This is a genomic window from Wukongibacter baidiensis, assembly GCF_050888315.1.
Taxonomy (GTDB): domain Bacteria; phylum Bacillota; class Clostridia; order Peptostreptococcales; family Caminicellaceae; genus Wukongibacter; species Wukongibacter baidiensis.
The window spans coordinates 346,029-403,699 of sequence record NZ_CP138202.1; the positions used below are offsets into that span (position 1 = coordinate 346,029).

Below are 57,671 nucleotides of genomic sequence, written 5' to 3' on the forward strand. Positions count from 1 at the left end.
TTGTGTCAATAGACATATTTAACAAGAAGTAGTCATAATGAATACTTCATAGATTTGCCTTTCTACAACTATATCCTAAATATACATTTAAAATATAGTTTAAGAATTAAGAAAACATCCACTTTTACAGTTGTTATTCAATTAATCATCATATCTATTAACTCTTACATCTATAAATTATTAAATAATTATTGAATATTTTTTTAGATTTATTTTATACTAAATTGTTGATATGAATTTCATTTATAAATTATATATTTTACAAGCTTTATGATTATAATCCTATTAATTAATACATTCATTTAATTTCTAATCAATTTTATATGTTAATTCAATCAATATCTTAATTCATAACTAATTCTGCAATTACTTTTCATTTTTTCTTTATTGAGAATTGTTATCTTTTAGGACTAAGTATATCATTCCTTCCTATTTTAATTGTTCTAAACAGATTTATAGTCAATAAGATTCTTTATATTCATTGTGTCATCTTAATGCTCATCATTTAAAATATCTATTTTAAATGGCTGGACTTTAATATAATGTAAAGTATAATTTTTCTTATTATTTATGTATTGTCTTTGAAATTCTACTGTCATCAGTTTATTTTATTACCATATTAATATTATGTTAACTTGCTTGTTAATAATTCCATTCTACATATCTACATATAAAAATGTTTATAACTTGATATGCGTTATACAAAATGAGGATAGCATGCCTATCCCCTTACCCAAATTAGTTTTCTCATCTCCTGCATATTGTTTATATCGTCTTTTAACTCTCTACCCTAATCCTCATTCAAATATCCTGAGCTCTTCACTAATTAATTACGTTAAAATGCTAAGAACATAAATATTATGATACTTGTCACAGTTTTTTTACTTAATCATATATATATATTGCAAAAGAGCAAAGTGAAATCTTTTTTCTCTATGGATCTCTTGCAAAAAATCTATAAGGAGGCGATAGGGATGTCTCAACCTCTAGATCCGAAAACCATCCCTAAATATGTTAATCAATTGTTAGTTCCACCCATATTTAAACCTACTATTGTGAAGGACCCTATTACAGGTGAAGAGATAAGCTATAACTATACAATTAGTATGACTCAGTTTAAGCAACAGATACTTCCATTTGGGTTTCCGAAGACAACAGTATGGGGATATGAAGGCATTATTGAAAATCCGTATACAGGAAAACCTGCTTGTTTCCATAGTACGCCAGGTCCAACCTTTGAAGCTGTTCGAGGGATTCCTGCAAATGTTCAGTGGGTAAACAATATTACAGAACCAAATTTATTTGCAGTAGATCCTACTATACATTGGGCCAATCCCAATAACTTTCCACCACCACTACCACCTTTTAGAACGTTTCCTCCAGGTTATCCTCTAGCACAGAGCCCGGTTCCACTCGTTTCTCATTTACATGGTGGTGAGGTTAGATCAGATTCCGATGGTGGTCCAGATTCCTGGTTTACGGCCGGTGAGGAAAAAAAAGGACCAGCATTTTTAACTTCTCGTTATAATTATCCTAACGAGCAAGAACCTACTACCCTATGGTATCATGATCATGCCCTAGGAACCACGCGTCTTGGAGTATATGCTGGACTTGCTGGATTCTACCTACTACGTGATCCTGATAACAAGATAGCTCCATTACTCCCTAGTGGACCTTATGAAATTCCTATAGTTATTCAGGATCGCTCTTTCAATCGAGATGGCTCATTATTATATCCTAGCGTAGGTGTAAACCCTAATATACATCCTTATTGGGTTCCAGAGACCTTCAGCAATACCATTATGGTAAATGGACGAGTATGGCCTAACTTAGATGTTAAGCGTCGTCAGTATCGATTCAGATTTCTAAATGGATCGAATGCCCGATTCTACAACTTGAAACTTTCAAACGATCAATCTTTTATTCAGATTGGTTCAGATGGCGGCTTTTTACCATTTCCTGTGACTTTAAATGAACTTTTAATTTCACCTGGAGAACGTGCCGACATCCTTATTGATTTTTCAGAGTTAGAGCCTGGAACAACAATTATTCTTACTAACGATGCAAATGCTCCTTTCCCTGGTGGAGATCCACCAGATCCAGATACTGTTGGTCAGATAATGCAGTTTACAGTGATAGATTCGCTGGTAGTACCTCCAAATAAACTTCCAGCTAAACTGAATAAAATACCAACATTAACTCCTAATGTACCTAAAGAAATATTGACCTTAAACGAGACTGAGGGACCTAATGGTCCGATTATACAGACACTGAATGGACAAAAATGGGGAGCTCCTATATCAGAATTACCGATAGTTGGATCAACTGTTGAATGGGAACTAGTTAATCTCACTAATGATACTCATCCTATCCATGTTCATTTGATACAGTTCCAGATCGTAAACCGTCAAAATTTCGATGCTGCAGGTTATCAAGAAGAATGGCTTAAGCTTAATGGAGAACCACCTCTCCAACATCCAACAATAACACTACCAGTTGAACCATTCCTTGAGGATAATCCGATTGATCCCGCTCCGAATGAACGAGGATGGAAAGATACTATTCAAGCAAATCCTGGTCAAATCACTAGAATTAGGCTTCGTTTTGCTCCACAGGATGCTAACCCAAGAAAAGCTAAGCCTGGTGTAAACCTATTTCCATTTGATCCTACCTTTGGTCCTGGATATGTATGGCATTGTCATATTCTAGAACATGAGGATAATGAAATGATGAGACCGTATAAGGTTACATCTTGTCCTCTTCCAGTAGCCAATCCTCAATCTTGCTGTCAGGTTATGGTTGAAGGAGGAACTCAGTTAGTTCCGCCGGCATTAACTGATGACCCTGTTACGCATCAAGATGCAGTGATTGCTAAAATTGAGAAGGTATGTCCTGAAAAAGTTGTTATTAGTGGTTTCGTTCGTAGGACTATCACCTATACAGCCGTTGATGACAGTGGACTTGAATTTGAAAACGAGTTAATTGACGATATTCCATTCCAATGTGCAATTGATCGAGAAGACGCCAACGAAGATGATGTTTTTACAATAACAGGTTCAACTATATTATGTGAGGTTTTTAGTCGTACTCAAAACTTTGGAACACATCCTGTTACAAATCAACAAGTAGCTTTCAATTTTACAGAAAAGGTTATCGTTAAAGTCTGTATTAGGAAAGGTTGTTAATAAAGAAAAGGGACAGATCATCATAAGCTGTCCCTTTATTTCCTAGTTAGAATTTATATATTATTTCGTAGCAATATTATTTAGTACGTCATAATTATTTTATGTAAACATGCATTCTTGGTTGCACTTTTAGCAACTTATTTTCCTTGACAAGAGGTTTACTTAAAATGCTATTTTACTACAATCAATATACTTGTCTATTATTATTGCATTTTAGTAAGTATCTTTTTAATTGTATTTAGATTCCTACTTGTTAGATGCTCTTTATATTTTTTCTTTCCAAGCACTTTACTAAAGGGTGTATGTAAGGTGAACCCTTTTGGGACTAACCAATAGAGCTCTTCACCATTAATAGTAACTTGCTCACCTTCCATGGCCGTCGTTTCATCAAATTCATTATAAATTGTATTTCGAATAGATGTCTTATCTACTAACATCCAGTATAAGTGAAATGTATTTGAATCATAACTCATCGAATGGTCTATGACATCCATAATATCCTCTTTCGTTTTCAAAAAGATATATACTTCCCTGTTATAATAAGATGATAAATCATCTACAATTCGTTTGACAATTGCAGATTCATCCATATCATTACCTGCTGAAAATATAACATTTCCTGTGGCTAAGACTGTTACTATATTACGAAATCCAATTTTCTCAAAACGTTCTTTGATTGTTGTCATAGTCATTTTCACGCCGTTCAAATTAATTCCACGAAAGAATGCACAATACATCATGGTAATACCTCCTATAATGAAACAATATCTTTTATTCATTTATATATTACTAAATAAATTCACCTATTAGGACAAAAAGACCTACAACTGTAATAATAAGACTAATAGTAAAATAAAAGATCGATGTTGCTTTATCACCTATTGTTTTTCTTAGAAGCTTTGCTTTTCTGTGCTCCCAAAAAAAGTTTGGTTTCTTTAATGTACATGTAAATGTAAAAATACCCACGATAATTAATATTGCTGAAATCATCATTGTGAACTAGCCTCCTTTAAATTATAAGATTTCAAGATAAATTATAACAAAAGAGTATATAGACACACAAGAATTGTTAAAAAAATAGTTATAATAAGTTTATCTGACGCTAAATTTATATTCTGTGAGAAATAGAAGAGAAAACAGTACATGGATTAGAACTTCAAGAAAATAGTGTTTATCTCTGGTATGAAGAGATAAAAGGAGGACTTCATAAATTAAGGTAGTTCATCCCCCTACTAGATTTTAGATCTATTGTTTTTTTACAGTCTCATCATTATTCTTTAAATCCATCCAACCATTTTTTCATTGTATCTAATGCAAGACCGATGTTCCCAACTTGACAGTGATTTTGAGCATGTTCTTTCCTTGTAAATATGTAGTCTGTAACGGACTTGGCATTCTTTAACGCATTAACTTGTATATGATGCATCTTAACAGGTATAAAATGATCTTCTTCTCCAGTGAGAATTAGTACATCTTGTTTTACATCTTCAGATTTAAGGTGTTCTTCGTTGAATTCAAGAATTGCCTTTGCACTATCAAGTGGTGTTTTTGAGTGCGTAATGTACATTAGGTTGTCAACACCCCACTTTTCTTGCGGCACCATCTTGAGCTTGATATCAGTCATCCAGTTTAGAAGATTCTCATGCTTGAAAAGCCATCTTGAGAAATTGGCTACAAACTCAGGCGGAATTTTCATATAGTCATAAGCAATACTTAGTGCAATGACTCGTTTAATACGAGGCTCTAGTGCAGCAGCTCTGAAACACAGCCAACCACCCATGGATATCCCTAAAAGTGTTACACCACTTAGTCCGAAATAATCTAAAATAGCACCTACTGGTTTTTCCCACATATATGTGATTGGTATATTTTCCTTCTTGAGCACAGCACCCTGTCCAGGACCTTCAAACATAACGGTCTCATAGCCGATTTCTGAAAAGTATGATCCTATCGAATAAAACTCTTCTATAAACGAATCAAATCCACCATGGATGACTATAGTTCCCTTCTTAAACTCGCCCGCTGCTTCAAGCCTGATTGCATAAAGACTCTTGCCTTCATATGGAACTTTAATCTTCTGAATGTTGTCGTCCTTAAAAACCTTATTGTAGAATAAGTCAATGAACCTATCATATAGCTTTATCTTGTCAGGATCGGATGAATGAGTGAAGAACTCAGCCGCTCTATAATTGAAAGTACCGTTTAACAATCGCCCTTCAGCAAGTGCTTTCTCGGCCTGTTTGATCATAGATTCTTTCCAATCATCAAGAGTCTTGATCTCATTTGCTGCTTCCTTCATGTCTTCAATACGTGTATATCCAAGGGAATGCCAACGATTCATCTGATAATCAATAATTTTGACCTTATGAATATTGTGATATCCTACTGGGAAATTGAATTTACTCATAATTTCACTCCTATTCTCTACAAATTGTACTATCCACAATTAAATAGGCCATTAATATTTTTTGCTAAAATATATATTTTCTATTCATGCATTATAATATATACTTATTTAACTCTTTGCATTTTAAAATCTTTTCTAGCATAAGCACTATTAAAATTCCTACAACATAACAGACTATATCACTCCATAAGAATCCAAATCCCAAAACCAATCCTCCTATTTTATTAGTTCGTATGGCATCTATCCATGGTGCGTGATACAATTGGCTTATTTCAACAGAAACTGTAATAATAATTGCATACAAAGCCACTCTTAAACTCGATAGTCTTATAAAAATAAGGCCGATAATGAGGTAAATCATTATGGCCCAAAGAACATCAGCTATATAAGAAACTATCCACCATGGTAAAATACTTGCAAATTGCCTTGTACTTAAGCCTGCTAGCATAACGACTATAATAATAGAAATATAGGCGAATCTGCTTCTTTCACTAGTCATTTATTTATATATCCTTCCATAATAGTATTTATAGTATAACATAGTAACTTTATGTAAAATGATGCTAACTGTTATTGTTCTCTATTAGTTCATTATTTTATCACAATATCAATTCCGGCTACTCCTAATAACTCATCACCCTTATACAGTGCTTTAGCATAAGTAAGAATGTTTTCATCTGATCCCACATTCTTGTATATCTCAGAAACATAGTAGTTCTTTTCTTTTGACTGCACATACCAAGGCCTTTTTCTGCCATCATAGCCTTTAGGTAAGGGAGTTTCAGGAAATAAGAAGGTTTTTCCTTCATTTTCTGTAGTAAAATACAGATATTCAAATTCAATTTCTAATTCCGAAATAAAGCCTTCAAAAATATCAACTATTGGCTCTTCATTAATCTCTGAGGCTAATAAACTTTTTTCAAGTGAATCAAATCTCGATTGTATATACTCTAACTCGTCTTTGTAATCAATTACTTGCTCCGTTGGCTCTACTGCTTTCTTATCATGCTTTACAACACCTGCTTTTAAAGTAAGTTTGCATCCAGCAATATTAATTGTTAGTACTATTGATAAAACAAGAAAGAAAAGCTTTGTAACTTTGCTCTTCATATAATCACTCCAGACTCTAAACTATGTTTCTATTGTATTCATAGGTATATCAACTGACAAATATATCTTTGTTACTATTAATCACCATCGCTATCTGTGAGTCTAAAAAATAACTCTGTTTTTACCCCAACTTTACTGAATCCACATTTCTTGTACATTTCCTTAGCAGTGTCAGAACTATCAGTTATTAGATATGCTATTTCGATATCTTTCTCATGCAATTCCTTTAGTAAATGTTTCAGAACAGTTGTACCAAATCCTCTCTTCTGATATTGTTCTAAAATATCAAAGTCTTCAATTTTACCTACTTTATCATTAATAAATAGCTCGCAATTTCCTATTGGTCGATCGTTATTGTAGCATACATATAAATCTAGATTTGAATCCATGATCTTATACATTTCTGATTTTCTGTTAATCCTCTTTCTAGCAAAATCACTTCCCTTTCCCCCTTCATTTGCTAAAATATCTACATTCATCCCATCCCGTAATTTTTCTGCTGTATCTGCCTTGGTGACAGAGCAATTAGGGTTTCCCTTGAGCAAAGTATATTTTTCTGTTTCAATATACATATAGTCATAGCTTGATACTACAGGAGCTATAGGTAGTGAAGATATCAATTCTTTAGATATATTAAAATCACAAGCAATTTGCAAGAAACTCTTGGCCGATAATTGCCTTAATTGTAACTCATTTAAAATTAAATTTCTCAATCTATTTGAATCAGTATTATTATTTATGTAGGTAAAATTATGTGAATACATACCCTCTAAACTATTATCCCAAAATCTTATAATATCTTTATTCTCAAACCTTTCTGAGAAAAGCTTAACATATTCTATTTCCGTATCGATATATTTATTTAACATATTACTCAACACCTCTTTTATATAAATTAATTAACTAACATGCTATCTTGCTTATATATTTCTATTATCATTTTTTCTACCTCTTTAGGGTCATGACGAAAATAGGAAACGCCATCATAAATTGTTGTACCTGGAAGCGTGTATGTTTCTAAGTTCTCTTTCTTAAATCCTTTAGCTTTATTAGCAAGGTATGTGACTTTTTTTAAGTCTAAATCACTTTTGACAAATTTAAAGGCAGTATTAACGACAAGAGGCAACCTAAGGCTTAGAGTTTTATCTGCAGCACTTCTTAGAAATTGTTGCTGGGCTTTAATTCTTCCTAAATCACCATCAGGGTAACCAGTACCATCATTATTTTTTCTAAATCTTAGATATTGTATCGCTTGTTTACCATTTAGTTCTCTGTTACCCTTTTTTAAATGAATATGTAACTCAGGCTTTGCAAGTGGATCATCGTAATTCATATTGATAGGTATATTTACTTTCACTCCACCAAGTGAATCAACTATGTTTTCAACACCTCTATATGTAACACCTACATGGGCATCTATAGGGAGGCCACATAGTATATCTGACACTGAGGCTTTTGTTTCCTCGACGCCTCCACGTATATATGCTGCATTTATTTTCCTGTGTCCCAATGTATCATATTTGGTACCATTATATTTATTGTCAAAAAAGTAAGTATCTCTAGGTATCGATATCAAATCAACAAGCTTATTTTCTGGGTTAAAGCTTGCTAGTATGATTGTATCAGTTCTTGGACCTTCAAATCCTAGGAGCAATATGTTTATCCTGCTGCTACTTTCAATCAATTTTTCTATTTCACTTTTATTATCTTCTACTATTTCTATTTCGGTTTCAGTTTCTGCCTCTATTGGAATTTCTTCTTCAACCTCATACTGGGTCTCCTTTTCAAAGGCATTCTCAAGATTATCATCACTCATGAACTTCATAAAAGCCAGGACAGCGCCACCGGCTAGTAATGTGGAACATATAAATGTTATTATGAATACTTTGAAATATGACTTCATTGCTTATTCCTCCAATTTCTTTATTACCTTGTTATTCTTTAGTGATAATGATTCTTCTACCTTAGTATTTTAGAAAGAAACATCTCTGGACTGTTCAAAAAATCTCTAGTCAAGTTATAATGCTCTGTATCCTTATAATCTATCTGTTTTACTATTCCATCATTCATAGAATAAATTATACTATTAGGATAGGAAAGTAATATAGGTGAATGGGTTGCAATAATAAACTGTGCAACACCTCTAGATTCAAGCTCCCATATCATCCTTATAAAACCTAGTTGACTCTGAGGAGACAATGCGGCCTCAGGTTCGTCTAATATGTATATCCCCTTTCGTTTAAAGCGATTATTGAAAAGTGACATAAAGGATTCACCATGGGATTGATGGTGTAGCGATTTACCTCCATAGGACATATAAACCTCTTCTGGTGAATTCAATTCATCTTCAGCTAGGTCGTCTAGATAGTTAGCAAAATCAAAAAAGCTCTCAGCTCTCAAAAAGAATCCGTTATTTATTTTAGGAAACCATGATAGTTTCATTATTCTACCTAATTCGAAATTTCCTCTGTTATCGGATAAAATCTGATTCTTACTTCCACCTACCGTAGCAAAACCACATTTACTTGCTAGAGCTTCTAAAAGTGTTGACTTTCCACTTCCGTTTTCCCCTAAGAAAAATACTACATTGTATTCAGTATCTAAGCTATCGACACTTCTAAGTGAAGGTATATTAAAGGGATAGCCTTTAACGTCTCTTGATTCCTTCCAATTAAATTTGATTTCTTTTAAAAAAGACATTGAAATAAGCAAACTCCTTTCAAACTTTAGAATCTAAGGTTGATTACTTAATGTTTCAGATCCTGGATATCTTTAATATTTCCATTTTCATAGATATATTTATAAGATTTTTCTTCTTTATCTTCTGTAAGTAACCGCACATAAACTTGCGCTTCCTTTGCTTCGATTGCTTTGATGATAGAACCTATTCTTCTTAATTCGATTATTTCATTCCTTTCGTATCCCTCTTCTAATAAATAGGACCTAACAAGATATTCTTGCTTAGAAGTTCCAGCTAATGGTTCAGATAAATAATTCATTGTTATAGCTACTATGGCTATACCTATGAGATTAGCTGAAAAACTTAATAATCCCCTTTTATTATCTATATTTCCATCCTTTATAACAAATATAATATTTGCCATCACCAAGTTTATCATCCATATATGAGTTATAGGTATCACTAAGTGCTTATTAATCTCTTTTATGACAAAAAAAGCTATTATGTAGCTTATAGTATAATGTATTAACGCAATCTTATAACTACCTTTTATTCTTTTTTCAACAACAAAGTTAATCCAAGTTATTATTGCAACTATTAGATTTACATAAATGAAATCAAACATAGTATCCGATAGAATATGTATGAATACTATAATGGCCAAGGCCATAGGGGTATACATAAATAAAATTTCTAGCTTTTTCTTATTAGAAGCAATAAATTTTGACTTGCTCAGTTTTAAAGTATATCCTACTGCTATTGCTAAAATTAATAGCCCAAAAGGAATAAAAATCTCTCTTACTTCTTCCATTCACTGACCTCCATAGAGCTCATTATAAGATTTCCTCCAATAAACCTTTTGTACATATCATAACCTACTCCCAGGAAAATGAATTTTTGAAGTGTTACTTTATGTTGAACTACAATAGCCATATATAGCTCTCCTTAAGTTAGGTTTAGCCTTGTTAAAAGTCAGGACGCACTTATCATTTTAGCAGTTACTTTACTGTAATACAAATTTTCTATACTAGCATTCTACATAAAAATGCAAATTCCCCCTTACAATTTCCTTAACTTTTTCGATTTATAATCTAAGAGGATATTTAGGAATGGTTGTAGAATGAATACACTAAATTATTTAGTTTTGGAGGTTATAATATGAACTTTGATCAACTATTTAGTAAATATTCTTCTTATATATATAACTACGCATTAAAACTTTCATGTGATCCCAGTGTAGCAGAAGATATATCCCAAGAAACCTTTTTAAAGGCTTGGAAAAACAAAGGTCAGCTGAAAAACGAAGAAGCAATAAAATATTGGCTTCGTAAGATCTGCTTAAACACGTTTTTAATGAAACTCAGAAAAGAAAAGGGAAAAATTGATCTTTCATATGATGAATTAACAAGCCTTGAGCGTGAAGGTAGTGTGTTACAGATTAGCTCTCCTAGCCCATCACCGGAGGATGAAGTAATTGTAGATGAAGCAATAAAGGAAATTCAAAATGGATGTTTTTTAGCTATGGTTCGAAGATTAACGCCTAATCAAAGGATTGCTTTTTCTTTAATAGATATGTTTGGATTGTCAATGGATGAAGTTGCAAATTTACTTGGGCTTTCTAAATCTGCTATAAAGGCACTTCTCCATAGGGCTAGAATGAATTTAGATGATTTTTTTAGTAGACGATGTAACTTAGTTAAAGTAAGTAACCCTTGTAATTGTATAGCGTGGCGTGACTTTGCTAAACATAGAAATGATATTAAAAATAAGGCGCTGAAGAAAAAACTTATATCAAGTTTAGATTACACTAAAGCAAATTATGCTTTTGACCCTGAGATTAGAAAAAAAGTTCAGTATCTTTATAGCAATATGCCGGATAGAAAGCCTAGTCAGGAATGGTATGACAATGTAATTCGTTTAATTGGAGAAATCTACGAAGGCTAATTTAAATTTCTTGTTTTTAATTTTTAAAACTTTCTTTTAAAACGCAACTCTGTCATTTCTTCTGCATCTTAATAATATGTAGGACAATCCTACTTAGATTAATTAATTTTATAAGGAGGAATGAAAATGAGTTATGAAAAAGCAGTAAAAGAATTTGGCCCTTGTGGTATTGACTGCTCAAGATGCGTTGCCTATGAAGATGGTGACATTGTTAGGTTTAGTAAAGATCTTAAAGAGAGGCTAACAAACTTTGAAGGAAAGGCTAAAAGAATGGAAAAGTTTGTCCCTGTATTTAAGGATTATGAAGGATTTTTAAGTATCCTTAATCACTTTTCAGAGGGAACATGTCAAGGCTGTAGGCATGGTGAAGCTTTAAATATGGCTTGTGCTGCTAAGGATTGTCATAAAAAAGAAAAAGTTGATTTCTGTTTTCAGTGTGGAAGTTATCCATGCCCAAATAATAGGTATAACAAAGAGCTCTATAACAAGTGGAAAAGTAATAATGATCAAATGAGAAGTAATGGTGTAGAAACATTTTACACTGAACAAAAGACAAAAACAAGATACTAAGTTTATACTGACATAGAAAAGGAGCTGATATTGATGGCAAAAATATTTCCAGAGGCTATTTTAAATTTACCTGAGGCAGATATTCCTCTAAAGGGATTAAGTACTTATTTATCACAGGGTCCAAATCACCAGATTCTTTTTATGGAGTTTGACGAAGACGTTGATCTACCTGAGCATTCCCATGAAGCCCAGTATGGAATAGTTCTTGAGGGGAAAATTGATCTTATTATTAATGGTGTAAAGAATTTATATTTTAAGGGAGATAGATACTATATACCTGAAGGGGTTAAGCACTCAGGTAAAATCTATGCAGGATATGCAGATATTACTTTTTTTAATGAAAGGGATAGATACAAGGCAAAGGATTAGATTAAAGATTATAATTGACCTGATGCATATGAAACTGCTTTATGTGCAAAGTAAATAGTTATTAAATGACCGATTTCTTAATCAGTGAAGTCGGCCATTTATCTTTATATTGTAAATCAAATAGCTAAGATGATGATATTAACATCAGTAAAGAACATACTTTTTGCTAATCTGTATCTATTTCAAAATCCTTGTGAATTAAATTATCATAATATTTTTCAACAGGGCTATAGTCTGTTATATTGTTATCTGATAGGTACAATTCTTCCAAATTTATTAGATTCCCTAAAGGTTCGATATTAGTAATTTGATTATCGCTTATTGCTAATTTCTTAAGTCCACTTAAGTAACGCAATGAGTTTATATTTTCTATGTTGTTGTCCCAGAGAAATAATTCTTCTAAGTTGCGTAAATTACCTAGGAAATTAATCTTATTAATCTGATTACTGCCTAAGTCTAATACTCTTATATGTCGTAAATTTTTTAATGGATCAGTGTCCTCTATTTTATTACCCCATAGATGTAGTTGTTCAAGATTAGACATCTTTTCTAAAGGCGTAATGTCAACAATCCTATTTCCGTCTAGATATAGTTCTTTTAAATTTTTTAGATCTCTTATGGCGCTTATATCAGTAATATCATTTGAGCTTAAGCTTAGATTATTTAAGTTCTGTAATTTTTCTAGTGGCGTTATATTTTCAATCTGATTATCCCAAATAGTTAACTCTTCTAATTCTGTAAGATCCTTTAGATTACTAATATCTTCAATTTGATTTAAGGGTAAGTAGAGAGTTTTTAGGCTCGTCAAATACTGGATTCCACCTAAAGTACTTATATTCCTTTCTTTGGCCTTTAAATCAGTAATACCAGCAACATCTTTTTTATAAATATTACCAAGAGGTTTACTAATTTTTTCTCTTACTACAGATTCTAAATTCGGATCTGAAAAAGTAATTTTTTCACCTAGGTTGTCACTAACTACTGTATAGAAATCCATAGTTACTTTCTCCTCTAACAGATTGCTAGAAAGTGATTTAATATTTGCTTCAATATGAAGTGTATATTTCTCATCATGTAAGAAATCACTTATAGGAATAACGAGAATGGTTTTAGAATCTTTACTATCTGATAATATCAGTTCACAATCATGCTTACTACCAGTTGAATCAAGTACATAGATATTATTCTCATTTATAGTGTTTTCATCAAGAACCATATTGAACTTTATTGTCCATTCTTTGCTTAACGGAACATTATACTTTGTTGGAAATTCAGTTCCTGCATATGATGAATACTCGGTAAAGAGAAATAGTACAATAGCTAGTAAAACTATAAATCGTTTTTTCATAAAAAAGTTCCCCCTTCTTTCAATATCTCTAATACCTCATGCCCAATTGATTAGTAAATCTAACTGTTGCTATTTATATCTAATTGAATCTAAATTTTTAGATATAATCTCATCGAACTTGTTTTGATATTTCCGACTGCTAGCTCTTTGATTAAAATAATCATAGTAAATTACACCAGTATAGTCATCTAGCTGATCAGCGGAATTTAATAGATTTATGATATGTTCCTTTTCGTAGTTCTCAATGTCATCCAATATATATATCATTGTTTCATTAATTTTTTTTAGGTCGGAGATTGCTGTTTTTCTTAAATCTTCTCCCTCTATAATCTCTTCATAGATGTCATACTCATTTATCACATCAGAGAGTATATTAGAAATACCCCTTATATCATGATTTATATGAGCATACCATATAATTAAGTCCATCTCTGAATTATATATTTCAAAGTCCTCTTTATTTATCTCCTCCTGTTCAAGAACATAAGCTAAATCCTCTGTACTTTCTTCTATCAATTGTATAGTATTCAAAGAGTTCCATCCTATATTATGTTTAAGCTTCAAATTTTTATTATAGTTAAAAGCTAGTATAGCTATAACTGCCAAGACGATTGCTATCTTTACTTTTCTATTTTTCATTAACTGTACTCCTTTCCATGGTCCATACTTCTATTCAACTAGTGTATAGCTTTCAAAAACAGCTATTTTTCGAATTACTTCAAGTGGCATTTTATAGTAGTTTCCATTTGTGTCAGGAAACTGGCTTTTATAGATTTCTAAGAGCTTTAGTTTTATGTACAGCTCCTCCTCTCCTAACTTTACAAGTGACGTTACTTTGTCATCAGCAATTGAAAAACATTTTAAGATTTTTCTTTTAAACTCCTCAGGGAAAGTGAATTTTTCTAACTCCTCGTCAATAATAGATCTTGGATGAAGAGTAAGATGATAAAGCTTCTTATCTTGATCAGTATATAATCTTTTGAAAGTTTTTGCTGTTATGTTTGAGATTGCTTTATGATCCGGGTGACCATTTCCACCATTCCTATCAAACGTAATCACCATATCTGGATTTTTCTCATTAAAAATTGAACTGAGCCTATTAATTGCATTATCAACTTGCCAGCTATTTCCTTTACTGTCTTCTAACTCTAAGAATTCTAATGATGTTATCCCTAATAGCTCACAGGATTGCTTAAGTTCTTTTGTTCTTATTTGCTTTTTTTCTGAAGCAGATGGATTTTTAAAATCATTTATTCTACCTGCTTCTCCCCTTGTTGCACATACCAAGTGGGTTTTTAATCCTCTATTATGAGCCCTTATTAAAAGTCCTGCAGTTGCAAACTCATCATCAGGATGGGCAAGCACTACTAGAATGGAAGTTTCATTTTTAATCATTATGGTAATCTCCTTTTGCCTATTAATTTTCTAGTATACAGTGAGTCGCTGGTTTATTTGACCAATGATCGAGTTAGGGTAATTTCTGCTTTTACAAAATTTTATATACTTAATAATTCTATAATTACTATAAATTTCCTCTGCACACCTGAAAACTTTTTTATATTTAAGTATAAGCTTGTAACAATTTATTTATAGTTTGAATATCATATAGCGAACAAGAGAGGAGTGATAGAATAAAGTTATGGCTGTTATATCTAAAAAATGCTTAAAAGGTCTTGCTGTTCTTGGTGCAGGAATTTCGATGTTAATAGGAATTGGTGTTAGTGAAGGAATAGGTGTTGCTACTGGTCTTGCTATTGATGCTATTGCTAGAAATCCAGAACTAACTGAAAATATAATCGAAGGCTTGTTACTTGGCATCTTCATCACTCTAATACCGTTTTGGGCCGCTCTTCTAGTCGCATTGTGTCTCTTACTTATTACCAAAAGATTGATTTGTACTGACTTGACTATGATTCGTGAGTTGGCAGCTTTAGGTGCAGGAATCGCAGTACTAGGTGGCATTGGTGCCGGTTTAGGAATAGGTACATCAGTAGGTGCTGCTCTAGAAGCTTTTGCAAGAAATCCAGATGCCCTTGATGAAATAATCCAAGCATTTCTTATAGGAAGTTTTTTTATATTCATACCTGCAGTAGTAGCATTCATCATTGCTATATATCTTCTTGGAATTGCAAAGAAAAAGTGTTGTATAGTTAATAAATGCTATAGCAAAACGAAGAGATATGATAATTTTTAAAGATAGAAACCATTGGATCCTAGATTCAATGGTTTCTTTAATTACTATCCCAAATGATTGCCACTGACTTGTTTTTATGTTCCCTTATTAGAATATGTGGGTCTATTTCTATTTCCGAAATGTAGGCTTGTAACACATAGTTCCTATTTGAATATGATGTATCGAAAAAATAGAAAGGAGGTGAAGATAATATATGTTAAAAAAATACTTGAAAGGCTTTTCTGCTCTTAGTGCTGGGATTACAATGCTAATAGGAATTGGTGTTTCCAAAGGAATTGGTACGGCTACTGGATTTGCTGTTGAAGGTGTAGCGAGACAACCAGAGGCAAAAGGAAAGATAGTTGATGCATTGATAGAAGGTAACCTCACTGCATTGTTGCCTTTTATTGCAGCTTTTATAGTTGCAGTCGCTCTTGTATTTATAGCAAGAAAGGTTATTTCCTCCGATTCAGTATTGAGTTGTGAGTTAACAACCCTTGGTGCAGGAATTGCATCATTAGGAGGTATTGGCGCCGGCTTAGGCATAGGCACTGCTACCGGTTACGCTGTTGAAGGTATCGCCAGACAGCCAGAAGCTTCGGAAATAATTATGGAAGTCCTCTTTATAGGAAATCTTTTTGCATTGATTCCTGTAATAGGAGCATTTATAGTATCTATATATCTAATACACACTGTAAGAAGGAAAAGTGTGTAGGTTATAATAGTATCATAGTTTGCCAAATGTATTATATAGATTCATGCAAAAAGCCATTGAAACTACTTTCAAAGGCTTTTTGTAAATTAGTTGAAATAACTCTTTGGCTGACTTCCACTCTTTAGTTTTCCTTTAAATACATATTTAAGATATATCTTATTTCCTATCCTTTCAAAGAAGCCTAGGTACTCCTCTCCGGTTTTGTTATCTCTTACGTATTCCTCCCATGCAGTTCCATGACTCATCCTTAATGTAAGATTAACTATAGTCTCCTCTGTTTTCTTAGTATGTGAAGACCAGTAATGATCGAACTTATCTTCTGACTCATAGGCTAGCCACTCTTTATCCCTTATTTCTATCCCCTTTTCCATCAATATAAAGGTTCGAAACATTAGATGGGTCGTATCGTTATCGTATTCTCTTATTTTCTCTTGTATAGAAGAGTCTTTATCAAAAACCTTCATATACTCAATGTCTTGAAATCTTAACCTTTGTAGATTGATTTCTCTAGAAAAGAAAATATTATCTAGTGATATTGGTGGGACAATAAAGTTTATTAGAACAAAGGTTATTAAAGAAAACATTAGAGTTAATTTTTTAATTGATTTATTTTTCTTGGACTTTTTACTTACTATGATAAAGCTAATAATAATACCTAAGGGTAGTGTATAAACATGCACCTTAAAGACTAATAGCGTACTTAGGTAAAATAATATTATTTTCATCAAAAAATAGTTTTCTTCTCCTCTTTCTCGTGTATAGATTGATATGATCAATAATAGAAAAATCACTAAAATAAATATATAAATCAAGGGCTGCACTCCTTTCGTATCACAGAATATCTAATTGCTAGCGAGATTCTTAATCATAGTTTATTGCAGCTGCAATTTCTTTCTTGAACTTTTCATCTTCCTTTAGATATCTTTGCGTAGTGTTAGGAGAGCTGTGATCAAGGTTCTTTTGCACCTTATATATATTTCCGGTAATTTCAATGGCCTTCGTTGCAAAGGTTGCTCTTAGTTTATGTGGCGAAAGCTTTGGATTTCCTGATACCTTAACGGCATATTTTTTTACAATTCTTCGTATTTGTCTAATACTTAATCTTCGTTTTTCTCTAGTGCTAATGAATAGAGCATCTGAGTCTTCTAAAACTATAGTTTCAGCTGATCTCTCTGTTTCTATGTAGTCCTGTAATGCTCTTTTTGTATGCTTAGTAAAATACATGTTTCTTTTCTTATTTCTTTTTCTATAGATCTCAAAATAGTCTTTGTCAAAATATAGAGAAGATGTATTTAAGTGATAAAGCTCGTGTATTCTTAAACCATGATAAACAAACATACTTATAATTGCTAAATCTCTATTTTTAGTTTTACTATGATTTTCCTTCTCTTTTCTACTGAGTTCTACTACATTATCGTAGATAGTTGTTTTACCATGCTCCACTAGCTCGAGCATAGCTTTTACTTCCTCATCGGTTAATGCTATGACTGGAGGGAGATCAGGAGTAATTACCTTCCTAAGCTTTTCTGTTTCATTTCTTTCTATATAGTTATTCTTATATAACCATGTAAAAAATCCTCTTATACAGGAACCCTTAAAGAATATAGTTCTAAGACTATTGCTAAACAGAACCTTTTCTCCTTTACTATTCATTTCCGTATAGCTACCACATGAGTCAAGATATTGTTGTATGTCATTGGCCTCGATATTATTGAGATCATTTTTATTGATACTTTGTATATCCGACCTAATTATGATTCTCTCTTTAATGAGCCATTCTAAAATTTTAATGATTTCTCTAGTATATTTTAAGGCAGTATTTATGTTTACACTTCTAGCGGTTTCATTTATATAAAGGAAGTTCATATACCTCACCAGAATTGGAGGTGAGGATAATTTTAAAGCCTCAAGCTTTTCTCTGAGAATTTCTCTTTCTATTAAGATGTTAGTAGGTATATCACTACGGACTTTATCCGACACTACTATTTTCGACATTAAAAATCCCCCTTTCAAAAAAAAGACCGAATATTTTGCGTTTTAAGCGACTTTTTTCGACTCCTGTATACCATTGGTACTCTAAAAATAAAAAGCTATAAAATACGACATTTTGCCTTGTTTTCGACAAAACCTCTCTAAATGTAGATTTCTTAATTTAAATAGCCCAGATTTTTCTACAAATGATATCAAAAAATAAAAATTGTCATATTTTATATTTTTTTTAGTTATTAGAGTAGAGTAAAGAGCTGAAATAATGTTAAAAAATTATCAGAGTTTACAGTTCAATTTCATTAAATATATGAAAATGTGTTGGTTATCATCTACGTAGTTTTCTTAAAGCTTTGATATACCAGAATTACACAGCTTTTGCTCCCACTCTCTCCTATATACTATAATAACATATAACTAGTCCTACAATCTACATTTACGGACTAGTTAATTTTTATATATCTTTTAGGTTAATATTTTTTTCTACCTCAGAGAGATTTACGGAGATATGTATAAAAAAAGAAAACGAGGACTACTTTAAAAGAAGTCCTCATTTTTTTACTATATTAAATTTACATTGATTACTTTAAACCCTTTATTTCAACTAACCATCGCCTTACATGATAGTTACTTATTCTACCTAATGATTTAGAAGCTCTTTTCTTTACTTCTTTTAAATCTGTATTGTATATACCTAATTGATGGACTTCCTTTTTAATAAAGTAAAAAAGCTCTTCTGCTTCCTTGCTTGTTATATTACTTGTACCTAACTTATCTAGTAGTCCTATACCTTCTTCTAAGTCTGACGAAGCTACTCTATTACAAAGTCTAGATTTCTTCTTATCATTTCTCATTGTATTCTTTGCTGGAATTGAATTGGCAAAACTATTTCTTTCACCATAATTGCTACTTTTTAGTATTTTCTTCAAACTTATATTATTTTCTTCTTGAGCGCTTAGTGGTAATCTTAGTCGGATTTTTTGCTCGACAATATCAGAGACCCTTATGTCTTTAATATCTTCTAGTTTATGTATATAATCACCGTTTTTAAGACGTATCATTAATTGATACTTATCATCTTTATTTATAACAGTATTAATAAATTTCTTTTGGTCTGCCGATAATTTTTCTTCGATTTCTTTTAGTCCATCCATAAGTTCATTATTATGATGTTCTTCTATAAGTTGCTTAGTCTTTGATTCCTGACGTTGTGAAAGGGGTAAGTCTAAGTCAATTTGAGCTTTGTATGTAGCTAGGAGAGATGGTTCATTTAAGTATTTTTTATGTTCAGATGCTAATCCCTTACTGTGCCTATCTAATATATCGTCCAGCTCACTATTTACTTTATAAAAGCCTCGAATTATATCATTAACAAGATCTCCGTTTAATTTAGTATAGTTTTTTAAACACTCTTGTCCTAATTTTAAAGTTATATCCTTATTATTATTTTTTAATATGTATTGTCTTCTGAGGGATTTTCCACAAACACATTTATATGGTCGTTGCTTGTAACCTCCATCTAATACATCTACTAAAATCCAATCATCTAACTTATTTTGCAATGTTTCTTCGTTCATATCATCCGTAATTGTTATACCCTTCAATTTGGCTAATTTCTCTACCCATATATTACATTTTAGTTGTTTTATATTTTCTTCTAGGAATTTTCTTTGCTCTAAGCTTAGGCGCTGAAGAATATTAGTTCTTTCTCTCTCATTCAATGTTATCTCCCCTTAAAAACGATTAATATATACTACAATTATTATAACATTTAGGGCTATAACATAAAAAGGCCGATAAAGCATTCTCATACCTTATCGGCTATGTAATTATAATTCTTTACCTAAGTCATAAACTTCTTTGAGGGCTTTTTCATTTTTAGAAGTTGGATAATCTGCTGTACTTACTCCATACTTTTGAATAAATTCAATTCCTGCATAGTCTGTTATATTCTTCATTATATTTACTAGATTTATTGCTCCTGAGGATACTTCGTCTTCGCCTCCATAGGTAGTTAGTAGTACGATTTTTTTGCCTCTCCATGCTTGAGAATCAAGGGCATACATCCTATCAATGAAAGATTTTAATTGAGCCGTCATGCTAAAAAAATATATTGGTGTAGCAAAGACAATTACTTCTGAGGCCTCAATATCTCCATACATTTCATTCATATCATCTTGTATTATGCAACCATCAATTTTGCCGCTTTTACAGGCATCGCAGCCTCTACACCCGCTTGTTTTCTTGTCTTGAAGAAATATGTTTTTGATTTCAATATCACTATGATTTTCTTTTATTCCCTTTAGGTATTCTTCTAGCAGAACTCCTGTATTTCCATTTTTATTCGGACTCCCTAATACTGATAATATTTTCAACTTCTACTCCTCCTTTTATTTTTTTATGATTAAATGTAGAATGAAAACCAATTTAAATGCAATTTTCTCATTTGAATCTTGTGCATATATGCGCTTGTATGCATATGTTTCTAAAAAAAATAATTTTTGATCTAATACTTGCAACTATTCATTATATTTCTTAATTTTTTTGCTGTTGCTTCAAATTTTTCAACGATATTCCAGCCAGAAACTTCATAGATAGTATATCTAGACTCTTTCTTCTTACTTAAAATGCCCTGCTTATGCATTATATCCAAATGTCTAGAAATTACAGATCTATCTTGTGGGAAATTTTCTGCAATTTCTCCTATACTCTTTGGACCATAAACAGCTAGATACTTTAATAGTTCACTTCTAATTGGTTCGAACAGAGCTTTGAAAAATTCAAAGTCAAATAGTTCTTCAACTTCTTTTTCACATTCTTCATAATTAATGTTCATTTCATCATTTTTCTTATCCATTTAATCACCTTATGCTTATTATATATGCATTATCATACACATGTCAATGATTTTTTTCTTTAAAGTTGACTACTCATATACACAAATCCAATGTGTCTATTAATGTTTGAGCGAAATTCTACTTACTTTTTTATATACACTTAAGCATCGCTATCCAATTATACTTTATTCCTTTACATTTTTTATTTGCCTGTTTTTTATTTCAACAGCAATAAGCATAATAATAGGCAAGATTACTTGAAAAGGAAAAGCATAGTAATTATATGTGTTAAAAGTCCATTCAGTCATCTCCATTGTACTTTCGAATATAATAGTTGACAATATAATAGATAAAAAACCAATTGGTGTTACAATAAACTTATAGTCACTAAAATTGAATATACTACTTAATCCCTTACAGCAGGCCAGTAGGCATACGCTTATCTTTACAAAACCACCAATTAAAAGAGCCATTGCTACAACAGCCTCTATCCTCTCAATATTACCAACCTCTATTCTCGCAACTGTAGCATATGTCGGAAAGTAAGAAGTAGAATAACTATATTGTCCTAAAACCATCATCTCTGAAACAGCAGCTGCAAAAACTGCTATTCCTCCTAAAAGCAGACCTAAAATATACACCTTGTAACAAGAGCTTCTACTCTTCAATGAATCAAATAGACTCATAAACACAATAGTTTCTGCAAAAGGAAAAGTAAAGGTTGAAAATGACGATTTTATTATAGGTTTCAATCCATTAGATAAGAATGGTTTCAAATTACTTATATTCATAACAGGAATTTTTAAATATATCGAAATGACTTCTATTCCAATTAGAACTAATACAAATATACTCACCCATCGACCTAGTACTTCTATACCTTCTTTAACAATCCAAACTATTAGAGTCATAAATAGTATCTTAATTAAAATATCTGGTGTACGATTTAATCCAAGTTTAGTAGTAAATTCTGCGAAGTGTCTTAATACTAATGATGCTAGGTGAAAGAAATACCATATATAGAGTAAACAAATTCCTTTGCCAATGGTATCACCAAAAATATTCTGGATAGTCTCAAATATATTTTTTTTAGGGTAGTAGGAAAGTAGCCTCCCGAAGATCAAAATTGCAAGAAATGAAAATATTAAAGCTATAATTATAGATAACCATATATCTTGCTTTGCACCTGCCCCGGTACCTAAAGCAAAAGTACTTCCCCCCATAAATAAAATTATAATACTTATCCCTTGCCTATCTGAAATATTTTCTTTGTGCACTTTTGCCCCTCCGAAACGTCCTATTATCTGAGCTACCTATTATAATATTATTATCTAAATTATATGTAATTATTAAACCATACTCTCATTTGGCTTTTTAAACTCAGTAGCTTGGTATGTAGTCTCATTAAATTTTCTTTTAATAGTTCTCGTTAGGTAATCGCGGCAAAATCTCATAAATTAAATATCATCTATTAAAATATACATTCTGTATATTATGTATCTCTTTTTATCGTTCGATTTATCTAAGAGATTGCTTTTATAGTTAACTAGATTTTTCTTTAAACCCTCTGGCCCTTCTTTTCTTTGTAATTCCCATAAGAGGTAATTAATTACTCTATCAATTAGATCGCTATCATTCTTAGATAATTGTGTAATAAATTCATTAAACCCATCTTCCTTCAGCCTCTTATTTAGAATTTCACCATAATATTGCCTAAATTCATGATTATGATATGGTTTTGACATTAGAAATATCTGTTGTAATGAGCCCTGAGGGTTAAATGTTTTCATATCTGTTTTAATCACTTCGTCAACCAAATCCTCTTTAGATAATTGACTCACTCTATAATTTTCTCTATAAGTTTCAAATTTCAGTTTGATGTTGTCCCGCTCTTCTTTTACAATTTGTAGTTCCTGCTTTAGTGAGATTACTTGTGATGAAAGTCTTCTGGTTTTATCATCATTTGAATTTCCACATGCGGTGCTAAATAGTGTTGCAGATATAAAGACAATGATAAAAACTTTTTTCATTATATCACTCCCTCACAGATCACTGGAAAATATAACGCATTTCAGTTACCCTACATTTCAATCCCTTTACCAATAATCTTCTCTAGTTGATTAATAATTCTGCCTAGTCCAATGAAGAAAGCACCTATAAAAGTAAAAAATAATATAGTATCAAATATGAAATGTTTCTTAATATTATACCATATTTTGGTATAGCTGTAATTGATAGCATCTCTCATATTAAGATAGGGAAAATTAAAAGGCCGCTTACGTGACCTTATTTACTATTGAGATAACTTAAATTTGATTAATTAGTTCTTTCTCATTTCATCCTTTTCTTTAGCTGATGTCATAGCGGTATAACTTTTCTACATTAAAATATTCTCAATTGTATACTTTCAATACAATTTTACTGCAAAAAAAGACTGATTTAGAAACTCTCTAAAATCAGTTTTTAACGAAACTATGGAAAACAGAAAACTAATCTAAATGTCACGAGTAAAATCATTCATTCGCTCTCTACATATATAATATATTTACTTTTTTTCTGATTCACAGCAATTTTGATAATATTTCCTTGTAAATTCTATTTACATAATCTGAACTATAAAAATTGATTGCTTTTTTATTATTATCTATTAGATCACTGGATACAAAAAATAACTTCTTATTGTATTTATCACAGTAAAGCCTAAACTTTTCATATTCCTTATATTTGTCTATCACGATTAAAATATCACTATCTAGATTTACTACTTTTTCAATAATACTTTTTTCTTCATTATCATTACTATTTAAGGTAACTCCATATATGGCTAAATCACAATTATAAAAATTAATCGTATTACTTATCTCATAATATAATTTACTTTTACTTGCTGATTTTAGCTCATTTAGTAAAATATATCCATAAAATACACCATAAATAGAATTTGTAAGTCCAATTGCATTATATCCATCATTCATGAAAGATTGAATTAATCTGTACATTGTATAATACATCTTTTCGCCAGAGGGATCATAGATTGAAATTAATGTTCTTTCAATATTTGAATTTGAGAGAATAGCGTCTTTCTTAACTATATCAATGTAATTTGAGCTTCTGTATCTATTTAATGCATCTCCTAATTGAATTGGATGCACTCTCTTTCCAATAACTAGAATATTCTTTTTGAATGTAGAAATATACTGTAGTTCTTCTTCTAATATTCCGTAATAGTCAGTTAAATCTATCTCGTTAACATCGACAATAATTGTATCAATAACACTCAGTTTTTTTAAATTCGAATCCAAGTAGCAAATTATCTCTTGAAAAAAAGTCTCTATCTTGTTACTACAATTTATATCAATTACTTCTTTTACATTAAATGTGTAGCTTTCTGACAAATAGTGTTTCTTTTTCATATCAAAAATCACAGCATTTTTAATCCATTCAAGATTGTAATAGAGCTCATAAAAATATGTACCTGGTAAATGATTCCTTGACTCTTTCCATAATTTTTCTTTTGCTTTTCTTAAAGTTATATATGGTAATACACTCAGTAAATTGACTATTTTAGCTGTAATTAATGGTGCAGCATAGCTATTGCATTTTTTAGTCTTCTTTTTTTCTCCAAGATAATTTACTAAAGTATGGGTTGAATCTGCTGTTATTTCAATGGTATCCTTTGGCTCAAGATTATAAAAAAACTCGCCTTCCATCAGATTATTCAATGTATCACATCTTACCCCGATTACATTATGAAATGATGCTGGATAGGTTATAATATCTTCATTTTTATTTGCTGCAATAATAATTATTCCTTTGCTATGGGCTAAGTCAACTATTGATTTTAACTCTCTCTTATCATTATAAGATACTGTTCCAATACTTAGGTTGATTATGGGGATATTTTTTTCTATGCACCATTCCAGTGCCTTTATTAACTTATATTTATTGCTTCGCCCATTATTATTAATTATTTTAATACTGCTAAGTATTACTTTCTTACAGTATTTTTCTACTATAGCAGCACAAACTGTCCCATGACTTTTTTTGTAGGGGTTATAGTTTTCTCTTTTCATGATTTTAAGGTCATCAGTAATTTCTATATTGTATTTTAACGGCTTTAAATTATAATATTTTTCATTTATTCCATCATCGATTAAAGCAACATGTATAAAATCCATATTTCATATCCTTTAGTCAATCACTGATTTAATTATCGATAGAATACTGTTATAACTAGAAAAACTACCATCTGCTAAACAGTTCTGCGGAATAGTTATATTAAATTCATTTTCTATGTCATCTAAAATGTATAGCATGTCCCTGGGTGCTAGTCTAAATTTTCTACCTAGCAAATGTTCATTTAGAACGCTTTTGTCTAGTTTATCTAAGTCGATTTTCACATGATTTTCTAATATAGCTTTTAATTTATTATCTATATCTTTTTTAGCAATTTCATTATTCTTAATCATATCGATATAACTCCTCCTTACTTAATAGTCTATAAAATATCCTCCAAAGCATCTTCACCGGACAATAGATCTATAATATGATTTGTCATACGCCTTCTATCATTTACGTTTAATATATTATAAATTGGTTTCATACCACCTCTATACTTATTCTTTTTATTATCAATAAAATCTGAATCTATTATTGTATATAATTTCTTCATTGTTAAGTTTGATTCTTGATAATCTAACTTGAAGTTAGAAAAATTGATACAATCGACATTATATCCAAATCTGTATTTGAATAAATTATCAATATCATTAAAGAATTTATCAGTATATTGACCATATGAAACGCTAAACACGTTTACATCAGGCTTAACTGCCTGTGATACTAAATATGCAGAAATTCCAAATCCATCTGTAAAGTTTCTATTTATGGCCATAATACCTTCAGGTATACCAATGATGATCGCATCTGTTTTTTCTCTCTCTTCAATCTCTTTTATATATCTATTAAACATTATTACTTTAGCTGATTCACTAATGGAATTACTCATCATAAAGCTTGGATAGGAGTGGAATCCAAAAAATTCACAATGGTTCTTAGTACCTACTTGGCTTACACTATATCCTAGGCCTAACAATTCTGCACGAAGTGAAAGTTGAATCTCAAATTTATGTGTTCTACTGGATAAGCCTGTAACAAAAATTATCGGTGTATTAATATCCATAATGCTAAAGCTCTCCAGACTATCGTGTTGTCTCAACCAATGATTTCTCTGGCTGACACAAGTAATATACCTACTGCTTAACTCTTTTATCTTGTTTAATTGATCATCTGTTAAATGCCTAAGACAGACTACTTCTTTTTTACTTCTAATTAGCTCTTTTATTTTGGGATAAATATATTGATCAAAATCAAGCTCTAAGTGGGAATCTATGATAATAACAGTATCGAAATCATGGTAAAAATCATCGAAGCTATTTTTTATACTTATTCCAAATTCTTCTTCGCTTCCATCAATACTTCCAACATCTTTTCCGGTTATCCCCCACCCCTTAGGAGCAACTGCACCTACTACGTTAAATTCCTTATTTTGTCCATTATGCCTAAAAAAATATGTTGACTCACAATCATATGGGTAGATAATTGCCTTTTTCTTATCCAATTTCACTGCTCCCTTCCAGTAATTCTAAATAGTTGAAATCAGGTTCGTTGAAATTATGGCCAAATTCTATTAAAGTACAGTAGTCTTTGAATTTTTCTTCTGTGCTATATCTGACATTCCTACAGTTTCCTAGCTTCTTTTCCTTAGAAAATTTGCTCAAGTCATCGGCGTGTGAAGCGCATAGATAACAGAATCTGTAGGCCCAACAGTTTTTACACTGGTCTTCACTCAACTGACCAATGTTAAGAATATTTCTGATCTTGTTCACATCAAGACCATCACTGATATTACCAATTTTCATAGGCTCCGACAGTTCACTTACTCTTTCACAGGGATAAAATACTCCATTTATATCCATAAACAACTTTCTAACACCTGGTAAACATGGACCACCAGGATGTTCCTTTTGATTTAATTCTTTTTGAAGCTTTCTTTCATGAATATGGATTTTCAAATTATCGAACTCTTTTTCAAATAACGAAGAAATATCCTTTTCTTCTAATCTACCAATTCTATTTAAAAATATTTTAAACCTCTCATATCTTTGCTGGATTAAATAGTTCTCATCTATTTCTATATTTGCATTAGAGTATGAATTAGAAATCATACTGGCATTAACTCTAAAATCTTTAATTTCTTCATAATTTGCGAAAAAATCCTTTGTACATTTAAAGTCAGTAGTACCATCCAATACAGCACTGAAGCTAATGTTTTTTTCAGCATAGGAGGGGTATTTGCTCTTTATATTTTTCACGTTATTCATTATTATTCTAAAGGTTCCTTTATTGTTAGAGGCAAATCTGCGGTTCTTGTCATGTATCTCTTCTGGACCATCGATACTAATCAATAGCTTGAAATTATTTTCAACTAAAAAATCTACTACTTCGTCTCTTAGTAAAGTTCCATTAGTGGTCATATGAAAAGTTACTTCTTTACCTTGACCTTGCTGTTTTGCATAGGAAACACATTCTTTAATGAGGTCAAATCTTAGTAAAGGCTCACCCCCATAGAAACCAACGTCGAGTCGAGGTGATTCAAGTGAGTTACTTATCATGAAATCAATTCCCTTTTTTGCTACTTCTAGACTCATTTGCTTATCGGAATGTACTCTATCATTATATATACCAGAAAAACTACAATAGCTACATCTCAAGTTACATTGTTGTGTCACCTGTAGAGTAATGACATTTAATCTATTTTTTAAATAGAATGGAAGCAGTTCGTCATATGGATGCTCAATAGCATCAACCCTTTTTTTAGACAGATAGCCACTATTTATTATCTTTTCAATTTGTCCTTCTAACCTATAATCACAATTATTAGCTTCCCTTTGATTATCTAAATATCCGTATATTTCTTCTGATACTTTCAAGATGGCGTTAGTGTTTACATCATATATATAAAAGTTTTCTTTTGTTTTGAATAAATGAATAAAATAGCTTGCATCCAATCTTTTCATCTCCTTACTTTTTGTAAGTTTATTTTGTAAAACCTAACTGATGTATTTTTTCAATATATCAGTTAGGTTTTATTTATTTCAGCCCCTATCAAGCTATAATGAGATTTACAAAGTCTTTATGTAAAGCTTCAAGAATCCTATTAGTTGCACAATTTTTTCAATTATGCTAATCAATCTGGTCGCCTAATTCATTTCCATTATCTCTTTATATATCATCACTTGAGTTATTACTATAATCTGTATACTTTGGATTACAGTAATAAAGAGCAAATTAGTATCCTAATTCGTACATTTTGTCTCCATATCTTTCGTCTGAGCTCTCATCACTTGAGTCATTACTATAATCTGCATACTTTGGATTACAGTAACACGAACAACTACAACCACAGGTACACGATGCAAACATTTCTACAGTATCCTCTGTAAATACATTTCTTTTTCTTAGTTTTTTCATTAATAATGCCTCCCTTTTTTTTATTAGCTAATTAATACATTTTGATCTCATTATGCCTGAATTGGGGTGAAAAACATAATGTATATAAAAGTTTTTTTCTTTTAATTAGATTTCATGATATGAAATGACTAAAAGCAAAGATTATGCATACTTATTTTCGAATGTCTTGATAATTTCTATGTATTCATGATTTCTACTTAATAATTCATCATGAACTCCAATATCTACGACTTCCCCTTTATGTAGTACAATGATTTTATCTAACTCCTTCAGTATATTTGGCCTATGGGTAATAAATATCGCAGTATTTTCCTTAAAATTTTCTAATACTGAGTCATTGAATTGTTTTTCAGATTTTATATCAAAACTTGATGTTGCTTCATCAAACAGCATTATATTACACGATTTGGAAAAAGCTCTAGCTATAGCTATCTTCTGTTTTTCCCCTCCCGAAAGCTTAGTTCCCTTAACACCTATCCTATTTTTTGCATTTTTAGGTATTTTACTGATAAAGTCGTAAGCACCACTGAGCTTTATTGACTGGTTTATTTTTTCATCAGATAGTTTAGAAAACAAAGAAATGTTTTCCTCGATAGTGGTGTTAAATAGATGTATATCTTGGGTTACTATAGAAATGCCCTTTCTTAAGTCCCTAATTTTTATATTTTCTATATTAATTCCGTCTAAATATATTTCTCCTTTACTTGGCTTGCAAATTTTTAAGAGTAGATTGAATATCGTCGACTTTCCAGATCCATTTAATCCTACAAGTCCTACCTTTTCACCTGATTTAATATTGAAGTTTACATTTTTCAAAGCTTCGTTGTTAGAATCATATGAAAAGCTAATGTTTCTAAGATCAATCTCTCCTTTAAGATCTTTCTTTTGGAGTCTTATAAATTCTTCATCGCTAATTTCACAATCCATATCTAAAAAGTTAAACAATCTTTCGGCCGACAAAATAATTTTTGCAAAATCATACTTTATGTTTAAAAGGGATGAAATTGGACTTATTACTCTAACACTATATGTAGAGAAGGCAAATAATCCTCCGATAGTAAATGAGCCACTTATTATCATTAAAGCTCCTATTATGTAAATAATGGTTGATATTAGTTTCATAGTAATAGATTCAGTGACTCTATTCAGTTTGTCAGTCATCTCACGCTTTATATTGTTCCTAATTAACCATCTTTGCAATTTAGTAAATTGCTTCATTATTATGCTTTCTATACCTGATAATTTGATTTCTTTAAGCCCGTCCATTTTGTCTCCATACCAACGAAAATACTGCTTTGAATATTCCATATACTCTTTATAATCTTTTTTCTTGATTTTTGAAAAATAGTTTACGAAAAAGTACCTGATAGGTAGTATCAGAACAACAAGAACGGACAATCTGTAGTCTATGGTGAGCATTCCTAAGAATCCCCCTAATATTTTAAATACATTAAAAATTCTAGTGATAAATGACTGATCTACAAGTCTTGAGACGTTGTTAACATCTATTTGAATATTATTAACTATTTCAGTAAAGTTATTGTCATCTAAGTATGACATCTTTGCCTTCATTAGTTTTCTTATTGAAATACTTGTAAGTCTATATCTAAATAAGTTATTGGAATAAGAAATGGTTCGCGTCTCAAATAAACTAAGTCCTTGATCGATTATGACTAGTAGAAAACTTAATATGGAGTATTTTAAAACAATTTGGAAGTTGCCTTTTAAGATGCCATTGTCTATTAGGCTTTTACTTATGATTGGCAATGTAAAGTTGATGACTGTAGATATTATCATAATCATAATGATGTAGATAAATTTATTTCTATTGAAATATAATAACTTTAGCAATCTTTTTATTAATAAAATATTTTTTTTGAAAATTATAATCATCCTTTCCAAGAATAATATAACTAAAATTCAAAATATTAGGACAAGTCTTGTTACAACTATTATCACAAAAAATAGTAATATTTCATATCGGTTAAGCTACTGAAAATTAGTAGTACTTTTTACCGATTTTTTACATATTTAAAATAGAAAAAAATCATATTGTCATCACCATGTAGATAGAGAAATACGTATAAGTAAAAAAATGAAATCATTAACCTTTTAATACATTTTTAACATTTTTTGGTTGATTTAATTGTCATAACGGGTTAAAATTAGATTATATGCAATATAAAAAAGCAATCAGGATTGAAGACAAGTGAGGGAGCAATTATGCATGTAAACTTATTAAACAGTAAGGATTATGATAAGATGCTAGAATTCTTCTATAGTCTACATGAGGAAGAAAAGGATTTTAGACGGACCACTTTAGATCTACTTCTGAAGTTTTATAATTTTAATATTGCTGCATTTTTATTAGCCGATACAGAATATTTCCTTACAAAACCTGTAGGGGTCAATATTAGCGATAGTCTGATTAGGAATTATAACGACTATTACCATAAAACAGATATTTTCCAAAATATCTATTCTAACAAAAAAGTTTTGTCAATAACAGATATTATGTCATATAGTGAATACGAAAAAACGGAATATTACAATGATTTCTTAAAAAAAGAAAACCTGTACTATCAAGTAGCCATGCCATTAAAATTCAAAAATGAACTGATTGGTGGGATAGGTATTCACAAAGAAAAGAAAGAGGAAAATTTTACTGAAAAAGAGCTTATGATTTTAAATAGAATAAATGATCTTATCTCTTATAAGTTAAACCTAAATCTAAGAAAAGCTAGATTAAAGAAGGAGTATCAATTATCGAAAAAATGTTATAGTAATTTGCCTATAGGAGTCATAATATTAGATAATAATTTTGAAGTGATAGATTTCAATGAGGCTTCAAAAGAGATCTGTAATTATATAAGTGAAAGCTATGATTGTGGAGAAGGATTTGAGTGTATTATAAATTTAATTTTTTCAAGAGTTACAAAGAGCAGATTAAACTCAAATAATACAATATTCATCCCTCTTGAATCATATAATATAGAACTAATACCTATTTTTATAACCAATATGTACGATGAATTAGAAAGGTTTTTTTATCTATATATAACTAATATTGAAACTGAAAAGATAGTAAAGCTTGAAAAAGCTAGAAGAAAATATAATCTTACCAAAAGAGAATCAGAGGTTGTAGACTTAGTTCTGGAAGGATTAAGAAATAAAGAAATTGCTGATAAGTTGCACGTTAGTCCCCATACTATAAAGACCCACATTGAAAATATCTTTAAAAAGATGGAAATTAATAATAGAGTTCTAATTAATCACAAAGTACAACAAATAAAATAGAAAGCATCTAACTATTTCTAAAATTAGTGCAATGATTGATATTGTAATAGAATCTTAAAAAGACAAGGGGCTGTCTCATAAAGATTTCTTATGAGTACAGCCCCTTGGTGTTTCAGAATGAATGAAGTTAAACCCGGATTACTCATAGAAAATTTAAAACTCTGCTGCGTCCTTTTGATTCTAAGACCTCCATCAATTTCTCGACGTACAACATAGGTATGCCTTCGAACTTGATAAAAGTCTTAGAATTCAAAACTACTTGAACCATTTCAAATTTTTAATGAATAATACGGGTTTTAGGTTTTGAAATTTCATCGGTTTGGCTAGTTGTATAGAGTTCTTAGTAAAACTCAATTTATACAGAGACAAATACTCAGAGTTCTTAAGAGTTTTGGATCTGTATAAGTTGAAGTCTTTACTAGAATCTCTATAGTGTACTTGCCAAGTAGATGAAATTTTAAATAACGCAGAAGTTCGTCATTCTGGTGCAACCCTTTTTATTGATACGGAGCCCCATAGGAGCCAGGTAAAAATGTATCTGTATTCCATGGGTCGTAAGTAGGTGCACTCCAAGGTTCACTTTGTGTCTCATCCATTTCAACAGTTGCCATTGCCTCTGGAGTAAGAACACCTTTCGTATGATTTACTCCATCAAAACCTATGTAACTTTCTGGAGTGGCAAGCCAGTTTACAATGTTTACACTAAGAGTAGCTGCATTACCAGTATCTGTCCATCCAGGATATGTTTTTTTTGCTCCGCCATCCTCTCTTTTGTACTTCGGAGTAGCATCTTCTATTGGTGATGAGTCCCCAATAAATGCAGCCTTACCTGAGCTCGGCTTTGAAATTGCTACAAAAGCTCCTTCTTTCTCGCCTCCAAAATATATTCCGCTGTCTGGAGCATACTTCCATTTAACTGGAACATCTGTTTCAGCAAAATAAACTATTCCCTTTGCCCTATCAGGATCTGTTATCGCTAATGTACCTCCTGCTGCCATTAAAATCCCCTCTTCAACACCTTGGGTAATTCCTTCACTTTCTAAGGAACTTTTTATTCCTGATACACCACTTTTACAATCTAATCCATTAAATCTAAAACGAATTCCAAATGTCTCTGAAAGCCATCCTTTGTTAGCATCCTGAGGATTTCTCATATCTCCATATTCTCCACCCATATTATAGCTTAAACTTGTAGATCTATTGTAACCATTAAATACCTCTGTTGAGTCCCAGGTGTTTTTATTTCTGTCAGCGTTATAGTGATCTGCAATGAAATAAATTCCTTTTCCTGAATCAACAAATTGTTTTAATGCAGCATACTCTGATATTCTTAAAGGCCTATTTGACTCAGCCATAATGAATACATCTGCATTTTTAATACCATCATATGTAATTATTGCTTCATTTTTATCAACATTTTCTTGTTGCCTGTCATCGTAATAGCGTATAACTCCATCGCCGTTCTTATCAATACCTCTATATTCTTTTACTGTATAGCCTTCACTTACTAGTGCATCTGCAAAATCTGAAAAACCACCGTCAATTACCCAATCCGCGTTACCTGTAGTTTCACCATGAGAATTATTGAATAGTACTAACTTTCCATTATCACTTTCTGAGGATGGTTTCTTTTCAGGAACTACATTATTCCACTGATAAGGCTCAGTACCACTGTCTGTAACAAATTCGATATTAGAAACAGATTCAATAGATTCTTCACCGGAGTATGTATCTCTCGTGCCTGTTACTTTTACTTTCTTTCCTAGAGCACTTGGATTGTTCACTGGGCTAAACTCTTCTCTCATATTTGCTTCCAGCTTGACAATCAAATATTCTGAAGCCGATACATCATTAGTGTCAGCAATTTTTACTGCATACTGTTCATTAAATTTCGATACTATATAACCTTCTGCTGTTACAACTGTTCCCTTTGGCTGCTTTAATGCTGCTGAAACACTATCATTGTTAGCTTCATCTTCTAGAAACTCTATAGAAGAAACGTATTCTATAGATTGTTCTCCAGAGTATACATCTCTCTTACCAGTTACTTTTATTTTCTTTCCCAAAGCATCTGGATTGTTCACAGGGCTAAATTCTTCTCTCATACTTGATTCCAGCTTGACAATTAAATATTCTGAAGCTGATACATCATTAGTATCAGCAATTTTTATTGCATACTGTTCATTAAATTTTGATACTATATATCCTTCCGCTGTTACGACTGTTCCATTAGACTTGCTTAATGCTTCAGATACTGATAAGGCTTCAGATGATTCTCTTGCAATAGCCACTATACTTGAGTTAAAAACATTAATCGAAATAAGCGTGAGAAGGACAATTAAGCTTATAATTTTCAAAGATCTCTTACTCAAAACAATCACTCCTTAAATTTAAAATTTTTTCATGAGTTTTATTATTTTAGGTCATTACTTAAAGTGAATTCTGATTAAAAATGAAAGAACTTTATGTTCTTATTAACTCATTTAACTCAAACCTCCTTTCATTTTTTTGAAAAGATGTAATTCATCTTTTGTGACCGACACATAAAATTTAACATATATTATTAGTTCTTCATAACATTTACACTTCCTTTATATAAATTAACATTTTTTCTATATTTAAGTGTAATTTCTATTATTTGTTGAAATTTAAAAATAAACAGAACATGACTGCATATAAAAAGACTGATCTAGAGAAACTCTAGAATCAGCCTTTAATCAAGTTTAGTGTGAAAAAAATAGTGTACATGCCAACTTTAAATTCTATTTATTTAAGAGATCACTTGTTTTTACTTTGCTCAATTCATTTATCATTGTCTTGCATATTTTAATTGCATCTTTTACGTTAAATCCAGTTTTTTCAGCATTATCCTTATAACTTTCTAGTTGCTCCTTCCATGTCTCTATTTCATATTCCTTAGCTAAATTAAAAGCTTCTTGTGAAGAAAGTTCATCCTTATATTCTTCTAAAAATTCTTCAAATGTTAATTTTAATTGATTTAAAGCGTTCTTTCTATACATACTCATAGCGATATCCCCTTTTGTATTAATATATGATAAACAAAGAGGATTCTTTAAAGATTTTTATGTTAATCCAAGATTTTTAAGCTATAAATTGTACATTCTCCTAAAATATATCCAAGTCGTTACCTGAAACCACTTCGCCATTGAATTTTTCTTTGACTTCAGAAATCATCTCTTGTACTCTTTCTTGAATGATTGATTCGGCAGCTGATTCATCATTTCCAACCATAAATAGTTGATGATACATTACCAATAGACCTGGATTAACTTGAGCTGCTATTTCACCTAATTCATAACTTGATGTATGCACTCTTGTATGATACTTGAACCATTTAGGATCTTTATTTTTAATACCTTGACTTGAGTAGACTTCATGGACGAGTATATCACACCCTTTAGCATATTTAACTAAATTTTCACAGGGTGTAGTATCTCCCGACACAACAACGACTTTATCATGAGTAGTAAATCTATATCCATAAGCTTCAAATGGAGGATGATTAACTAAAAAAGCTTCAACCTTTACTAACTCATCTTCGTATATTAAGCCTTCATTAATATCAGTTGCTATAACTTTAATACCTTTACTATTAGCCTTCTCAAAACCATTTTGTCGAGCATTGATATCTACTTCGTAAGCCTTTAAAAGATGCATCGTCATATTCTCTATTCCTTTAGGGCCAAATACTTTAAGTGGCTCATCTCTTTCCATTACCCAAGGTGTATAGATTAAGTCAGGATAGCCAGTTGTATGATCTGAGTGAAGATGGGTCAAGAATGCCCTTTTCAGATTTTTAGGTCGCAATCCTTTAATTCCTTTGCGATGGGCTTTTTCAGCTCGCCTTACAATCCCTGGCCCAAAATCCACAAGATAAGATTGATCACCAACTACAATTGCAACACATGGCCCTGATCTTTCTGGTACAGGATTTGGAGTACCTGTACCTAATAATACTACTTTAATTTGCTTATTCATATAATACCTCCTGCGTTTATACTTAACTAACGAATTTTCTTAACTCTAATATATCAGCTACTATATAATTACGCTGTAGCCACAACTACATTGCTTAAATTTTAGTTCTACTCTCCAATCCTATTATTTAAAAAAATTATCATGAGATCACTTATGTCTCAGGCACTTATGCACTTAACTTGGAACATAGATATTACTTTTAAGTTGCATGTTAATTGTCTAAGCAATATACTTATAACATAAATACCTAATAAGAATTTATAAATGTTTTGACAAATTTAAGGAGTTGTTAGAATGAATGATCATTTAAAAGAGTGTAGGTCCTATACACTGCCATGGATTGATCATAAGTCATCCCTTCAATCAATCAAGAAGCTTCTTAAGTTCGGTACATTAAGGAAGTTCAGTGAAGGAGATTGTATTTCTCGACAAGGCGAAAAAGCAGAAACTATCTATTACCTGAAGACCGGTAAAGTAAGAGTGGTTATGGTTACTCCTGAGGGTAAAGAAAAAACTCTTTGGTATGCAATTTCAGGAAACATTATTAATGATGTAAGTTTCTTTCACCATCTTCCCTCTAATGCTTCAATAATTGCATGCGAAGACTGTGAAGTATATGGATTTGAAAGAGTAATATTTAACAGGCTTCTGATTGACCATCCGGAGTTGTCTGAGGATATGCTTAAATCTATGGCAATGAGAATACGTGTTCTTGTGCATCAACTAGATACAATTTCTTTTTTAAAACCTATTACACAAATTTGTAGATTTCTTTATTCATTTTCAGAGAAATACGGAAAAACAGTAGGTCATGAAATCCACATACATTTAGATATTACTCATGCTGAGATAGCATCAATAAATTCATTGCATCGTGTTACCGTTTCTAAGATTCTTAGAAGACTCGAAAACGAAGGAATTATTTACTATAATAATAATGGAGTTATCTGTATTAAAGATATAGATAAACTAAGCAACTACGCATTATAGCTGAATTTTATTTATATAAAAAGATTTCCCTTGAAGCTTTTAAAAACTTGCAGTTCAAGGGAAATCTTCTTATATTACTTTTTAATAATTGGTACCCAAACTTCTATCGTCTTAGTGTTTTCTGGATATATCTCTAGTTGTGGACCATCTGCTACCTCATATTCAGATATCGGAAACCATTCTGTGAAGATTCTTTTCCATAGGTTTATTATCACATCTGAGGTCTCTTCTACAGTTTCATAGGTATCTGAAAATACAACCCATTTAGCCTTGGGTATTGTAAGAATATCGAACTCCTCAGGGATCTCAGTACCTATAGGAAGTATAGTATTAATAATATACTTATTTCTATAGGAGCCATCATTATTATAGTCGTATGCAGCACCGCTTAGCAATGGACCACTATAGGGTTCAAATCCAGCCGTTCTACATATCCTATGATATGTTCCATCCTCTTGAAAATCCAACCAGAATTTTGGAATAATTTCATATGGTTTTTCATCAATACCAATCGTTAGACTCTTGCCAAATACTGTATAGGCCTCTTTCTCAACAACTCTGTAATTCATCTCAACATCTCCTTTGATTGAAATATGAAAGGATAATCGAGGATAGGCCTTTAACTGTACCCCCATATCACGAGCTACTCTTGGTGTAACGCCATGAAGCTTTTTAAAGGCTCTTGAAAATGCATCTGGAGAGTCATAACCATATTTGAGGGCTAGGTCAATTATTTTGATATTACTATTTTGAAGCTCAAATGCTGCAATGGTTAAACGCCTCCGTCTGATATATTCGGATAAGGGAATGTCAGTTATAAAGGAAAACATTCGTTGAAAGTGATAGGTTGAGCAGCAAGCTATTTTCGCTACTTTATTGTAATCAATATCCCTTGCAAGGTTCTCCTCAATATAACTTATAGAGCCGTTCATTTTTTTGAGCCAATCCATAGACTTAATCTCCTTTCGTCTATAAGTATAGCAATAATAAACATTCCATACCCGACTTTCTATGCACTATAATGTAGGATAATTCTCTACGGTAATTGAAATTGAAGAAACTCCGTTGGTATACATAAAATAATTATGGTTCTAATAATGGACAGGATTCAAATTCTCTTAATCATACACTTAAATTGGTTTTTCTTCAATCATTTTGTATTCAAAAGAGAAATCCGTGTAGTTATTCATACTTCAAATATATTTGGTTAAGATTTTTTATTATTAAAAGTAAAATTTGATTGAAAGTTAAAATAGATAACTTCCAAAGTATATATTCTACTCGGAATATCAGCTTCCATCATTTATGATCTTATCTCATTTTTAGGTACTATCTTACTAGTATAAAGGAAATGGATTAGATCTTTTTTATGACCTTTTTTCATTAAGTATTTAATTCTCCATATTTGCTGTATATCCTCTTTAAATAGTAAACTTCTTTATCTAAGCGTGTAAATCATTATAAATATCAAATAAATAGAAAAGTATAACTTCTCTCTTTCAAATGAAAAGACTGATTTAGAAGATCTAAATCAGCCCGTACCCGTAACTAATTTCAAATATTATTATTTATTGACCTAACCTTTGATTTTCTTGGTATCTAACTAAGTTTAGAAATAAGTTATATTTCACCCTTTTCTTTAATTATAACCGTCTTAGTTTTCTCATCCCATGTTACAATTCCTTCTAATCCTTCTATAATCGCTCTAACGGGACAATAGGTTCTTTCATTTTTGATGATAGCTTTAGAGTCAATTGAAACTTTAACATCATTTACTATAATATAGTTCTCGTTTGCTGGAATATATACTGTATTATTATCTTTAGTAGCGTAAACCATTTTTTTATCGTTATCCCACTCAACTTTTGCACCAAAAGCTTCTAAAACCTTTCTTAGTGGAACTAAGGTTCTATCATCTTCATCAATAAATGGATAGCCAGTTGAATTATCAAACACAATGCTTGAATTATTTACTTCAACATAAATATCATGTATATAAGGATTTAGCCTTATATCGAGTTCTCTATCATTACCAATTACACTTAAGCTCCTATTATACATACGGTACCCTTCTTTATCAGTTTGTATTCCATAGGTTCCCTGTGATACAGCTTCGAATGTGAAATACCCCTTATCGTCAGTTTCATTTAACCAATTAGAGGTTCCATTTAACCTCACAATAACATTACTTATAGGCTCACCAGTTCTTTCATCTTTTACATAACCACTTATAACGCAAGGATCTGCTTGAGTCTTTAAGTCTAAGGACAGTTTTATGTCATCGTCATCTACTTTTACTTCCTTTTCATAAGTAGAATACCCTTCCTTTTCTATTTTTACTGTATGAGTCTTCTGTGACACATGTTTAAATTCAAAGTATCCTTTGTTATCGGTTTCAGTTTCCATGCTTGACTTTGAAGACTCATTTAATGTTACCTTAGCACCTTCCATTGGTTTATATGTCTTCTTGTCTGTTATATATCCACTTATAGTATAAAAGTCTAAAGATACATCTAATTCAAGATCGTTGCCATCTATCTCTATAGTTTTATCGTATTCTTTATATCCATCTTTTTCTATCTTCAGTACATAGTCATCATCTGAAACGTCTTCAATTTTGAAGTATCCTTCCCTATCAGTTTCAGCCCCACGATTTGGTGTTCTACGCCCCTTAAGTACTATTTTAGCATTCTTTACTGGATCACCAGTCATTTTGTCTGTTACATGTCCACTGATAGTATGTTTTGAAACCTCAGCACCTATCGTATAACTGATTAGTTCCTCAGACTCTCCGTAACTCACAAGTTCTTCCGAATATATTTTTGTAGGTTTAAGAACTAGAAAGCTAGAAATAAATAATGTAATAGCCAAAACTGTAAAAACAGAATTTTTTAGCTTAATCATAAATAATCCCTCCCAAAATTTTACTCTCCTAAATTATACTATATATCAAATAGTATAATTTTTAATATTTTATTAATTTTTACCATTATTTTGCTTGAGAGAGGTTCTTAGAATAGGACTATAATCTCCAAAATTTTACTCCATTATCGTTTGTCTTTTTTATCAGAAAGCAATATTTAATCTTCGTTACAAATTATAACCTTATACTTTTATTAAACCTGGGTATTCTTTTTTATAATCCTCTAGCTCTAGATTTACTTAATCATAAGATCCCCACTCATGATATCTTATCCCAACTAAATCAGCAAAAGACCCGCTACATTCTTTTCAAATACCTCTTCAAGGTCATGAATATAATTTAATTTCTAATTGTAGTATGTAAACGCTTTTAATAAGTCATCACGTTTAAAGTCAGGAAACTGCACCTCTGAAACCCATATTTTTGATTTAGAAATTTGCCATAGTAGAAAATTACTAAATCTCCATTCATCACTCGTTCGAATAAGAAGGTCGGGATTAGGTTGATCCTTCGTATAGAGGTAATCATCAATAACTTCCTCCGTTATTTGCTCAACCTCGATAGATCCTTTTCTAATTTCATTAACAATGCTTTTAACTGATTCGACTATTTCAAACCGACCTCCATAATTCAGTGCTAGATTTAAAACCATTCCGCTGTTATGCATTGTGCTTTCTTCACATTCTCTAATCTCTTTTATTAGCTTTTCAGAAAGATTATCATATGAACCGATATGAACAATCTTTATGTTTTGGTTAATAGCTTCATATCTCCAATCTCTAAAAAACTGGACAAAAAGATTCATTAGGTAGTCAACTTCTTCCTTTGGACGGTTCCAATTTTCTGTTGAGAATAAGTATAGAGTTAGATACTCAACACCACATTCTTTGCACACCTCAACTATTTCCTTTGCTGTCTTAGCCCCTTCTCTATGACCAAGACTTCTAGGCAGACCTCTTTTAGTTGCCCATCTACCGTTTCCATCGCAAATAATGGCAACATGTTTAGGTACCTTATCTAAGTTCTCTTTTATATGATTCATAGTATTACCTCCCACCCCATTAATCACAAGTTCAATTTTCTCCCCCAACTCAAGAACTTTACATAATATATATATGGTAGATCAATTAAGTTACAATGTACATTTTCTTGCTTTACTTCTAAACATATATCAAATCCTTATATAATTAACTAATCAATATATAGATCATTCACGCTTTTACTCCCCTGCTTTCTGAGTAAAGATTCATTTGTTACAACATATGAACTGGCTAAATAATCGTGTAATGCCTTTTTCTTATCATTAAAAGCAATAAGTGAAACATCCAGTATTAAAATTAAATCCAATAAGAAGCTTAAACCTAGATTTATATCGTTTCCCATTGAATGTCTAACGCTTGCAGATATAATCGTATAAAATAAGTTCGGCAACAACCTCAAAAAAGCCCTATCTACAGTAAGATAATTACCTCTTTCACTAATAATTCTTATCTTGGTCGCTAACTTTCCAGGAGTTCCACCATATGTTACGGTGAAAAAGATCTTATAGATTATTATAAGAATATTTATTATAATTCGTAGCAATATGCTAAATTCTCGTGATTGAATTATTGTGTCTTTAAATATAAGTGTAATGATTAATACTATCGGTACTATTATAAGAATATCGATTATTGTTGCTCCAATCCTTGTCCCAAATCCTACATAATCAAATTTAAACTCTTGGTTATCTATGTTCTTCATAATGCCCCCCGGTATATATACTTACTTTTAGGTTAAAAAGCTCAAACTTATTTACCATACTTTATATAATCATACAAAATATAACATATACTTAATAATTCTCTATGGCTTAAATATTTCCTTTGATAAAATTAAGTTTTTCAAAATTTATTCTAGTAATTACTTTATATAATTAAAAAGACCACAGGTTCACTCACTGTTTAGTGTGCCTGTGGTCTATCTATTAAGTAGCTATTTATAGTTCTTTATTTTAAGCCAGTTAGTTTCAATATTCTCTTTCATCTTTCTAATTAATTCATATGCTAATTTTTTTTGCTCTTCATCAAGATCTCTATAACACATATCTATGACTCTATTTTCCTCTTTTATTAACTCATCATATGTCCTCAGTGCTTTAGATGTTGGATAAAGCCTATATGAACGTTTATCATCATCGTCTTTTCTTTTTAGAATAAAGTCCTCTTTTATAAGCTTTTGGACAACTTTTGTAGTTGTTGTTTTATCAACCTTAAGTAAGCTTGATAGCTGTATCAGATTTATTCCTGGTTTTTCGCATATTCTAGTTAGATATATGGATTGACCTTTTTGCAAATGTAATTCTTTAAATCTTACCTCTACAATAGCATGAATGCTTCTAGTAAGTGATCCTACTTCTCTTAGAATATGGCTATTAAGTTTCATTTGATTCACCTCCTGGCACCTTATGCTTTTATTGAAAAGGTCTATAATTCTACTTTTTCAATTCATTTATGAACTCAATTACAGCTTCTTTTTTTGTGGCCCATGAAGTAACTAATCTGATAGCAGAATTATTATCATCTATTTTTTTCCAGATATAAAAGGAAAACTTCTTTTCTAGTTTTTCAATTATTTCATTTTCTAAAATAGGAAAGATTTGATTTGTTGGAGAATTTATTAAAAACTTGCAATTAGCTTCCTTAAGACCTTCACTTAAAAGATTTGCCATTTCATTTGCATGGTTTGCAAGTTGAAAGTAAAGATTGTCCTCAAATAACTCTTTAAATTGGATTCCTAGAAGTCTTCCTTTAGCTAGCAGTGCTCCTTTTTGCTTTATGTGATATCTAAAATCTTGTTTTAGCTCTTCATTTTTTATTACTAGTGCTTCACCAAGAAGGGCTCCATTTTTAGTTCCACCAATAAAAAAGGCATCCGTCAAATTGCACATATCTGATAAGGTTAGATTAGCTTCTTGAACGCAAAGTACAGAGCCCAATCTTGCTCCATCTGCATATAAAATAAGATTTTTAGAACTACAGAATTCATTTAGAGCTTTTATTTCCTCTTTTGTGTATATTGTACCTAATTCAGTTGGATTAGATATATATACTAGTTTGGGTTTTACTAGATGTTCATTAACATGGAAATCTAGTACTTCCTGGATATCTTGAGGTGATATTTTTCCACCCTCGGAATCTAGTGTGATCACTTTATGACCAGTGTATTCTATTGCACCAGTTTCATGAACTGCGATATGTCCTGTATCGGCAGATATACAAGCTTCATAGGGTCTCAAGAAAGCTCCAATAGCTATTAGGTTTGTTTGAGTTCCTCCTGGTATAAGATGAATATCAATATTTTGATTTCCCATTATTTTTTTTAATTTAGATATGGCCTTTTGAGTGTAATCATCATTTCCATAGCCTTCTTCTTGGGCCATATTTGATTTTATTAGAGCATTTAATATTCTTGGATGTGCCCCTTCACTATAGTCATTCTTAAAACTATACATCATAATCCTCTCCTCCCATTATGTTGTTATGTATGTTTTTGGATGTTTAGGACAAGGTGCAAATTAGTTGAAGTTTCAACTAATATTATTGTAGTTTAAACTAGTTGAACTGTCAACTAGTTTTTATGTCTATTACTTTATCAATCCACAATAAGGTTAACATCTTGAGATCTACAGTCTTTCAATAAAAAAGTCTTTCATAGAGATTCTCAAGGTTGACTTTTTTAATACATAACGAAGTTATATTTATCCATAATTCCAAGGGATTTATAATTTCCTTTGTATTATAATAAAAAGGAATGGTTTTAAACCATTCCTCTACTATCTATACTTTTAATTCAACATCTACACCTAATATATCTTTATTGGAATCCAAGATAGGCTTTATATTTTCTTCAATGAATTCATCTACTTGCTCTGGAGATCTACCAATAAACAACTGTGGATCTAATAGGTTCTCTATTTCATCCATTGATAGATTGAAGGCATCATCCTTAGCTATTCTTGTTAGCAAATCATTCTTCTTACCTTCCTCTTTTACAACTCTACCTGCATCCATGGAATGTACTCTTATTTTCTCATGAAGTTCTTGTCTGTCTCCGCCCTTTTTGACTGCTTCCATCATGATATTTTCCGTTGCCATGAAGGGCAGTTCTTCTCTAATACGTTTTTCGATTACCTTAGGATAAACTACTAGGTTTGAGCTTATGTTTATGGCAATTTCTATTATTGAATCTATACATAAGAAGCACTCTGGTATCGAGATTCTTCTATTAGCCGAGTCATCTAAAGTTCTCTCGAACCATTGCGTTGCAGCTGTATTTGCAGGGTTTTGTGCACTAGCTATTACATATCTCGCCAATGAAGCTATTCTTTCACTTCTCATTGGGTTTCTTTTATATGCCATTGCCGACGAACCTATTTGATTCTTACCAAAGGGTTCTTCTACTTCCTTAAGGTGCTGGAGCAGGCGTATATCATTAGTCATCTTATGAAGACTTTGTGCGATTCCACTTAATGCTGATAACACTTTGTAATCAAACTTTCTGGCATAAGTTTGTCCCGTAACAGGAAATGTTTTATCAAATCCTAAATTTTTAGCAACTAACTGATCTAATTTCTTAACTTTTTCGTGGTCTCCATCGAAAAGTTTCAAGTAGCTTGCTTGAGTACCCGTTGTCCCCTTAACGCCTCTTAACATCATTCGCGAAATAAGGGCCTCTATGTCGTCTAAATCTAACAATAAGTCCATTAGCCATAGTGTAGCCCTCTTACCTACTGTAGTAAGCTGTGCGGGCTGAAAATGAGTGAATCCTAATGTAGGCATACTTTTATATTCATAGGCAAATTTAGAAAGTCTGTCTATGCAATTTATTAGTTTTTTACGAACTATTTTTAAAGCATCCTGCATTACAATTAGGTCAGTATTATCTCCAACAAATGCACTTGTAGCTCCTAAATGAATAATTGGCCTTGCCTTAGGACATTGTTCGCCATATGCATGGACATGGGACATAACATCATGTCTCGTTTTCTTCTCCATCGCCCTTGCCACATCATAATTTATGTCGTCTCTAAACTTTTTCATTTCTTCAATTTGCTCGTCTGTTATTGGAAGACCTAACTCCTTTTCAGCCTCAGCCAAGGCAATCCATAGCTTCCTCCATGTTCTAAACTTAGTATCAGGCGAAAAGTTTTTAAGCATTTCTTCACTTGCATATCTAGTAATTAGGGGATTTTGATATAGAGATGTCACTAGATCACTCCTTACATTTATTTTAAATTTTAGATTAATGTTCGTGTATGTACATATAGTATTATACATTATATAGTTTGAAATGACAAACATATTATTAGTTTGAAGAGCAAAATAATAGAGATATGAATATTCACATCTCTATTATTTTAACTTTTAATAAATTTATTATTCTATTTTCCACTTCTATAATAACTTGTTCCTAGATTAACATCTATGTCAATATCTCGATTTTTAGCTCTCTCAATTATTTCTCTCTTCTTACTATTTGGATCACTTGGATCTAATGTTTTCATTATTCCATCTGCTATTGTATTAAACATATGAAACGGAACTCCGAGTCCCATCTCTTCATCGCTCCACTTAGCTGCAAGTCTCGTATTAGCACATAGTAAAGAAACATTTAAATCATTTGTTTCGTATGGAGTGGCTGTACATTCTGAACATAGGCCCTGGTTTCCTGTAAACTTAACATTTTTAGCTACTCCATAGGAATATGAATATCCCTGAACTACTCTCATGGCCTGATAAGGATTCACTATCATTACTACTACATCAGGCTCAGTATCAAATTTCTCTAGGGGCATAACTACTACGCCATATATTTCATGATCTATAAATGTTACATGCTTTTGAACTCCTTTAGCTGTCCCAAGACTATTATACATTCTAAATGAGTGATAAAGTCTTCCTGAGGTTATATCATTATTTACATCCATTAATCCGAGGGCTCTTGCTGAAGCTTTGCAGAAGAAGTTGTCTACATTAGCTTTAAAGCTCTTACCCCTTGTTGCAAGCTTTACTGTATTGCAGTAAGACATTTTATTGTTCACTTGTTTTACATCAAAAGCGTCAAAATCTTCTTTCGTAAATATAAATTTTACTCCTACAATTTCTCTTTTAAGATCTAAACAGCAGTTTAGTTGATCTAATTTGTTTTTTAACTCCATCATTTTGATCATCCTTTACACCATTTTTATTATGTCCTATTATAGCATTATAGTATCAATAAAACGTCAAAAACATGAAAAAACCTGCCTGTACAGCAGGTTTCTGTTCTTTTATCTAGGTTGAATAATAAGTTTTATAGCGGTTCTTTCTTCTCCATCAATCTCAATGTCTGTAAATGCTGGGATACAAATTAGGTCCATACCACTAGGAGCAACGAATCCTCTAGCGATCGCTACTGCTTTTACTGCTTGATTAAGAGCACCTGCACCTATGGCTTGGATTTCAGCAGCGCCTCGTTCTCTAAGAACTCCTGCTAAAGCTCCTGCAACTGAATTTGGATTTGATTTTGCTGATACTTTTAATACTTCCATTGAATAAAGCCCCCTTTTGGAATTTTGAATAATTAGTAGATATTAACCCACAGACATAAATGCAATTAATGAGTTAAATTATGAATAGATTTCCACTAATTACTATTATTCTACACAAAGAAAAAAAATCCTTCTAAATATTCATATAAATTAGAAACTTTCTAAAAATTATTAATTATTTTTAATTATTAAAATACTTGTAGAATTTAATCGTTTTATGCGATTCCATTTTTGAGGCAATTGAGAATATTAAAAGAAGCTATCAAACGATAGCTTCTGAGACTGCTAACAAACCCGAATTTCTTCGTTGTTGCTTCAATCAAGAACTCTTACGTATTTCTTTATACGCTGCGATCTCTTGCTTTCAGCACGCCTCGAACTTCGAGCTTCTTAACAGCCTATCATCTTGTTGACTTTGTCAACAATCTAAAAGAAGCTATCAAACGATAGCTTCTTACTATTTTGCATAATCTATTGCTCTTGTTTCCCTGATAACATTAACCTTTATCTGACCAGGGTACTCAAGACTATTTTCGATTTTCTTACTAATTTCTCTAGCTAATAAGACCATATTATCATCGCTTATATCTTCAGGCTTAACCATTATTCGAATTTCTCTACCTGCCTGTATAGCAAAAGCTTTTTCTATACCTTCATAAGAATTTGCAATTTCCTCAAGCTTTTCAAGTCTCTTAATATATGTTTCTAAAGTTTCTCTTCTTGCACCTGGTCTAGCAGCTGATATAGCATCGGCCGCAGTAACTAATACTGCCTCAATAGTTTCAGGGTCATAATCACCATGGTGTGTAGACATTGCATGTATAACTTCCTTAGATTCTCTGTATCTTCTAAGTAGGTTAATACCTATTTCAACGTGGGTACCTTCAACCTCATGATCAACAGCTTTGCCTATGTCATGAAGTAAACCTGCACGCTTGGCTATTTTTACGTCTGCACCTAGCTCAGCAGCCATTAATCCTGCTAGGTATGAAACTTCTATAGAATGTTGTAGAACATTTTGTCCATAACTTGTTCTATATTTTAAGCGACCAAGCAATTTAACTAATTCAGGGTGAAGATTGTGAATTCCTAAATCAAACGTTGCCTTCTCGCCTTCTTCTTTAATATGATTATTTATTTCTTTTCTTGCCTTTTCAACCATTTCCTCGATTCTAGCTGGATGTATTCTTCCGTCAATAATAAGTTTTTCAAGAGCTACTCTAGCTACTTCCCTTCTTATTGGATCGAAAGATGATAGAATAACTGCTTCAGGAGTATCATCTATAATTAAGTCTACTCCAGTTAAGGTCTCAAGAGCCCTAATATTTCTACCTTCTCTACCGATTATTCTTCCCTTCATTTCATCATTAGGTAAGCTAACAACTGAAACCGTTGACTCTGCAACATAGTCAGCTGCACATTTCTGAACAGCATATGCTATTATTTCTGTAGCAGTTTTATTAGCTTCTTCCTTTGCTTTATTTACAATATCTCTAATCATAACTACGGAATCATGCTTAACTTCTTTTTCAAGATCGCTAAGTAACATTTGTTTCGCTTCATCAGTAGTAAGTCCAGATATTCTTTCAAGCTCTTCGATTTGTTTTTGATAAAGGTCTTCAACCATAACCTCTTTGTTTGATATGTCTTTAAGTGATTTATTTAAATAGTCTTCCTTTTTTTCAAGATTATCAGATTTTCTATCAAGAGTTTCTTCTTTTTGAAGAAGTCTTCTTTCTAATCTTTGTAGTTCATTACGTCTATCTCTATTTTCTCTTTCGAGCTCATTTCTTAACTTATGAACTTCTTCCTTTGCTTCAAGAAGTATTTCTTTTTTCTTAGTATCAGCGTCCTTATTCGCCTCGAAAATTATAAGTTCAGCTTTTTGCTCAGCACTGCCAATTGTTTTCTCGGCAGTCATTTTTCTTAATATATATCCAATCCCAAAGCCTGCCGGGGCCGATATTGCTATAGATACAACCAGTGGCCAGTATTCGATAGATACCACCTCCTATATATTAATCACTCAAACGTTTTAATCACTCAAAAATATAAACCGATATACTCGGTTAAAATCGAATAAGTTCAAAAAGGGAATAAATCTAAATCTTGGAAATGGAGCTATGTTCTATTTCCTTTTAATTTTATATCTTTTTGAATATACTGTCAAGATGCTTTGTAATAACCTACCACTAAGTCATGTATTTCCCTTAATAATCAATTCCGTAGAATTCCTTATTTTTTAGTCGGATTTCTCTTTGAGAGTGTATAATAGTAAAAAAATAGAGCCACGATACAAATGTCGGGCTCTATTTTGACTTTTATTCTTCAGTTTTTACATTATCACTTTTCTTAATAACTTTAGTAGCCTTTTTTTCATCTACTGGTAGATTATAATGTTTTCTAACTTTATAATCTAATTCTGCAAGTAAGTTTGGATTCTCAATTAAATATTGCTTTACATTTTCACGACCTTGACCTAGCTTATTATCATTATAGCTATACCAAGAACCTGATTTCTTTACTAGATCAGCATTAACCGCACAATCTAAAACTCCACCTTCTATGGATATACCTTTACCGTACATTATATCAAACTCTGCTTGCCTAAATGGCGGAGCTAATTTATTTTTAACTACCTTTACCTTAGTCCTATTACCCATAAATTCATTGTTCTGCTTGATGATATCTACTTTTCTAACATCAAGTCTTACAGAAGAGTAGAATTTCAAGGCTCTACCACCTGTAGTTGTTTCAGGATTACCGAACATTATCCCTACCTTTTCTCTTAGCTGATTGATGAATATAGCAGAAGTTTTAGATTTATTTATAACACCTGTTAGTTTTCTAAGGGCTTGAGACATAAGTCTTGCTTGTAAACCTACGTGGCTGTCTCCCATTTCACCAGCTATCTCCGCTTTAGGTACAAGGGCCGCAACGGAGTCAATAACAATAATATCCACAGCACCACTTCTAACTAGTGCCTCAACGATTTCGAGTGCCTGCTCTCCAGTATCGGGCTGAGAAACGATTAGATTATCAATATCTACACCTAGGTTTTTAGAATATACAGGATCAAGAGCATGTTCAGCATCTACAAAGGCAGCCGTTCCACCAGCCTTTTGAGCCTCTGCAATCATGTGAAGCGCAACTGTCGTTTTACCAGAAGACTCCGGTCCATAAATTTCGATAATTCTTCCTCTCGGTATTCCACCTATACCTAAAGCTATGTCGAGCTCTATAGCACCTGTAGAAATACTCTCTATGTTTAGTTTGGCAGCATCATCGCCAAGTTTCATAATTGAGCCTTTACCAAACTGTCTCTCAATCTGTCCTAGTACTGCCTCAAGGGCTTTATTCTTATCTGTCATATCGTCCCAGATATAATAACAATAACCAAGCTTAAATATCACAATTGGTTATGCAAATCTGGTTTTCACCTACCTTTCTCCTTTGCGAACAAATGTTCTATAACCTAATTATACATAAATATGATTAGTAGGTCAACTATAAATATTATATTTATCAATTGAGCAAATTGCATAAGTACCATCCTAAAAAACTCACTACTATATATAGTCTTAAAAACCCTAGAGCTATACCATATTTATTATGCAACTCTGCCAAGTTAGAATTATGCAATTTCCTCAATTGTTTGTCTAATTAGATTTAGTGCATATATTGTTGTATAATTTCTTATTTTATTTCTGTCACCAGCTAAATTAAGCTTCTTTATAACGGTATCCCCATCGGTAGCTATACCAATATAGACAAGGCCAACTGGTTTTTCAGGGGTTCCACCGGTCGGTCCAGCAATACCTGTTATAGATACACCAATGTTAGTTCCAGCTATTGATCTGACTCCCTGAGCCATAGCCTCAGCGGTTTCTTCACTGACAGCTCCATGGTTTTTGATTATATTTTCATCAATACCTAATTCTTGAACTTTAGCATTATTACTATAAGTGACTATCCCACGATCTAATGTCTTTGAGATCCCTGAAATTGAAGTAAACTTTGATGCTAATAGTCCACCAGTACAGGATTCAGCCAAAGAAATCGTCAAACTCTTGTCCATTAACATATCGGCAACCACTTTTTCAAGGGACTCATCGTCATAACTATATATATATTTCTTTAATCTACTTTCAACTTCCTTGATCATGGGATTAATCAGCCCATCAATCTCTTCGTGGGATTTCCCGCTAGCAGTTATGCGCAGACTTATTTCTCCCCCTCCTGCATATGTAGCAATAGTTGGATTTGTCTGATCGGTAATGATGTCCTCTAAGGCTGTTTCAAGACTTGACTCCCCTATACCTACAAATTTGAGAATTTTAGATTCTATTTTAAGTTCTGACTTGCTTTGTAAGTATGGTTTAACAGAATCAAAAAATAAGCCTTTCATTTCCCTTGGTGGACCCGGTAGTGAAATAACTATTTTCCCATCTGCCTCAGCAATAAAACCTGGTGCAGTGCCATTGTCATTATCAAGTACAATACTGCCATCAGGTATAAGAGCCTGCTTTCTATTATTTACTGACATTTCTTTATTCAATTTACTAAAAAAACTCTCTATCTTTTCTAAGGTTGGTTCATGTAGTACCAATTCTTTCCCTAATGATTTCGCAATTGTCTCCTTGGTTAGATCATCTTGAGTTGGACCTAGGCCTCCAGTAGTAACAACTAAATCTGATACTTCTAAGGCAATCTCAAGCATTTTTTCAAGCCTATTTGGATTGTCCCCAACTGTAAGGTGATATAAAACATTAATACCTAAATCATTAAGCTCCTTAGATAAAAAAGCTGTATTGGTATTTATAATCTGTCCCATCAATAACTCTGTTCCAACAGTTAAAATTGTACAGTTCAATATAAGTTCCCTCCTGTTCATAAAGGGTTGAAAAGCATATACACATTTTACTAGTAAAAATTTTTTCAATCTTTTAGCCTCAACTGAATCGATATAAACTAAAGCTAGCAGCTAGTGGCTAGTAATTAAAAGCGCCATCGGCGCTTTTCCTACATCAAAACTTGTTTATTCTTATTTATATAGTCATATCCTGAGATAACAGTAAGTATTACTGCAACCCATACTGATATTGTATCAAAAGGAATGTTGTATAGGCTAAATGGATAGTTATTAAGGAGTAATGTAACAATCGCAACTATTTGAGAAATAGTTTTTCCTTTGCCCCAAGGACTTGCAGCTATAACTATTCCTTCTGAAGCTGCAACGGCTCTAAAGACACTCACAACAAGCTCTCTTGATATAATAACCACCACTACCCATGCTGCCAGCTTGTCCATTTGAACAAGTGAAACTAATGCTGCTGTTACAAGAAGTTTATCGGCCAATGGGTCCATAAACTTGCCAAGTTTAGTAACCTGATTCCTACTTCTAGCTATGTATCCATCTAAGCTATCTGTAAGTGCAGCAACTATAAATATGATTGATGCAATAGTTACGCCATATGGAACTTTTGCTAATAGAAAAACCATGAAGACAGGAACTAATAAAATTCTAGCAATGGTAATCTTATTCGCCAAATTCATTAAAAATCTCTCCTATTAAATCATATTCAAGAGCATCAATTATTTTTGCTCTTACAAATTCACCAATATTGATTTCAGAATCTGAACTAACGTATACTACTCCATCGATTTCTGGGGCATCGAACTCAGTTCTACCCACATAAACATTTTCACCTTCAACTTTTTCTTCTATAAGTATATCATATATATTACCTATTTTATCCATATTTTTCGCTAAAGATAAGTCTCTTTGAAGAACCATTATTTTGTCTCTTCTCTCATCTTTTACTTCCTGTTCAATTTGATTAGGTAAGTTTGCCGCTGCTGTGTCTTCTTCCTGAGAATAAGTAAAAACTCCAAGTTTATCGAACTTAACTTCCTCTACAAAATTATATAGCTCTGAAAACTGCTCTTCAGTTTCACCTGGAAAACCTACGATTAGAGAAGTTCTTAATGCTATATTCGGTATTTTGGTTTTGAGTTTATTAATAACATCAAGGATATGCTCCTTTGACGTTCTACGATTCATTTTCTTAAGTATTTCGTCATTACAATGCTGAATCGGAATGTCTATATAATTACATATTTTATCGTTATGGGCCATAAGATCAATAAGCTCGTCACTTATTATATCAGGGTATGAATACTGAAGTCTTATCCACTTTATATCTTCAATTTGGCTAAGCTTATCAAGTAACTCCACCAATCTATAATTTCCATACATATCAATTCCGTATCTCGTTATGTCCTGTGCTATAATTATTAACTCCCTAGTTCCATTTGCAGCTAGATTTTTTGCTTCCTCTACTACCTTTTCTATTGATCTACTTTTGTATTTACCTCTTAATTTAGGGATAATACAATATGTGCAGTAATTGTCACAGCCCTCAGCTATTTTTAGATATGCACTATATGATGGCGTTGTTAGGATTCTCGGTAGTTCATAGTGTACATCCTTATCCGCATTAGCCGTTGAAACAATTCTCTTTCCATTACCTAAAACCTTATTAACGATTTCTGCAATTTCATTGAAGTTCGTAGTTCCTAAAAAGGCATCAACTTCAGGTAACTCTTCTGCTAATTCCTTTGAGTATCTTTGAGCTAGGCATCCTGTAACAATTAACACTTTGCAATTAGCTGAGGTTTTAAGGTCAGCGAGTTCTAAAATAGTATTTATTGATTCTTGTTTTGCACTTTCTATAAATCCACAGGTATTAACTACAATAACATCAGCCTCTAAATCATTCTGAGTTAAGGTAAAATTATGTTCATTTAGAATACCTAACATTATTTCTGAATCTACTTGGTTTTTTGAACACCCTAAGGTTTCAAGATATACTTTTTCATTCACTAGTAAATATACTCCTCTCAAATAGTTTTTTCTTGATTTATTCTAGACTTAAAATGATCTGCAATAAATTCTTTAACTAATAAAACTGCGTTATCTATATTATCATAGTTTATAGATAAGTCAAATTTATTAAACTTATTAATCGAATACTTATATAGAGGATCATAGTAGTTCTCTATAAGAAACTCAATTGCAAATGCATAATCATCGTTTTCAATTTTATGGATAAGCATTTCAACATTTTTATTTCCCAGTCTCTTATTTAAGTGACTGATAGCTTTTATAAGCTTATCATTTATTTCTAAATCCTTTTTTACATAATCATTATAAATATTTTGTACCCTATTTTTTAAACTCGTGTCTATTAATAGGTGGTATCCATCTTCCATTGCTTTGATTACCGAATCAGGTATATTTATGCTCCCTATTCTTTTACTCTCGCTTTCGACAACCACATATTTATTCTTATTGTAATAAAGGGAGTTGAAAAGTATAGATTCAAATTGTTTTTGAGAAGGTGGATGGCCTTCAAACAATATACCGCCAAATACTGAACCAGAATTTTTTGCCAGCTCCTCAAGGTTGATAATTGGAATTCCCATATCTTCTAATTTATCTATAATGATTGTTTTACCAACCCCTGTTAGGCCATGTAAAACAATGAACTTATATTTTTCTACATTAGTTTCTAAAAAGTCTAAAACAAACTTCCTGTAGCTTTTATAGCCACCAGTTAGTTGATGTACATTTTCCATACTCATGGTATTAAGTACACTACAAACTGATCTACTCCTCATTCCACCACGCCAACAATATATTACTATATTGTCGTAGATATCCCTTAGCTCTAGTACCTTATTATAATAGTCATGAAGCTTATAGGATGCATACTGTAGACCTAAGCTTTTTGCTTCTTCTACACTTGTATTTCTATATGCCTTTCCCACTATTATGCGTTCTTCATTCTTCAATATAGGCATATTTATTGATCCCGGAATACAGGCCTCACTAAATTCATCCTCAGAACGAACGTCAATAAAAATGGTATTTGGTAGATTTAATGCTTCTTCAATACTAATCTCATTTTGACTCATAAACAGATACCACCACAACTTTAAATTTTGTTAGCGAATTGCTTAAAGTTTAGCTTGTCTTACTGCCCTTTATCTCTTCATACTCTTCCATAGATATAAGAACTCGTCTTGGTTTACTGCCAAGGCTTTCACTAACAATACCCCTTTCTTCCATTTCATCAATTATTCTTGCAGCTCTATTATAACCTATTCTAAATTTTCTTTGAAGCATTGAAATTGACGCTTGTTCAGCACCAACTACAAGCTCAATAGCCTGTGATAAAAGTTCATCAACCTCTTCCTCGCTAGATGTAGTAGTATTACTGATTTTTTCTATTATTTCTTCTTCATAGTTTACATTTTCTACTTGATTCTTTATGAATTCTACTACACTATTAACCTCTGAGTCCGAGACAAAGGATCCTTGCATTCTTCGTGGCTTTGATGACCCAACTGGATAGAATAGCATATCTCCTTTCCCTAATAGCTTCTCGGCTCCTCCCATGTCTAAGATTGTCCTAGAATCGGCTCCAGACGATACTGAAAAGGCTATACGTGAAGGAATGTTGGCCTTTATAACCCCAGTTATAACATCAACTGAAGGTCTTTGAGTAGCAACAATCAAGTGAATTCCTGCTGCTCTTGCCATCTGGGCAAGTCTACAAATGGCATCCTCAACTTGATCTGGAGAAACCATCATAAGGTCAGCAAGCTCATCAATTATTACAACGAGCTTAGGTAATTTGCCTTCCTCTGAATCTTTAAACTTTTCATTATAACTATCTAAATCCCTAACACTGTTCTGTGCAAATAATTTATACCTGTTAGTCATTTCCTGCACAACCCAGTTTAGAGCACTAGCTGCCTTCTTTGGATCTGTAACAACAGGAAGTAGTAGATGAGGTATTCCATTATAACAGCTAAGTTCAACAACTTTAGGGTCAATAAGCAAAAACTTTACCTCATCGGGCGTAGCCTTATATAAAATACTGGTTATTAAACTATTTACACATACACTTTTTCCAGAACCAGTGGCTCCTGCTATAAGCATATGAGGCATTTTAGCTAGATCATCGACTATAGGCTGACCTGAAATGTCTTTTCCTAATACAAAGGTCAATTTTGATTCTTTGTTTACAAAGTTATCACTTTCAATAACTTCCCTGAGAGTAACAAGTGTAGAACTATCATTAGGAATTTCTATACCCACGGCTGCCTTCCCAGGAATAGGAGCTTCAATTCTTATATGCTGAGCTGCCAGACTTAAAGCTATATCGTCGGATAGATTTACGATTTTACTTACCTTAACACCTGGTTTAGGTTGAAGTTCATATCGAGTTATTGTCGGGCCTTTACTTATTTGAATAACCTTTGCTTCAACACCAAAGTTCTGTAGGGTTCCTTCAAGAATTTTTGCTTTATTAAGAATTTCTTTTTTGTCCTTACCTGTATTACTATTTTGATTAGGGGTAAGTAACTCAGTACTTGGTAATTCATAGTTTTCTAAATTGCTTTTATCAGTAAAGCTTAAATCAGATACTTCATCCCCAACACCTGTATTCTGCTCTTTAGGTTTAGTGTCATTTGTACTATCTGACTTACTAATTGCATCCTTAGGTAAATCAACTACTTTCTTATTGCTAGTATTAGTGTAGTCCAGTATTTTGATTTTTTCGTCAACTGCATCATTCTTATTATTTTCATTATTGTCAAAAGGATTATCTAAAATAACCTTTTTACTCTTAGTTTTTTTCTTAGCTGTTGATTTACTATTATCCTCATCAACAGTCACAGTATTTGCACGTAGATCGGTTATAAAGTTCTTAGTAGAGTCAAATACAAGTCCAAATGATTTTCCAATTCCATTAATAATATCCATTATAGATAAATTTGTTGTAAGGATTATGGATAAAACAGCTAATGTACTTACTACTATATAACTTCCTTTAACACCCAATAGAGATAAAAACATTGAAGTTATAAGATTACCTATAATTCCTCCGGCTATACCGCCTTCAATACCTAAATAGAAAGATCTACTTAAGGAATTTATAGTTATAATGTTCTCCGGAATATCCTGTCTAAAAACTAGAGTATATGTAATGACGAAGCACATGTATAGACTTATAAAGCTAAACATAAATTTTGATCTCTTACTTTTAAAATCTTGATTTAAGGATAAAAAGCTATAGACAATGATAGTATATGGAAGAACGTAAGCAGGTGTAGATAATAGCCCCATAAATAAGTTCTTTATTAAAGCTCCAATTTTGCCTACTGAGCTAGTATGTAAACTGAATATACACAAAATACTAAAGGATACTTGTAGTAAAACCCTTATTTCACTCATTTTCTCATTTTTACTTGTTGCTTTTTTTCTGCTCCTGCCTCTTTTTTTTGTCAAGTCAATCACCTCTTTTGTTTATAGACAACATAGAACTCCATTGCATCAATAATCTGTGTTTAAATAATAGAAAAATAGATATATAAAAACATTCCCCATTGGTCAATTTTTCTCTTTAAGCCTGGATTTTTAGTGAGTAATCCAGATTAAGAAATGACCTACAAAAAAATAAAGTGTCAAATTAATTAACACTTTACATGAACATTATAACATAGAAAACTACTTTATTTAACCCAGATTGTTAACAATCTGAATCCATATTGTAAATAATGTGCTTTAATTTCTTTAGTTATTCTTGATTTTGATTAAGTACCGACTTATGGTTATTGGTTTCATCTAATAATATATTTTCTTCACTACTATTGCTATCAACCATTATACCATTACTCTCTTGCTGTGCTAATGAATCCTGGACTTCAGTTTCCTCTCTTCTTTCAAGTATCATTTCATTGAGCTTTTTTAGGGCTTTGTTAAGTCCACCTACTTCATCGATCAGACCAAGTTCAACAGCATTTTCTCCAATTAAGATTGATCCAATATCGTTTGCTATCTCATCGGTTTCATTCATTAATTTAACAAACTTTTCCCTTTCTATCTGAGATGTCCTTATTACAAAGTCAATTATTCTTTGCTGCATTTTCTCAAAATACTTAAAGGTTTGTGGGACTCCT

53 protein-coding genes and 1 pseudogene (1 of these 54 only partly in view) are annotated in these 57,671 nt (G+C 31.9%); 8 read left to right on the forward strand and 46 right to left on the reverse strand.

Annotation, left to right across the window (positions count from 1 at the left end):
• Nucleotides 1-974: 974 nt before the first annotated feature.
• Nucleotides 975-2,747, forward strand: a pseudogene (locus R9X47_RS01645) (multicopper oxidase family protein); the annotation flags it as partial.
• Between the two features lie 641 nt (nt 2,748-3,388).
• Here the strand turns inward: R9X47_RS01645 and R9X47_RS01650 are convergent.
• The 10 genes from R9X47_RS01650 to R9X47_RS01695 all read right to left on the reverse strand — a co-directional run bounded on the left by R9X47_RS01650 (nt 3,389) and on the right by R9X47_RS01695 (nt 10,315).
• Nucleotides 3,389-3,925: a DUF1697 domain-containing protein gene (locus R9X47_RS01650; protein ID WP_432664950.1), complete on the reverse strand. Its 537-nt coding sequence runs from the start codon at nt 3,923-3,925 to the stop codon at nt 3,389-3,391.
• 49 nt (nt 3,926-3,974) lie between these two features.
• The gene (locus R9X47_RS01655) at nt 3,975-4,178 is read right to left on the reverse strand and encodes a hypothetical protein (protein WP_432664951.1); all 204 of its coding nucleotides are present in this window, start codon (nt 4,176-4,178) and stop codon (nt 3,975-3,977) included.
• A gap of 277 nt (nt 4,179-4,455) precedes the next feature.
• Nucleotides 4,456-5,592 carry an alpha/beta fold hydrolase gene (locus R9X47_RS01660; protein ID WP_432664952.1) on the reverse strand — a complete coding sequence of 379 codons (1,137 nt, stop codon included), beginning with the start codon at nt 5,590-5,592 and terminating at the stop codon, nt 4,456-4,458.
• Between the two features lie 91 nt (nt 5,593-5,683).
• Nucleotides 5,684-6,091: a DUF2809 domain-containing protein gene (locus R9X47_RS01665; RefSeq protein ID WP_432664953.1), complete on the reverse strand. Its 408-nt coding sequence runs from the start codon at nt 6,089-6,091 to the stop codon at nt 5,684-5,686.
• Between the two features lie 92 nt (nt 6,092-6,183).
• A complete protein-coding gene (locus R9X47_RS01670; protein WP_432664954.1) occupies nt 6,184-6,702 on the reverse strand; it encodes a cache domain-containing protein in 519 nt (172 codons plus the stop codon).
• 77 nt (nt 6,703-6,779) lie between these two features.
• Nucleotides 6,780-7,571 carry a GNAT family N-acetyltransferase gene (locus R9X47_RS01675; RefSeq protein ID WP_432664955.1) on the reverse strand — a complete coding sequence of 264 codons (792 nt, stop codon included), beginning with the start codon at nt 7,569-7,571 and terminating at the stop codon, nt 6,780-6,782.
• Between the two features lie 26 nt (nt 7,572-7,597).
• Nucleotides 7,598-8,605: an LCP family protein gene (locus R9X47_RS01680; protein ID WP_432664956.1), complete on the reverse strand. Its 1,008-nt coding sequence runs from the start codon at nt 8,603-8,605 to the stop codon at nt 7,598-7,600.
• 56 nt (nt 8,606-8,661) lie between these two features.
• On the reverse strand, nt 8,662-9,402 hold the full coding sequence (locus R9X47_RS01685) for an AAA family ATPase (protein WP_432664957.1): 741 nt from the start codon (nt 9,400-9,402) through the stop codon (nt 8,662-8,664).
• A gap of 47 nt (nt 9,403-9,449) precedes the next feature.
• Nucleotides 9,450-10,193, reverse strand: coding sequence for a hypothetical protein (locus R9X47_RS01690; protein WP_432664958.1), 744 nt, complete (start codon nt 10,191-10,193; stop codon nt 9,450-9,452).
• Nucleotides 10,181-10,315 carry a hypothetical protein gene (locus R9X47_RS01695; protein WP_432664959.1) on the reverse strand — a complete coding sequence of 45 codons (135 nt, stop codon included), beginning with the start codon at nt 10,313-10,315 and terminating at the stop codon, nt 10,181-10,183. The genes R9X47_RS01690 and R9X47_RS01695 overlap by 13 nt, the downstream gene beginning before the upstream one ends.
• A gap of 225 nt (nt 10,316-10,540) precedes the next feature.
• Between R9X47_RS01695 and R9X47_RS01700 the strand changes: the two genes are divergently transcribed.
• The 3 genes from R9X47_RS01700 (at nt 10,541) to R9X47_RS01710 (ending at nt 12,265) form a co-directional block, all read left to right on the forward strand.
• Nucleotides 10,541-11,326, forward strand: a complete 786-nt coding sequence (locus R9X47_RS01700) for an RNA polymerase sigma factor (protein ID WP_432664960.1) — start codon at nt 10,541-10,543, stop codon at nt 11,324-11,326.
• 126 nt (nt 11,327-11,452) lie between these two features.
• Entirely contained in the window at nt 11,453-11,896 is a 444-nt protein-coding gene (locus R9X47_RS01705; protein ID WP_432664961.1) for a DUF3795 domain-containing protein, read from the forward strand.
• Between the two features lie 33 nt (nt 11,897-11,929).
• Entirely contained in the window at nt 11,930-12,265 is a 336-nt protein-coding gene (locus R9X47_RS01710) for a cupin domain-containing protein (protein ID WP_432664962.1), read from the forward strand.
• Between the two features lie 166 nt (nt 12,266-12,431).
• Here R9X47_RS01710 and R9X47_RS01715 read toward each other — a convergent pair whose 3' ends face one another.
• From R9X47_RS01715 to R9X47_RS01725, 3 genes are all read right to left on the reverse strand, one after another.
• Entirely contained in the window at nt 12,432-13,613 is a 1,182-nt protein-coding gene (locus R9X47_RS01715) for a leucine-rich repeat domain-containing protein (RefSeq protein WP_432664963.1), read from the reverse strand.
• A gap of 69 nt (nt 13,614-13,682) precedes the next feature.
• On the reverse strand, nt 13,683-14,252 hold the full coding sequence (locus R9X47_RS01720) for a hypothetical protein (RefSeq protein WP_432664964.1): 570 nt from the start codon (nt 14,250-14,252) through the stop codon (nt 13,683-13,685).
• 30 nt (nt 14,253-14,282) lie between these two features.
• On the reverse strand, nt 14,283-15,008 hold the full coding sequence (locus R9X47_RS01725) for a PIG-L family deacetylase (RefSeq protein WP_432664965.1): 726 nt from the start codon (nt 15,006-15,008) through the stop codon (nt 14,283-14,285).
• A 244-nt stretch (nt 15,009-15,252) separates the two neighbouring features.
• Between R9X47_RS01725 and R9X47_RS01730 the strand changes: the two genes are divergently transcribed.
• Nucleotides 15,253-15,807, forward strand: a complete 555-nt coding sequence (locus tag R9X47_RS01730) for a hypothetical protein (protein ID WP_432664966.1) — start codon at nt 15,253-15,255, stop codon at nt 15,805-15,807.
• A gap of 454 nt (nt 15,808-16,261) precedes the next feature.
• Nucleotides 16,262-16,501 (forward strand): ATP F0F1 synthase subunit C, encoded by a 240-nt coding sequence (locus tag R9X47_RS01735; protein ID WP_432667570.1) that lies wholly within the window; start codon nt 16,262-16,264, stop codon nt 16,499-16,501.
• A gap of 86 nt (nt 16,502-16,587) precedes the next feature.
• Here R9X47_RS01735 and R9X47_RS01740 read toward each other — a convergent pair whose 3' ends face one another.
• The 13 genes from R9X47_RS01740 to R9X47_RS01800 form a co-directional block, all read right to left on the reverse strand.
• A complete protein-coding gene (locus tag R9X47_RS01740; RefSeq protein WP_432664967.1) occupies nt 16,588-17,313 on the reverse strand; it encodes a hypothetical protein in 726 nt (241 codons plus the stop codon).
• Between the two features lie 49 nt (nt 17,314-17,362).
• Entirely contained in the window at nt 17,363-18,496 is a 1,134-nt protein-coding gene (locus R9X47_RS01745) for a tyrosine-type recombinase/integrase (RefSeq protein WP_432664968.1), read from the reverse strand.
• 572 nt (nt 18,497-19,068) lie between these two features.
• Nucleotides 19,069-20,208 (reverse strand): hypothetical protein, encoded by a 1,140-nt coding sequence (locus R9X47_RS01750; protein ID WP_432664969.1) that lies wholly within the window; start codon nt 20,206-20,208, stop codon nt 19,069-19,071.
• A gap of 108 nt (nt 20,209-20,316) precedes the next feature.
• Nucleotides 20,317-20,862, reverse strand: a complete 546-nt coding sequence (locus R9X47_RS01755) for a flavodoxin family protein (protein WP_432664970.1) — start codon at nt 20,860-20,862, stop codon at nt 20,317-20,319.
• A gap of 131 nt (nt 20,863-20,993) precedes the next feature.
• A complete protein-coding gene (locus R9X47_RS01760; RefSeq protein ID WP_432664971.1) occupies nt 20,994-21,344 on the reverse strand; it encodes an ArsR/SmtB family transcription factor in 351 nt (116 codons plus the stop codon).
• Nucleotides 21,345-21,509: 165 nt separating this feature from the next.
• Nucleotides 21,510-22,601, reverse strand: a complete 1,092-nt coding sequence (locus tag R9X47_RS01765; RefSeq protein WP_432664972.1) for a GerAB/ArcD/ProY family transporter — start codon at nt 22,599-22,601, stop codon at nt 21,510-21,512.
• A 180-nt stretch (nt 22,602-22,781) separates the two neighbouring features.
• Nucleotides 22,782-23,354 carry a hypothetical protein gene (locus tag R9X47_RS01770; protein WP_432664973.1) on the reverse strand — a complete coding sequence of 191 codons (573 nt, stop codon included), beginning with the start codon at nt 23,352-23,354 and terminating at the stop codon, nt 22,782-22,784.
• 531 nt (nt 23,355-23,885) lie between these two features.
• Nucleotides 23,886-25,502: a S8 family serine peptidase gene (locus R9X47_RS01775; RefSeq protein WP_432664974.1), complete on the reverse strand. Its 1,617-nt coding sequence runs from the start codon at nt 25,500-25,502 to the stop codon at nt 23,886-23,888.
• Between the two features lie 12 nt (nt 25,503-25,514).
• Nucleotides 25,515-25,793 carry a peptide maturation system acyl carrier-related protein gene (locus tag R9X47_RS01780; protein WP_432664975.1) on the reverse strand — a complete coding sequence of 93 codons (279 nt, stop codon included), beginning with the start codon at nt 25,791-25,793 and terminating at the stop codon, nt 25,515-25,517.
• A gap of 29 nt (nt 25,794-25,822) precedes the next feature.
• Nucleotides 25,823-26,944 carry a TIGR04066 family peptide maturation system protein gene (locus R9X47_RS01785; RefSeq protein ID WP_432664977.1) on the reverse strand — a complete coding sequence of 374 codons (1,122 nt, stop codon included), beginning with the start codon at nt 26,942-26,944 and terminating at the stop codon, nt 25,823-25,825.
• Nucleotides 26,937-28,394: a Cys-rich peptide radical SAM maturase CcpM gene (gene ccpM, locus R9X47_RS01790; protein WP_432664978.1), complete on the reverse strand. Its 1,458-nt coding sequence runs from the start codon at nt 28,392-28,394 to the stop codon at nt 26,937-26,939. The genes R9X47_RS01785 and ccpM overlap by 8 nt, the downstream gene beginning before the upstream one ends.
• 280 nt (nt 28,395-28,674) lie before the next feature.
• Nucleotides 28,675-28,857 carry a CLI_3235 family bacteriocin precursor gene (locus R9X47_RS01795; RefSeq protein WP_432664979.1) on the reverse strand — a complete coding sequence of 61 codons (183 nt, stop codon included), beginning with the start codon at nt 28,855-28,857 and terminating at the stop codon, nt 28,675-28,677.
• A 141-nt stretch (nt 28,858-28,998) separates the two neighbouring features.
• A complete protein-coding gene (locus R9X47_RS01800; protein ID WP_432664980.1) occupies nt 28,999-30,750 on the reverse strand; it encodes an ABC transporter ATP-binding protein in 1,752 nt (583 codons plus the stop codon).
• A gap of 330 nt (nt 30,751-31,080) precedes the next feature.
• Between R9X47_RS01800 and R9X47_RS01805 the strand changes: the two genes are divergently transcribed.
• A complete protein-coding gene (locus tag R9X47_RS01805; RefSeq protein WP_432664981.1) occupies nt 31,081-32,154 on the forward strand; it encodes a LuxR C-terminal-related transcriptional regulator in 1,074 nt (357 codons plus the stop codon).
• A 497-nt stretch (nt 32,155-32,651) separates the two neighbouring features.
• Here R9X47_RS01805 and R9X47_RS01810 read toward each other — a convergent pair whose 3' ends face one another.
• The 3 genes from R9X47_RS01810 to R9X47_RS01820 all read right to left on the reverse strand — a co-directional run bounded on the left by R9X47_RS01810 (nt 32,652) and on the right by R9X47_RS01820 (nt 36,153).
• Nucleotides 32,652-34,526 (reverse strand): DUF6359 domain-containing protein, encoded by a 1,875-nt coding sequence (locus tag R9X47_RS01810; RefSeq protein ID WP_432664982.1) that lies wholly within the window; start codon nt 34,524-34,526, stop codon nt 32,652-32,654.
• A gap of 390 nt (nt 34,527-34,916) precedes the next feature.
• Nucleotides 34,917-35,180, reverse strand: a complete 264-nt coding sequence (locus R9X47_RS01815) for a hypothetical protein (RefSeq protein ID WP_432664983.1) — start codon at nt 35,178-35,180, stop codon at nt 34,917-34,919.
• 100 nt (nt 35,181-35,280) lie between these two features.
• Complete coding sequence (locus R9X47_RS01820) at nt 35,281-36,153, reverse strand: MBL fold metallo-hydrolase (RefSeq protein ID WP_432664984.1); 873 nt, start codon at nt 36,151-36,153, stop codon at nt 35,281-35,283.
• A 294-nt stretch (nt 36,154-36,447) separates the two neighbouring features.
• Here R9X47_RS01820 and R9X47_RS01825 point away from each other — a divergent pair, with 294 nt between their 5' ends.
• The gene (locus R9X47_RS01825; RefSeq protein WP_432664985.1) at nt 36,448-37,143 is read left to right on the forward strand and encodes a Crp/Fnr family transcriptional regulator; all 696 of its coding nucleotides are present in this window, start codon (nt 36,448-36,450) and stop codon (nt 37,141-37,143) included.
• Between the two features lie 74 nt (nt 37,144-37,217).
• On the opposite strand, the gene R9X47_RS01830 is transcribed toward R9X47_RS01825, so the two are convergent.
• From R9X47_RS01830 to R9X47_RS01910, 17 genes are all read right to left on the reverse strand, one after another.
• Nucleotides 37,218-38,093 carry an AraC family transcriptional regulator gene (locus R9X47_RS01830; protein ID WP_432664986.1) on the reverse strand — a complete coding sequence of 292 codons (876 nt, stop codon included), beginning with the start codon at nt 38,091-38,093 and terminating at the stop codon, nt 37,218-37,220.
• Nucleotides 38,094-38,763: 670 nt separating this feature from the next.
• Nucleotides 38,764-40,047, reverse strand: coding sequence for a carboxypeptidase regulatory-like domain-containing protein (locus R9X47_RS01835; RefSeq protein WP_432664987.1), 1,284 nt, complete (start codon nt 40,045-40,047; stop codon nt 38,764-38,766).
• Between the two features lie 365 nt (nt 40,048-40,412).
• On the reverse strand, nt 40,413-41,108 hold the full coding sequence (uppS, locus tag R9X47_RS01840; protein WP_432664988.1) for a polyprenyl diphosphate synthase: 696 nt from the start codon (nt 41,106-41,108) through the stop codon (nt 40,413-40,415).
• A gap of 149 nt (nt 41,109-41,257) precedes the next feature.
• Complete coding sequence (locus R9X47_RS01845) at nt 41,258-41,809, reverse strand: RDD family protein (RefSeq protein WP_432664989.1); 552 nt, start codon at nt 41,807-41,809, stop codon at nt 41,258-41,260.
• 231 nt (nt 41,810-42,040) lie between these two features.
• Complete coding sequence (locus R9X47_RS01850; RefSeq protein ID WP_432664990.1) at nt 42,041-42,490, reverse strand: MarR family winged helix-turn-helix transcriptional regulator; 450 nt, start codon at nt 42,488-42,490, stop codon at nt 42,041-42,043.
• A 49-nt stretch (nt 42,491-42,539) separates the two neighbouring features.
• Complete coding sequence (locus R9X47_RS01855) at nt 42,540-43,559, reverse strand: threonine aldolase family protein (protein WP_432667571.1); 1,020 nt, start codon at nt 43,557-43,559, stop codon at nt 42,540-42,542.
• Between the two features lie 325 nt (nt 43,560-43,884).
• Nucleotides 43,885-45,315 carry an adenylosuccinate lyase gene (gene purB / locus R9X47_RS01860; RefSeq protein WP_432664991.1) on the reverse strand — a complete coding sequence of 477 codons (1,431 nt, stop codon included), beginning with the start codon at nt 45,313-45,315 and terminating at the stop codon, nt 43,885-43,887.
• 173 nt (nt 45,316-45,488) lie between these two features.
• A complete protein-coding gene (locus R9X47_RS01865; RefSeq protein ID WP_432664992.1) occupies nt 45,489-46,268 on the reverse strand; it encodes a DUF169 domain-containing protein in 780 nt (259 codons plus the stop codon).
• 108 nt (nt 46,269-46,376) lie between these two features.
• A complete protein-coding gene (locus R9X47_RS01870) occupies nt 46,377-46,637 on the reverse strand; it encodes a stage V sporulation protein S (protein ID WP_432400444.1) in 261 nt (86 codons plus the stop codon).
• A gap of 457 nt (nt 46,638-47,094) precedes the next feature.
• Nucleotides 47,095-48,558 (reverse strand): ribonuclease Y, encoded by a 1,464-nt coding sequence (gene rny, locus R9X47_RS01875; RefSeq protein ID WP_432667572.1) that lies wholly within the window; start codon nt 48,556-48,558, stop codon nt 47,095-47,097.
• A gap of 400 nt (nt 48,559-48,958) precedes the next feature.
• Nucleotides 48,959-50,008: a recombinase RecA gene (gene recA, locus R9X47_RS01880; RefSeq protein ID WP_432664993.1), complete on the reverse strand. Its 1,050-nt coding sequence runs from the start codon at nt 50,006-50,008 to the stop codon at nt 48,959-48,961.
• Between the two features lie 263 nt (nt 50,009-50,271).
• The gene (locus R9X47_RS01885) at nt 50,272-51,510 is read right to left on the reverse strand and encodes a competence/damage-inducible protein A (protein ID WP_432664995.1); all 1,239 of its coding nucleotides are present in this window, start codon (nt 51,508-51,510) and stop codon (nt 50,272-50,274) included.
• A 149-nt stretch (nt 51,511-51,659) separates the two neighbouring features.
• Complete coding sequence (gene pgsA, locus R9X47_RS01890; protein WP_432664996.1) at nt 51,660-52,193, reverse strand: CDP-diacylglycerol--glycerol-3-phosphate 3-phosphatidyltransferase; 534 nt, start codon at nt 52,191-52,193, stop codon at nt 51,660-51,662.
• Nucleotides 52,177-53,460, reverse strand: coding sequence for a 30S ribosomal protein S12 methylthiotransferase RimO (gene rimO / locus R9X47_RS01895; protein WP_432667573.1), 1,284 nt, complete (start codon nt 53,458-53,460; stop codon nt 52,177-52,179). The genes pgsA and rimO overlap by 17 nt, the downstream gene beginning before the upstream one ends.
• An 80-nt stretch (nt 53,461-53,540) precedes the next feature.
• A complete protein-coding gene (gene mnmH / locus R9X47_RS01900) occupies nt 53,541-54,617 on the reverse strand; it encodes a tRNA 2-selenouridine(34) synthase MnmH (protein ID WP_432664997.1) in 1,077 nt (358 codons plus the stop codon).
• A 49-nt stretch (nt 54,618-54,666) separates the two neighbouring features.
• Nucleotides 54,667-56,946, reverse strand: a complete 2,280-nt coding sequence (locus R9X47_RS01905) for a DNA translocase FtsK (RefSeq protein ID WP_432667574.1) — start codon at nt 56,944-56,946, stop codon at nt 54,667-54,669.
• Nucleotides 56,947-57,289: 343 nt separating this feature from the next.
• Nucleotides 57,290-57,671, reverse strand: the final stretch of a protein-coding gene (locus tag R9X47_RS01910) for a ClpP family protease (RefSeq protein ID WP_432664998.1). It continues 485 nt past the right edge of the window; only the last 382 of its 867 coding nucleotides appear in the window; the start codon falls outside the window, past its right edge; it ends in the stop codon at nt 57,290-57,292.

Excerpts from the sequence above, each read along its gene's own strand:
- mnmH (WP_432664997.1), bottom strand. The coding sequence starts at position 54,617 with ATGAGTCAAAATGAGATTAGTATTGAAGAAGCATTAAATCTACCAAAT.
- R9X47_RS01845 (WP_432664989.1), bottom strand. The coding sequence starts at position 41,809 with ATGAAGAACATAGATAACCAAGAGTTTAAATTTGATTATGTAGGATTT.
- R9X47_RS01770 (WP_432664973.1), bottom strand. The coding sequence starts at position 23,354 with ATGAAAAAAGTTTTTATCATTGTCTTTATATCTGCAACACTATTTAGC.
- R9X47_RS01825 (WP_432664985.1), top strand. The coding sequence starts at position 36,448 with ATGAATGATCATTTAAAAGAGTGTAGGTCCTATACACTGCCATGGATT.
- R9X47_RS01680 (WP_432664956.1), bottom strand. The coding sequence starts at position 8,605 with ATGAAGTCATATTTCAAAGTATTCATAATAACATTTATATGTTCCACA.
- R9X47_RS01730 (WP_432664966.1), top strand. The coding sequence starts at position 15,253 with ATGGCTGTTATATCTAAAAAATGCTTAAAAGGTCTTGCTGTTCTTGGT.
- R9X47_RS01700 (WP_432664960.1), top strand. The coding sequence starts at position 10,541 with ATGAACTTTGATCAACTATTTAGTAAATATTCTTCTTATATATATAAC.
- R9X47_RS01795 (WP_432664979.1), bottom strand. The coding sequence starts at position 28,857 with ATGAAAAAACTAAGAAAAAGAAATGTATTTACAGAGGATACTGTAGAA.
- rimO (WP_432667573.1), bottom strand. The coding sequence starts at position 53,460 with ATGTTAGGTATTCTAAATGAACATAATTTTACCTTAACTCAGAATGAT.
- R9X47_RS01650 (WP_432664950.1), bottom strand. The coding sequence starts at position 3,925 with ATGATGTATTGTGCATTCTTTCGTGGAATTAATTTGAACGGCGTGAAA.
- R9X47_RS01690 (WP_432664958.1), bottom strand. The coding sequence starts at position 10,193 with ATGGAAGAAGTAAGAGAGATTTTTATTCCTTTTGGGCTATTAATTTTA.
- pgsA (WP_432664996.1), bottom strand. The coding sequence starts at position 52,193 with ATGAATTTGGCGAATAAGATTACCATTGCTAGAATTTTATTAGTTCCT.
- R9X47_RS01660 (WP_432664952.1), bottom strand. The coding sequence starts at position 5,592 with ATGAGTAAATTCAATTTCCCAGTAGGATATCACAATATTCATAAGGTC.
- R9X47_RS01710 (WP_432664962.1), top strand. The coding sequence starts at position 11,930 with ATGGCAAAAATATTTCCAGAGGCTATTTTAAATTTACCTGAGGCAGAT.
- R9X47_RS01835 (WP_432664987.1), bottom strand. The coding sequence starts at position 40,047 with ATGATTAAGCTAAAAAATTCTGTTTTTACAGTTTTGGCTATTACATTA.
- rny (WP_432667572.1), bottom strand. The coding sequence starts at position 48,558 with ATGACTGCCGAGAAAACAATTGGCAGTGCTGAGCAAAAAGCTGAACTT.
- uppS (WP_432664988.1), bottom strand. The coding sequence starts at position 41,108 with ATGAATCATATAAAAGAGAACTTAGATAAGGTACCTAAACATGTTGCC.
- R9X47_RS01870 (WP_432400444.1), bottom strand. The coding sequence starts at position 46,637 with ATGGAAGTATTAAAAGTATCAGCAAAATCAAATCCAAATTCAGTTGCA.
- R9X47_RS01725 (WP_432664965.1), bottom strand. The coding sequence starts at position 15,008 with ATGATTAAAAATGAAACTTCCATTCTAGTAGTGCTTGCCCATCCTGAT.
- R9X47_RS01695 (WP_432664959.1), bottom strand. The coding sequence starts at position 10,315 with ATGGCTATTGTAGTTCAACATAAAGTAACACTTCAAAAATTCATTTTC.
- R9X47_RS01865 (WP_432664992.1), bottom strand. The coding sequence starts at position 46,268 with ATGATGGAGTTAAAAAACAAATTAGATCAACTAAACTGCTGTTTAGAT.
- R9X47_RS01850 (WP_432664990.1), bottom strand. The coding sequence starts at position 42,490 with ATGAAACTTAATAGCCATATTCTAAGAGAAGTAGGATCACTTACTAGA.
- R9X47_RS01745 (WP_432664968.1), bottom strand. The coding sequence starts at position 18,496 with ATGTCGAAAATAGTAGTGTCGGATAAAGTCCGTAGTGATATACCTACT.
- R9X47_RS01685 (WP_432664957.1), bottom strand. The coding sequence starts at position 9,402 with ATGTCTTTTTTAAAAGAAATCAAATTTAATTGGAAGGAATCAAGAGAC.
- R9X47_RS01805 (WP_432664981.1), top strand. The coding sequence starts at position 31,081 with ATGCATGTAAACTTATTAAACAGTAAGGATTATGATAAGATGCTAGAA.
- R9X47_RS01665 (WP_432664953.1), bottom strand. The coding sequence starts at position 6,091 with ATGACTAGTGAAAGAAGCAGATTCGCCTATATTTCTATTATTATAGTC.
- R9X47_RS01775 (WP_432664974.1), bottom strand. The coding sequence starts at position 25,502 with ATGGATTTTATACATGTTGCTTTAATCGATGATGGAATAAATGAAAAA.
- R9X47_RS01780 (WP_432664975.1), bottom strand. The coding sequence starts at position 25,793 with ATGATTAAGAATAATGAAATTGCTAAAAAAGATATAGATAATAAATTA.
- R9X47_RS01705 (WP_432664961.1), top strand. The coding sequence starts at position 11,453 with ATGAGTTATGAAAAAGCAGTAAAAGAATTTGGCCCTTGTGGTATTGAC.
- R9X47_RS01855 (WP_432667571.1), bottom strand. The coding sequence starts at position 43,559 with ATGTATAGTTTTAAGAATGACTATAGTGAAGGGGCACATCCAAGAATA.
- R9X47_RS01820 (WP_432664984.1), bottom strand. The coding sequence starts at position 36,153 with ATGAATAAGCAAATTAAAGTAGTATTATTAGGTACAGGTACTCCAAAT.
- R9X47_RS01830 (WP_432664986.1), bottom strand. The coding sequence starts at position 38,093 with ATGGATTGGCTCAAAAAAATGAACGGCTCTATAAGTTATATTGAGGAG.
- R9X47_RS01905 (WP_432667574.1), bottom strand. The coding sequence starts at position 56,946 with ATGAGTGAAATAAGGGTTTTACTACAAGTATCCTTTAGTATTTTGTGT.
- R9X47_RS01670 (WP_432664954.1), bottom strand. The coding sequence starts at position 6,702 with ATGAAGAGCAAAGTTACAAAGCTTTTCTTTCTTGTTTTATCAATAGTA.
- R9X47_RS01715 (WP_432664963.1), bottom strand. The coding sequence starts at position 13,613 with ATGAAAAAACGATTTATAGTTTTACTAGCTATTGTACTATTTCTCTTT.
- recA (WP_432664993.1), bottom strand. The coding sequence starts at position 50,008 with ATGACAGATAAGAATAAAGCCCTTGAGGCAGTACTAGGACAGATTGAG.
- R9X47_RS01760 (WP_432664971.1), bottom strand. The coding sequence starts at position 21,344 with ATGGATAAGAAAAATGATGAAATGAACATTAATTATGAAGAATGTGAA.
- R9X47_RS01655 (WP_432664951.1), bottom strand. The coding sequence starts at position 4,178 with ATGATGATTTCAGCAATATTAATTATCGTGGGTATTTTTACATTTACA.
- R9X47_RS01675 (WP_432664955.1), bottom strand. The coding sequence starts at position 7,571 with ATGTTAAATAAATATATCGATACGGAAATAGAATATGTTAAGCTTTTC.
- R9X47_RS01800 (WP_432664980.1), bottom strand. The coding sequence starts at position 30,750 with ATGATTATAATTTTCAAAAAAAATATTTTATTAATAAAAAGATTGCTA.
- R9X47_RS01720 (WP_432664964.1), bottom strand. The coding sequence starts at position 14,252 with ATGAAAAATAGAAAAGTAAAGATAGCAATCGTCTTGGCAGTTATAGCT.
- R9X47_RS01815 (WP_432664983.1), bottom strand. The coding sequence starts at position 35,180 with ATGAGTATGTATAGAAAGAACGCTTTAAATCAATTAAAATTAACATTT.